This window comes from Dyadobacter sp. HNCC25DJ183 (genome assembly GCF_056895175.1).
In genome coordinates this window covers 403700-461370 of sequence record NZ_JBXHAP010000002.1, presented here as the reverse complement: position 1 = coordinate 461370, position 57671 = coordinate 403700, and the positions used below count along the sequence as shown (strand labels likewise).

The 57671-nt window shown below is 46.8% G+C and carries 43 protein-coding genes (2 of these 43 running past the window's edge); 32 read left to right on the top strand and 11 right to left on the bottom strand.

Translation table 11 applies throughout. The features are described from left to right. The 10 genes from AC1XTG_RS05910 to AC1XTG_RS05865 all read left to right on the top strand — a co-directional run. Window positions 1–1388, top strand: the 3' portion of a protein-coding gene (locus AC1XTG_RS05910; RefSeq protein WP_484841354.1) for a ligand-binding sensor domain-containing protein. 823 nt of this gene lie to the left of the window's left edge; the window shows 1388 of its 2211 coding nt (coding positions 824–2211); its start codon lies beyond the left edge, outside the window; it ends in the stop codon at window positions 1386–1388. Between the two features lie 55 nt (window positions 1389–1443). Further along, on the top strand, window positions 1444–2619 hold the full coding sequence (locus AC1XTG_RS05905) for a sialidase family protein (protein WP_484841353.1): 1176 nt from the start codon (window positions 1444–1446) through the stop codon (window positions 2617–2619). Window positions 2620–2631: 12 nt separating this feature from the next. Beyond that, the gene (locus AC1XTG_RS05900) at window positions 2632–4854 is read left to right on the top strand and encodes a hypothetical protein (protein WP_484841352.1); all 2223 of its coding nucleotides are present in this window, start codon (window positions 2632–2634) and stop codon (window positions 4852–4854) included. 9 nt (window positions 4855–4863) lie between these two features. Next, on the top strand, window positions 4864–6183 hold the full coding sequence (locus AC1XTG_RS05895; protein WP_484841351.1) for a DUF3748 domain-containing protein: 1320 nt from the start codon (window positions 4864–4866) through the stop codon (window positions 6181–6183). 162 nt (window positions 6184–6345) lie between these two features. Next, window positions 6346–7551, top strand: coding sequence for a mannonate dehydratase (gene uxuA / locus AC1XTG_RS05890; RefSeq protein ID WP_484841350.1), 1206 nt, complete (start codon window positions 6346–6348; stop codon window positions 7549–7551). A gap of 28 nt (window positions 7552–7579) precedes the next feature. Further along, window positions 7580–8368 (top strand): SDR family NAD(P)-dependent oxidoreductase, encoded by a 789-nt coding sequence (locus AC1XTG_RS05885; protein WP_056279980.1) that lies wholly within the window; start codon window positions 7580–7582, stop codon window positions 8366–8368. A gap of 136 nt (window positions 8369–8504) precedes the next feature. Continuing rightward, entirely contained in the window at window positions 8505–9338 is an 834-nt protein-coding gene (locus AC1XTG_RS05880; RefSeq protein WP_484841349.1) for a ThuA domain-containing protein, read from the top strand. 32 nt (window positions 9339–9370) lie between these two features. After that, the gene (locus AC1XTG_RS05875) at window positions 9371–10807 is read left to right on the top strand and encodes a Gfo/Idh/MocA family protein (RefSeq protein WP_056279975.1); all 1437 of its coding nucleotides are present in this window, start codon (window positions 9371–9373) and stop codon (window positions 10805–10807) included. 183 nt (window positions 10808–10990) lie between these two features. Next, entirely contained in the window at window positions 10991–11329 is a 339-nt protein-coding gene (locus AC1XTG_RS05870; protein WP_082489072.1) for a type II toxin-antitoxin system RelE/ParE family toxin, read from the top strand. Between the two features lie 4 nt (window positions 11330–11333). Further along, on the top strand, window positions 11334–11660 hold the full coding sequence (locus AC1XTG_RS05865; RefSeq protein WP_056279970.1) for a helix-turn-helix domain-containing protein: 327 nt from the start codon (window positions 11334–11336) through the stop codon (window positions 11658–11660). Between the two features lie 9 nt (window positions 11661–11669). Here the strand turns inward: AC1XTG_RS05865 and AC1XTG_RS05860 are convergent, their stop codons facing one another. Then, a complete protein-coding gene (locus AC1XTG_RS05860; protein ID WP_484841348.1) occupies window positions 11670–12530 on the bottom strand; it encodes an AraC family transcriptional regulator in 861 nt (286 codons plus the stop codon). A gap of 259 nt (window positions 12531–12789) precedes the next feature. Between AC1XTG_RS05860 and AC1XTG_RS05855 the strand changes: the two genes are divergently transcribed. The 4 genes from AC1XTG_RS05855 to AC1XTG_RS05840 all read left to right on the top strand — a co-directional run bounded on the left by AC1XTG_RS05855 (window position 12790) and on the right by AC1XTG_RS05840 (window position 18136). Beyond that, the gene (locus AC1XTG_RS05855) at window positions 12790–13218 is read left to right on the top strand and encodes an META domain-containing protein (RefSeq protein WP_056279966.1); all 429 of its coding nucleotides are present in this window, start codon (window positions 12790–12792) and stop codon (window positions 13216–13218) included. A gap of 192 nt (window positions 13219–13410) precedes the next feature. Beyond that, window positions 13411–14235, top strand: coding sequence for a sugar phosphate isomerase/epimerase family protein (locus tag AC1XTG_RS05850; RefSeq protein ID WP_056279964.1), 825 nt, complete (start codon window positions 13411–13413; stop codon window positions 14233–14235). Between the two features lie 242 nt (window positions 14236–14477). Continuing rightward, window positions 14478–16940, top strand: coding sequence for a TonB-dependent siderophore receptor (locus AC1XTG_RS05845; protein ID WP_484841347.1), 2463 nt, complete (start codon window positions 14478–14480; stop codon window positions 16938–16940). Between the two features lie 26 nt (window positions 16941–16966). Then, the gene (locus AC1XTG_RS05840; protein WP_082489138.1) at window positions 16967–18136 is read left to right on the top strand and encodes a PepSY-associated TM helix domain-containing protein; all 1170 of its coding nucleotides are present in this window, start codon (window positions 16967–16969) and stop codon (window positions 18134–18136) included. A gap of 360 nt (window positions 18137–18496) precedes the next feature. Here the strand turns inward: AC1XTG_RS05840 and AC1XTG_RS05835 are convergent, their stop codons facing one another. Next, window positions 18497–18958, bottom strand: coding sequence for a DUF6934 family protein (locus AC1XTG_RS05835; protein WP_056279957.1), 462 nt, complete (start codon window positions 18956–18958; stop codon window positions 18497–18499). Between the two features lie 524 nt (window positions 18959–19482). On the opposite strand from AC1XTG_RS05835, the gene AC1XTG_RS05830 reads away from it, so the two are divergent. Next, window positions 19483–19758, top strand: coding sequence for a hypothetical protein (locus AC1XTG_RS05830; protein ID WP_056279953.1), 276 nt, complete (start codon window positions 19483–19485; stop codon window positions 19756–19758). A gap of 81 nt (window positions 19759–19839) precedes the next feature. On the opposite strand, the gene AC1XTG_RS05825 is transcribed toward AC1XTG_RS05830, so the two are convergent. The 3 genes from AC1XTG_RS05825 to AC1XTG_RS05815 form a co-directional block, all read right to left on the bottom strand. Then, the gene (locus tag AC1XTG_RS05825; protein ID WP_484841346.1) at window positions 19840–20835 is read right to left on the bottom strand and encodes a TlpA family protein disulfide reductase; all 996 of its coding nucleotides are present in this window, start codon (window positions 20833–20835) and stop codon (window positions 19840–19842) included. Between the two features lie 291 nt (window positions 20836–21126). Further along, window positions 21127–22557, bottom strand: a complete 1431-nt coding sequence (locus tag AC1XTG_RS05820) for a glycoside hydrolase family 125 protein (RefSeq protein WP_484841345.1) — start codon at window positions 22555–22557, stop codon at window positions 21127–21129. Window positions 22558–22642: 85 nt separating this feature from the next. After that, window positions 22643–23260: a GNAT family N-acetyltransferase gene (locus AC1XTG_RS05815; protein WP_056279947.1), complete on the bottom strand. Its 618-nt coding sequence runs from the start codon at window positions 23258–23260 to the stop codon at window positions 22643–22645. Window positions 23261–23497: 237 nt separating this feature from the next. On the opposite strand from AC1XTG_RS05815, the gene AC1XTG_RS05810 reads away from it, so the two are divergent. The 4 genes from AC1XTG_RS05810 (at window position 23498) to AC1XTG_RS05795 (ending at window position 30104) form a co-directional block, all read left to right on the top strand. Further along, the gene (locus tag AC1XTG_RS05810; protein WP_484841344.1) at window positions 23498–24622 is read left to right on the top strand and encodes a Gfo/Idh/MocA family protein; all 1125 of its coding nucleotides are present in this window, start codon (window positions 23498–23500) and stop codon (window positions 24620–24622) included. Between the two features lie 154 nt (window positions 24623–24776). Beyond that, window positions 24777–28538, top strand: a complete 3762-nt coding sequence (locus AC1XTG_RS05805) for a PVC-type heme-binding CxxCH protein (RefSeq protein WP_484841343.1) — start codon at window positions 24777–24779, stop codon at window positions 28536–28538. Window positions 28539–28541: 3 nt separating this feature from the next. Continuing rightward, window positions 28542–29219: a family 43 glycosylhydrolase gene (locus AC1XTG_RS05800; protein WP_082489070.1), complete on the top strand. Its 678-nt coding sequence runs from the start codon at window positions 28542–28544 to the stop codon at window positions 29217–29219. A 6-nt stretch (window positions 29220–29225) separates the two neighbouring features. Then, complete coding sequence (locus AC1XTG_RS05795; RefSeq protein ID WP_484841342.1) at window positions 29226–30104, top strand: helix-turn-helix domain-containing protein; 879 nt, start codon at window positions 29226–29228, stop codon at window positions 30102–30104. On the opposite strand, the gene AC1XTG_RS05790 is transcribed toward AC1XTG_RS05795, so the two are convergent. Beyond that, complete coding sequence (locus AC1XTG_RS05790) at window positions 30101–30271, bottom strand: dynein light chain family protein (protein WP_157474543.1); 171 nt, start codon at window positions 30269–30271, stop codon at window positions 30101–30103. The genes AC1XTG_RS05795 and AC1XTG_RS05790 overlap by 4 nt on opposite strands. Window positions 30272–30333: 62 nt before the next feature. Between AC1XTG_RS05790 and AC1XTG_RS05785 the strand changes: the two genes are divergently transcribed. The 5 genes from AC1XTG_RS05785 to AC1XTG_RS05765 all read left to right on the top strand — a co-directional run bounded on the left by AC1XTG_RS05785 (window position 30334) and on the right by AC1XTG_RS05765 (window position 38267). Then, a complete protein-coding gene (locus AC1XTG_RS05785; RefSeq protein ID WP_484841341.1) occupies window positions 30334–34074 on the top strand; it encodes a hydantoinase B/oxoprolinase family protein in 3741 nt (1246 codons plus the stop codon). A gap of 74 nt (window positions 34075–34148) precedes the next feature. Then, window positions 34149–35306 (top strand): NRAMP family divalent metal transporter, encoded by a 1158-nt coding sequence (locus AC1XTG_RS05780; RefSeq protein ID WP_484841340.1) that lies wholly within the window; start codon window positions 34149–34151, stop codon window positions 35304–35306. A gap of 1 nt (window position 35307) precedes the next feature. After that, complete coding sequence (locus AC1XTG_RS05775) at window positions 35308–36885, top strand: glycoside hydrolase (protein ID WP_484841339.1); 1578 nt, start codon at window positions 35308–35310, stop codon at window positions 36883–36885. 103 nt (window positions 36886–36988) lie between these two features. After that, a complete protein-coding gene (locus AC1XTG_RS05770; RefSeq protein WP_484841338.1) occupies window positions 36989–37363 on the top strand; it encodes a DUF6978 family protein in 375 nt (124 codons plus the stop codon). Window positions 37364–37484: 121 nt separating this feature from the next. Further along, complete coding sequence (locus tag AC1XTG_RS05765; protein ID WP_484841337.1) at window positions 37485–38267, top strand: DUF1828 domain-containing protein; 783 nt, start codon at window positions 37485–37487, stop codon at window positions 38265–38267. A 103-nt stretch (window positions 38268–38370) separates the two neighbouring features. Here AC1XTG_RS05765 and AC1XTG_RS05760 read toward each other — a convergent pair whose 3' ends face one another. Beyond that, window positions 38371–38517, bottom strand: a complete 147-nt coding sequence (locus tag AC1XTG_RS05760) for a hypothetical protein (RefSeq protein WP_157474540.1) — start codon at window positions 38515–38517, stop codon at window positions 38371–38373. Window positions 38518–38822: 305 nt separating this feature from the next. Here AC1XTG_RS05760 and AC1XTG_RS05755 point away from each other — a divergent pair, with 305 nt between their 5' ends. From AC1XTG_RS05755 to AC1XTG_RS05720, 8 genes are all read left to right on the top strand, one after another. Further along, window positions 38823–38981 (top strand): hypothetical protein, encoded by a 159-nt coding sequence (locus tag AC1XTG_RS05755; RefSeq protein WP_157474537.1) that lies wholly within the window; start codon window positions 38823–38825, stop codon window positions 38979–38981. Between the two features lie 502 nt (window positions 38982–39483). Then, window positions 39484–41643, top strand: coding sequence for a S9 family peptidase (locus tag AC1XTG_RS05750; protein ID WP_484841336.1), 2160 nt, complete (start codon window positions 39484–39486; stop codon window positions 41641–41643). A gap of 374 nt (window positions 41644–42017) precedes the next feature. Continuing rightward, window positions 42018–45536: a PVC-type heme-binding CxxCH protein gene (locus AC1XTG_RS05745; protein WP_484841335.1), complete on the top strand. Its 3519-nt coding sequence runs from the start codon at window positions 42018–42020 to the stop codon at window positions 45534–45536. Window positions 45537–45594: 58 nt separating this feature from the next. Next, entirely contained in the window at window positions 45595–48588 is a 2994-nt protein-coding gene (locus AC1XTG_RS05740) for a SusC/RagA family TonB-linked outer membrane protein (RefSeq protein WP_484841334.1), read from the top strand. 18 nt (window positions 48589–48606) lie between these two features. Continuing rightward, entirely contained in the window at window positions 48607–50187 is a 1581-nt protein-coding gene (locus AC1XTG_RS05735; RefSeq protein WP_484841333.1) for a RagB/SusD family nutrient uptake outer membrane protein, read from the top strand. A 177-nt stretch (window positions 50188–50364) separates the two neighbouring features. Next, window positions 50365–51747, top strand: coding sequence for an aminopeptidase P family protein (locus AC1XTG_RS05730; protein WP_484841332.1), 1383 nt, complete (start codon window positions 50365–50367; stop codon window positions 51745–51747). A 76-nt stretch (window positions 51748–51823) separates the two neighbouring features. Beyond that, a complete protein-coding gene (locus AC1XTG_RS05725) occupies window positions 51824–52054 on the top strand; it encodes a hypothetical protein (RefSeq protein WP_056279915.1) in 231 nt (76 codons plus the stop codon). Beyond that, a complete protein-coding gene (locus tag AC1XTG_RS05720; RefSeq protein ID WP_484841331.1) occupies window positions 52051–52452 on the top strand; it encodes a PIN domain-containing protein in 402 nt (133 codons plus the stop codon). The genes AC1XTG_RS05725 and AC1XTG_RS05720 overlap by 4 nt, the downstream gene beginning before the upstream one ends. 5 nt (window positions 52453–52457) lie before the next feature. Here AC1XTG_RS05720 and AC1XTG_RS05715 read toward each other — a convergent pair whose 3' ends face one another. The 4 genes in view from AC1XTG_RS05715 to AC1XTG_RS05700 are tightly spaced (at most 49 nt apart) and all read right to left on the bottom strand, a layout consistent with a single transcriptional unit that may run on beyond the window. Further along, window positions 52458–54020: a M61 family metallopeptidase gene (locus AC1XTG_RS05715; RefSeq protein ID WP_484841330.1), complete on the bottom strand. Its 1563-nt coding sequence runs from the start codon at window positions 54018–54020 to the stop codon at window positions 52458–52460. A gap of 17 nt (window positions 54021–54037) precedes the next feature. Next, window positions 54038–55591, bottom strand: coding sequence for a M20/M25/M40 family metallo-hydrolase (locus tag AC1XTG_RS05710; protein ID WP_484841329.1), 1554 nt, complete (start codon window positions 55589–55591; stop codon window positions 54038–54040). A 5-nt stretch (window positions 55592–55596) separates the two neighbouring features. Beyond that, window positions 55597–57039, bottom strand: coding sequence for an APC family permease (locus AC1XTG_RS05705; protein ID WP_484841328.1), 1443 nt, complete (start codon window positions 57037–57039; stop codon window positions 55597–55599). A gap of 49 nt (window positions 57040–57088) precedes the next feature. Continuing rightward, on the bottom strand, window positions 57089–57671 hold the final stretch of the coding sequence (locus AC1XTG_RS05700; protein WP_484841519.1) for a DUF885 family protein. Its footprint extends 1073 nt past the window's final position; the window shows 583 of its 1656 coding nt (coding positions 1074–1656); its start codon lies beyond the right edge, outside the window; its stop codon occupies window positions 57089–57091.

Genomic DNA, 57671 nt, shown 5'->3' with positions numbered 1-57671 from the left:
AAAAAGGAGTAGTTCGCTTTCGCCCGAATGGAACCAGATCACTGCTCTTTTCAAGAAGGTGGCTGATGGACGATCAGGTCAATGATATTGCTTTTGACAAAAATGGAAATGCCTGGATCGCCACACCAAAAGGAGTAAGTGCAATCATGAAAACGAAAATGACGCTTGCACAGAAAAGCACGTTTTTCAGCGATGTACTTGCAAAAAGACACATCCGCGCACCCTGGATCGCGGGACAGGCACATTTGAAAATACCTGGCGACACAACTTCGTGGGAGCCGGAAGACGACGACAACGACGGCGAATACACGGGCAACTACCTGGCAATGGAAAGTTTCAGATATGCCGCCACGAAAGATCCCGAAGCAAAAAACAATGCAAAAAAAGCATTCGGCTTTTTGACACTCCTGCAGGAAGTTACCGGCACCAGCGGCTTCTTCGCCAGAACCATAATCCCTTCTGAATGGAAGCACATGCACGACGAAAACCGCACATTCACTGATCGTGAAAAAGCAGATGAACTCGTGAAAGAGCCGCGCTTCAAGCCTGTCGAAACACGCTGGCATTTGTCAAAAAACGGAAAGTGGCTTTGGAAAGGCGATACCAGCAGCGATGAGATGTGCGGACATATGTTCGGCTACTACTTCTATTACACGCTTGTGGCTGACAATGCAGAGAAAAAACGCATTGCCGCGCACCTAGCTAAGCTGGTTGATTACCTGATGGCGCACAACCTGAACCTGATGGACGTGGACGGAACACATACCCGCTGGTCGGTATGGTCGCCTGACGACCTGAGCCGGAGCCCGGAGTGGCTACCCGACCGAAACCAGAATTCCATGGAGGTACTCGCATTCATCAAGCTAGCCCACTTCATGACCGGTCAGGAGAAATACCAGCGGGAATATGTCCGGCTGATCGAAAAGGAACATTATCTGGAAAATATGGCGCAGATAACAAGCCAAAACCCGGCCTGGTTTATCTATTTTGATGTAGTGCTGCAGGCGTATCTCTACCCGATACTGATTCGGTGCGAAACCGATCCTGAGCGTTTGAAATTTTACAAAACACATTTGGAAGAATGGTTTACCCACCGGAAAGGCGACCACAACCCGCTGATCAATTTTATTTACAACTATACCCTTAATCAAAAAGCCGAGTTACAGAACTCCGTTGATTTCCTGACAGACACGCCGCTGGACCTGATCGACTGGCCGATAGACCATCGAACGAGAGAAGATATCCGCATTGTGCGTACACCCGTGCTTGAAGATGAGCAGGTGAGCACTTTGCAGCCGCCCAGCATCAGAATGACAGTGCGCTGGGACAAAAACCCCTGGACAGCAGCAGGAGGCAACCCGCAGGTAGAGCGCGAACCTGTGTTTTAGCTGCTACCCTACTGGATGGGGAGGTACCTCGGAATGATTTCAAAATAGCCGCATTATGAAAAAACTACTACTGACTCTTAACCTGACCCTATTTCTCTGTATTGCTGTGCTTGCGCAGGAAAGCGCAATTGTGAAGCAAATGCTTGTATTCCCGCACCAGCCGCAACATGTTCACGGCAGCAGTATCGTGAGCTTGCCCAATGGTGATTTCCTTTCGACCTGGTTCCATGGAAGCGGGGAGCGGACTTCCGATGATGTGAAGATCATGGGTGCCAGACTGAGAAAAGGGGAAAACAAATGGAGCGAGCCATTTTTGCTTGCTGATACACCCAACATTCCAGACTGTAACCCTGTATTGTTTCTGAATGCAAAAGGGAAATTGTTCCTGGTCTGGATTGCAGTACAAGCTAACCTTTGGGAGCAATCGATTTTACGTCTTAAAACTTCTGAAAACTACCTCAAACCAGGCGCGCCGGTTTGGGAATGGCAGGATAACATTCTCCTGAAACCAGACGAGAAATTTGCAGAAGAAGTTGAGAAGAAACTGAAAACGCTGCCACACCTTACAGCAGGCTGGGCTGGTTATGCGCCGAAATACGACGATATGATCATCGCAGCCAGCAAAGATGCACCCAAAAGAAGTATCGGCTGGATGACCCGGATCAAACCGCTTTTGCTCGAAAACGGGAAAATTATCCTCCCGCTGTATTCCGACGGCTTTAATTTATCAATGACGGCGATTTCAGAGAATAATGGAGAAACCTGGCGTCCGGGTCTGCCCATTGTTGGTCGCGGCCCCATTCAGCCCGCCATTATCAGGAAAAAGAATGGAGACCTGCTGGCGTTTATGCGCGACAGTGGCGACGAGCCTACCCGGGTGCATGTCAGCGAAAGTGCCGACCACGGTGAAAGCTGGCAGGCAACCCGCAAAACGGACATTCCCAACACAGCAAGCGTAGAACTCATTGTCTTAAAAGACGGCCGCTGGGCTTTTCTGGGAAATGATATTGAAAACGGACGCTATATACTGACGCTCAGAACCTCGGCCGACGAAGGCAAGACCTGGAAGCGCTTTTCCATTGAAAATGATGAGTCAAGAAAAGGAGGGTACTCCTACCCTTCGCTGATCCAGACACCCGACGGACTGATGCACATGACCTACTCGCATCATCCCGAAAAAGGCAAAAAGTCTATTAAATATGTTGTCGTTGACCCGACGCGCTTACCTTAACCTACCTTTTTAATGCAACGATCAAATTACTTTACACTCCTGCTGCTGGCGATTACCCTTTACTCATGGAGCGTGCAATTGAATGCGCAGCCGGTTTACAAAGACAAGCCGTTCCAGCAGGATTACAGCATCAAATATTACGCGGATACGACCAAAGCCAGGCTGCTGAAAGTGGCGGCAGACCGCAATGGGAATATTCAGGTCCTGGCCAAAGAAGGCTTGCAGCACCTGTCAGGAGGCGAGTTTCTTTATCCCGGGAGTATCAAGGCAGACGATACTTACCGGTTTATGAAGGACAAAAAGGTTGTGGACCTGATAGTGTACGAAAACCAGTTTGTATATCTCACCAATGCGGTGGTTATGAGCAATGCGTGGGCCGGAACTTTGTTTTCGAAACATACTCTGACCAATGCAAAAACAATAGCTGGCGGGAAAGACTTCACATTCCTGGTAAGTGACGGCAAATCGCTGCAATTGATCAAGGATTCAAAAGCGACGTGGACAGGTACTTTACCAGGCGACGAAGTACTGGATCTGATCGATCAGCCCGGAAAGAACACTTTCTGGATTTTGGGTAAAAAGTCTTTGTACACGCTCGCAGACAATAAGCTCTCCAAAGTAATGGACGGGTCGGGCTTTACGAGTTTTACGCTCGCCAATAAGGCAGGTAATATTGTGGTAGGTACCTCCGACGGATATCTCGTTTTTGACATAAAAACAGGTAAGCAAGCGGGAACAATTGCAAAGAAACTGCCTGCTACGCGGATCACTGCGGTGAAGGAAATCAATGGAAAGTTATGGTTTGGATCAGATCAGGGCGCTTTTGCACTTCGTGAAGACGGTAAGTTCGACTATTACTACGGCGAACGCTGGCTTCCGGGCAATGTGGTCACGGACATTGAGCCGGGTCCTGGTAATTCTGTTTTGATCCTGACAACAAAGGGGCTTGGACAAATCCGGTTCAAATCGATGACGCTGGAAGAAAAAGCGCTGTTTTTTGAAGAGCAGGTTCGTAAACGTCACATTCGTAACGGTTTTAATGCTACGCTTGCTAAAATGGATCACGGGAACCTGGCAACGGGTTATATGGAAGATTCGGATAATGACGGTTTGTGGACTTCGATGTATCTGGGTGGCGAGATTTTCAGGTATGCGGTAACGAAAGATCCCGAAGCTTTACAGAATTGCCGCGAGTCGCTGGAAGCAATGGAAAGGTTGTATACGGTAAACCCGGTACCAGGATTTCCTGCGCGGTCTTTTGAGCGTTCCGGGCACATCAAGGAGCTGCATGATCCTGAAAGGTGGCAGCATTCTCCCGAAAAAGAATGGGACTGGAAATCGACGACGAGCAGCGACGAGGTTATAGGGCATGTTTTCGCATTTGGCGCGATGGCGGAGCTTGTTGACGATCCCGCATTGAAAAACAAGGCGATCATGCTGATAGATACCGTGATGTCGCACATTGTCAAAAATGATATGTACCTCATCGATTTTGATGGAAAACCAACTATGTGGGGGAAATGGAATCCGGCATATGTGAATTCTTTCCCGACCAATGTAGGCGACCGGAAGCTGAATTCGTCCAACATTGTCTCCATGCTGCAGACTGCCTATCATTTTACCAAAAAAGAAAAATATAAGGCGAAAGCATTCGAATTGATGACCAAACATGGTTATCTCGAGAATATGATGCGCTCGATGAAGGAGATCGGAAAAGCGCCTGCCGATGCAGATGAGCATGCCAAACATATGTCCGACGGATGGAACCACTCCGATGACGAAATGTACTTTATAGGTTATTGGGGATTGTACAGATACGCATTCAATGATACTTTGAAAGCCAAATACAAAGAGTCCATCCTTGACCACTGGGAAGCAGAGCGGCCTGAAAAAGAAGGGGCCTGGAATATATTTACGGCACTGACCGGCACGAAGGAGTTTGATTTGAATGAAGCAGTCTGGTATTTACAGGAACACCCGCTGGATCTTATTGATTGGGTGATCAAAAACAGCCACCGGAAAGACATTGAGATGATCGAACCAAATTTCCGCAAGCAGACTACCAAAGAAGTACTGCCTCCCGACGAGCGGCCCATTCAGCGACACAATGGAAATATGTTCGGATTGGATAGAAATCATGGAAATGGCGCTTCTGAGCACAGCGCGGGAGATATCTGGCTGCTTCCTTACTGGATGGGAAGGTACCTCGGGGTAATCAGTGCACCACAGAAGTAATATTGAATAATGGTTAGATATTTAGTGGAAAAGCAGCTTACGTTTGACCTGAGCTACCACCACGATCTCGACAACAACGACAATTTTTCGCCTGACGAAAAGTGGCTGGCTTATGATACCAGAACGGATATTGGCGGCATTCCGGAATCTGCGCGGATTGAGAAGGTATGCATTGAAACGGGCGAAGTAAGGATTATTTACCAGATATCCGACAATGCAAAGTGGGGGCCGGGTGCAGGGGCGGTAAGTTATAGTCCTGTGGAAGACGCGGTGGTGTTCATTCACGGGCTTTCCAGCTGCACGGCCGATAATCCTTACCAGCAATGGCGGCGAACGGGCGTGATAGTCCGGGGTGCTGAGCCGGGCAAGCCGGTTTTTATGGACGCCCGCAATATTGACCCACCCTTCACCCCTGGCGCACTGCGCGGCGGAACGCACCGGCACGAATGGAGCGGCGATGGAAAATGGATCGGATTTACTTACAACGACGCGATCCTGAAAGCCCTGGAAGATGCTTCGGGAACCAAACGCAACCTGCGGACAATTGGTGTTTCAGCAAACATCGGCCCGGTTGATGTGCCGGCCACCCCGGAGAATGTACCGGGCGAATGGTTTAGCGTAGTTGTGGTGCGCGTCGTGCCGAAACCCCAGCCCGGCAGTGACGAGATTAATCATGCAGCAAACGATAGCTGGATCGGGAAGAAAGGTTACGTCAGGCCTGATGGAAGTCTGCAACTGGCGAGAGCTTTTCTGGGGACCGTGGTCGATAGCAACGGCAATGAGGTACCCGAAGTTTTTGTAGTCGACATTCCCGACGATATTACCAAACCCGGCCCCCTGAGCCCACTCGAAGGAACTGCCAGCGACTTTCCAATGCCGCCGGCAGGTACAGTTCAGCGGCGGATCACATTTACCGCAAACTCAGCTTTCCCTGGATGCAGCGGTATTGTCAGGTCTTCGCCAGACGGCTCAAAACTTGCATTCCTCGCCAAAGATGAAAACGGAATCACCCAAATATTCACGATTTCGCCTCTCGGCGGAGAGGCTTCGCAGCTTACTAACCACGATTCGGATGTGAAAGGAAATGTGCGGTGGCATCCCGGTGGCGGGTATATTGCTTATGTATGGGAAGAAAGAATAATGATATGCGAAATTGGCAATGCATCTTTTCAGCAAAGAATAAGAGTGCTGACAGCTCCGTCCGAACAAGCGCCGGCTAATCTGGTCTGGTCACATGACGGGCAAGTACTTGCCTGCAACAGGCTGGTGGAGGATGCAAGTACCGGAGGCAAGACGCAGCAGATTTTCGTATTAACAAATATATTTTAAGACCTTACCATTGCCTGAATTGAAAAAGCCGGTGAAATGTATTCATCGGCTTTTTCAATTTTGTAAGGGAATAGTTCTACTCTCTGCGTCAGATAGAAACATGCGTTTATTGCGATGTGGGTTTTGATATAACCAATCACATTTTACTTCAAAGATTGAATTATGATTCAAACAATGCGCTGGTTTGGGCCGAATGATCCGGTGTCTTTAATGGATATCAGGCAGGCGGGTTGCAGCGGGATCGTGAGTGCGCTGCATCAGATTCCGGTTGGTGAGGTTTGGTCCGTGGAGGCGATTGAAGAGCGAAAAATGTTGATCGAGGCTGGTAATGCACAATTTACCGAACTGCATTGGCTGGTTGTTGAAAGTCTGCCGGTTCATGAGGATATCAAAAAAGGATTACCCTCCCGCGAAAAATACATCAGCAACTACAAGGAATCGCTGCGCAACCTGGCAGCTTGCGGGATCAAAACCGTTTGCTACAACTTTATGCCGGTGCTGGACTGGTCGCGCACGCAACTCAGCTACACGCTTCCCGAAGGCCAGCAAACGCTGCGCTTTGTCTGGGAGGATTTCGCCCTTTTTGACCTTTATATTTTACAGAGACCGGGATCTGAAAACGATTACGAGCCTGAGGTTCAAAAATCGGCACTCGCTAAACTGAATGCAATGTCGCAGGAAGAAATTGGCGCGTTGACCAATACCGTTTTGCTCGGTTTGCCCGGTTCCGAAGAGGCTTTTGAGCTGACTGAATTTCAAAGCTTGCTTAATGCATACGCGCATATCGGAGACAAAGAACTGCGCGAAAATCTCTATTATTTTATAGGGCAGATTGCCCCGCTGGCTCAGGAATTAGGCATTAACCTCTGCATTCATCCTGATGATCCGCCAAAATCCCTGCTTGGATTGCCCCGTGTTGTCAGTACCGAATCGGACCTTTCACAATTGTTGCAATCCTGCGATGTGCGCGCAAATGGGATCACTTTCTGCACAGGATCGCTTGGGGTACGGGCTGACAACAACCTGCCACAAATGGTTGAAATGTTTGGCGACCGCATTCATTTTGTGCATTTAAGAACTACCAAACGCGACAGCGATAACCCATTGAATTTCCACGAAGCACCCCATCTGGAAGGCGACGTGGATATGTACGAAGTTGTGAAAGCATTGGTACAGGAAGAACAAAGGCGAAAAGCAGACCAATATGTTGACAGTGAACTGCCTATGCGGCCGGATCATGGATTTCAAATGCTGGATGATCTTCATAAAAGAACTTACCCCGGCTATTCCGCTATCGGGCGGTTGAAAGCACTTGCTGAATTACGCGGACTTGAAATGAGTATTTTGAGGTCGCTCCCGCAGTTTTAACAATAATCCATTTTACAAAGGCTCATCTATGCCAGAAGAACTCGCATTAACAACTGCCCAGGCGGCATTTTCCCTGCAAGGAAAACGCGCACTGATAACCGGCGGAGGCAGCGGAATCGGATTTTACATTGCCCAATGCATGATCGCTGCGGGTGCCAAAGTGATATTAACCGGCCGCAGAGAGGCTGTTTTACAAGAGGCAGTCAACACCCTCGGCCCTGAAAACGCTTCTTATTTCGTCAATGATATTACCGACCTGAAATCAATTCCTGCATTGATTGACAATATCGAAACGAACGTCGGCGAAATCGATATACTGATCAATAATGCGGGTATTAATATGAAAAAACACGCGGTTGAGGTGACCGATGAGGACTTTGACCGAATTATACAAACCAACCTGCACGCCGTATTTTCAATTACACGCGAATGCGGTAAAAGAATGATCGAGCGAAAAAGGGGATCCATTATCATGATCACCTCCATGGCGGCATTGTACGGGATTGATCGTGTGGTGGCTTACACTGCCTCCAAATCGGCAATCGGGGGAATGGTAAAAGCTTTGACGACTGAATTTTCACCTTACAATGTGAGAGTAAATGCAATAGCCCCCGGCTTTATTGAAACGCCTATGATGTTAACTGCAATGGATGGCGATCCAGCGCGGCGTGACAAAGCAATGGACCGTACGCCAATGGGAACCTGGGGCAAACCCGACGATATCGGCTGGGCAGCTGTGTTCCTCGCGTCAGAAGCTGCGAAGTTTATCACAGGTGTTTCACTGCCTGTCGATGGCGGGAATTCGATAGGTTTTTAGAAGAGTGCTCTTTGTTACCCTGAGCGCAGTCGAAGGGCAAGCATTACGCTTATCCCTTCGACTGCGCTCAGGGTGACAAAGCCAGAAAGAGGCAAGGCAAACTATAAACCACCAACTAACAATTCATTAACTAAAAATGAAACTGAACTCAAAAGCCCTTCAAATAATCGTAATTCTCCTGCTAACATCCTTTGCAACCTCGACTTTCGCCCAAAAAATCAAATGGAACAAAGTCAAAGTATTGGTTTATACGCGGAATGGGAAGGGTTATGTGCATGATAACATCGCAGCTTCGGTAGCGGCGATTCAGGCTTTGGGAAAACAGAATGGGTTTGCAGTGGATTCGACTTCTGACGCTGCGAAATTTACTGACGACAATCTCAAACAGTACGACGTCCTTATTTTTTCCAACACCAATAATGATGTATTTGACACGGATGCACAGCGCGTTGCATTGATGCGCTACATTCAGTCGGGTGGAAATTTCCTGGGAATTCACTCGGCATCTGGTACGGAGCGGAAATGGCGCTGGTTTAAGGATATGCTCGGCGGGACGTTTTTCTGGCACGAGCCGGGACAAAGTTTTTCGGTAAAAATCCTTGATCCCAAAAATCCCGCTCTGGCGCATTTACCCACAACCTGGAACCGCGAAAAGGATGAATTTTACTTCGTCAAGGAAATGGCGGTGAACCTGAATGTACTGGCTGTAAATGACCATACTACCATTCAAAAACCAGCTGGAAAGGCGCTTGACACATTTGGTACCGTGTTTCCTTCGGTTTGGTGGCATGAATACGACGGCGGTCGTGCAGTATATACTTCACTGGGTCACGAAAAGACGGACTACGAAAAAGACGATTTGAAAAAACACATTCTTGGTGCGATCGAGTGGGCTATTGGTCCGCAAAAATCACGGAATTACAGCAAAGCTTACGCGGCCAGCCCGCAAGATGAAGTACGCAGGAAATAAACGAACGAGAAATCCATCCAACCTGAAAGGCAATGAAAGACAATCACAAAGAAATTGATCAGAACAGGCGCTCTTTCCTGAAAACAACTGCAAAAGGGACTGCGGGCATTATTGCCGCCTCCATGTTCCCGACCATTGTTCCTTCAAGTGTGTTTGGTAAGAATGCGCCAAGCAATAAGATTAACATCGGACAGATTGGCTTTGGAAGGATCGGATCTTCACACGATTTGCCGGAAGTAATCAAAAATGAAGCTGCACACGTGATTGCAGTGGCAGATCTGGATAAAAACCGGCTGGCAAAAGGAAAGGTCTGGATCGAGAAAAAATATGCGGAACGGACTGGCAAGGAAAACTACCTGGAAGTAAAAACGTACGACGATTACCACGAACTCCTGGCCAGGAAAGATATTGACGCGGTGATTATCAGTACACCTGATCACTGGCACGCGCAGCCTGCCATGGAAGCCGCAGTCGCCGGGAAACACATTTATATGCAAAAGCCCACTTCGCTCACGATCAAAGAAGGCCGGATGATGGCGGATATGATCAAGAAAAAGGGAGTGATATTCCAATTGGGTAGCCAGCAGCGATCAATTTCTCCGTGGCCGCAATTCAAAAGGACCTGCGAGCTGGTAAGGAATGGCCGCATTGGCAAGCTGAAAAAGGTGTATGTTGGTCTGCCGGGCGATCCTCCGGGAGGAAGTACCGCGGAAATGCCGGTACCTGCCAACCTGAACTACAATATGTGGCTCGGCTCTACGCCGGAGGTATTTTATACCCTCGACCGCGTGCATTCGCAAACGGACATCAATGATCGTCCGGGTTGGCTGCGCTTGGAGCAGTTTGGCGCGGGTATGATCACAGGCTGGGGCTCGCACCATATTGATATTGCGCATTGGGGAATGGACACGGAATTGACCGGGCCGATTGAAGTAGACGGAAAGGCCACTTTTCCTGCGAAAGGATCGGGTCTCTGGGATGTTCACGGTGATTTTCTGGTGAATGCAAAATACGCAAATGGCGTCGAAATGGAGATCGGAGGTACGAACCCGAATGGCGTAAAATTCGAAGGTACCGAAGGCTGGATATTTGTTTCACGCGGGAATGTGGGTGTAACTGCGTCAGATCCCGGTGCGGCTGCGGCGGCAAAGGAAAACAAGGCATTTTACGCGAGTGATCCGAAGATACTTGGCTCGGTGATCCAGGCGAATGAAATCCATTTGTACGAAAGTCCGGAGCAGCACCAAAACTGGATCGAGAGCATTCAAAGCGGCAAACAGACGATCAGTCACGCCGAAATAGCGCACCGCTCCTGCTCAGCGTGCCTTATCGCGCATACCGCAATGAAGTTGCAGCGCAAATTGAAATGGGATCCGAAAAAGGAGCAATTTATTGGTGATAAGGAAGCGAATTCAATGCTTTCAAGGCCGCAAAGGGCTCCTTATGGCACTAACTATGTGAAAGAATAAAGGGAGAATGGAGGAAAGGGAGGAAGGGTTTTTGCTTTTATATTTAATTGAACCAAGAGCAGGTAAATCCGACCGTTTAAGCCGATAGATAATTAGCTAAAGCCAGGAGTTAAAGGTTACTGGTATTGAAAGGGAGAAGTTTCTAAATTTGGAAACTTCTCCCTGTTTTTAACACACTATAAATTGAAGAACTTTGACATACTAATGCTGGAAGATGCGGAAGAATTCCTGGCATCATTATCCCGGGAAGCAGCTGCGAAGATTGTCTTTAACATTTCGCTTGCTCAGACCACAAATGATCCCCGAATCTTCAAAAAACTGACTAGTGATATTTGGGAATTCCGGACAAGATATCGCGGGCAGCAAATAAGATTATTATCTTTTTGGGATAAAACTAACAAACAGAAAACGCTGGTAGTAGCGACTCACGGCTTTGTAAAAAAGGTAGATAAGGTTCCAGGGAAAGAGATAAAAAGAGCGCTTACAATAAAAAATATATATTTTGCTCAACTAGACGAATGATGACATGATAACAAAGAAATTAAAGACTTATACACTGGAAGAAATCAAGGACAAATACATAGGAGAAAATGGAACGCCGGAGCGGGACCAATTCGAGTATGAGTTGAAAATGGAATTGATGGGACGGATGATTAAAGAGGTCAGGAAGGAGAGGAAGTTGACGCAGGCGCAGCTTGGAGAGCTAGTAGGTGTTCGGAAAGCCCAAATATCCAAACTTGAAAGCAGTGCCAACAGTGCGACCCTCGAAACGCTGGTCAGAGTGTTTAAGGCAATGCAGGCTGAGGTTTTCTTTAATATTAAAATTGACAACCACCATCTGCGGCTTTGTTGATTGTCTTCGTCAGTAATTGCCTTTATACTCCCGCGGCGTGTGACCGATGTATTTTTTAAAATTCCGGTTGAAGTTGGATAACGAGTCGAAGCCACTGTCGTAGGCAATTTGGGCTATCGTCCATTTGTCTTCCAGAAGTAGCTTGCACGCGTGGCCGATACGGATTTCGTTTACGAAGTCGATGAAAGTCTTGTTAGCCCGCGCTTTGAAGTACCGGCAGAATGCCGCTTCCGTCATACCGGCAAGCGACGCTACGTCACACAGCCGAATCTCCTGGAAAAAGTGCTGCAACACATAATCGTGCACTTTTTGCATTCGCTCCGTTTCGGAAACTTTGTAGGTATTGACGTATCCATAACTTGAAATCGGCGAGCCGCCCGGCTCGTGGGCGAGCTTGTCAAGCAGGGTTAGCAGTTTTAAAATGCTCTTGAAACCTTCCGTGTTAGTTTGTGCTAAAAGTTCTTCCCGGATGTGATCGCGGAGTGCGCCTTTGTATTCAATTCCTCTTTTTGATTCAATCAATAATTGCCGCAAACCGAGCATTTCCGGTTTCTCCAAAAAATCCTTTCCCAAAAAATCTTCCTGAAAGTATAGTACTACACCGTGCGTGACCAAATCGGAGCCGGCGTCGAAGTAAGCCGGGTCGCTGCGCCAGAGGTGCGGCACGTCGGGACCAAGGAAAACGGTATCGCCGGGGCCAAATGTTTGAATAGAATCGCCGATCAATCGCTTGCCCGTGCCTTCCAGTACCGTAAAAAGCTGGTAATGCGGGTGAAAATGCCAGTTGGGGTCAAAATGCGGGGCTTTCAGCTCCTGTACAGTTACAGTGTGAACCTGGCTTTCGATGTTTTTATGAATAGGTGCCTTCAAAGCGCTGCCTTGATTTTTACATTAATACAAGTGTATTTACAAATTTACTATCAAAATACAGTAAGTCCAGCTATTTACTTAATTCAATCCCATTTATTAACTGGCAAAAGATTGCGCTTCTTATTACGTTAATTACAAGGTGGCGTTAGTCAGGCCACTGGCATAATTTTTACATTAAATGGTTGCCCGAACAAGTTATTGCAACTGTTTTCACCGTGAATATGTCCCTTAATAACAATTTTGAAGAATCGTTACCTCTATGAAAAATTTCTTCCCTTTGATGGTATTCGTACTGTCAATCTCTTTCATGACCAGTTGTGGAAAAACAACCACAATCAATAGTAACATGGAGCTCACCGGCAAGTGGCAGCTGGAAAGCATTGTGCAGGAAGACGATACGATTAAAAAACCACCGCTGCAAAAAGGCGCGTTTGAAGTGAGCCTGAACTTCAAAGAGAAAGGCGAACTGGAAGGGACTTCATCCACGAATTACCTTACCGGCTTTTATGAAACAGCCCAGCAAAATACCATTCAGCTTGGTGGCGGCGGCACAGAGCGTGCGGAAACTTCCTGGGGAAACCTGTTCGTGAATGCGCTTCCAAACGTGAATATGTATGATTTGAAGCCTAATAAGCTGGTTTTATATTATGAGAACAACAATGCACTGATCTTCGCGAGAGCGCAATAATAGTCTTCTTACATACCGACGAAGCAACCTGTTCTGACCGAAGGTTGCTTTTTTTATGCCCCTGTCCCACTATTATTCCTATTTTACCACTGGATTTATCAATAACCGACCAATACTCGTCAAAAGACGAAATACGTTCGGAGTTGGTTTGTCGTAAGATTGCCATATACATTACCGCAAAAATGGAATTTGATGAAATTTAGCATGAACCTTCTCCTATGGGGGAATCAAATTGACGATAGCCTGTTTCCTACCCTGGAATTGATTAAAGAAATTGGATTCGACGGCGTTGAAGTACCTATTTTCAATACGAATCCGGAGCACTGGTTTAGCTTCCGTAAAAAGCTGGATTCTCTTGGCCTGGCATGTGAAACGGATACCATTTGCGGCCCAACTGAAAACCTGATCAGCGCCGATCCTGCGATGCGGCGGCACACGATTGACCATTTGAAAAGTGTACTCGATTGCTCGCTGGTACTCGGTGCAACGAAGCTAATGGGACCCTACCATTCTGCATTGGGCGTTTTTACCGGCCAGCCCGCTACGCAGGAAGAGTGGCAGTGGGGCATTGAAGGGATCCGCGAAGTGGCTGATTACGCCGAATCGCTGGACATTACACTCGGACTGGAATACCTGAACCGTTTCGAAATGTACCTCACCAGCTGCGGCGATGAGCTGATCCGGTTTGTGAATGAAGTAAACCACCCGAACTGCACCATTATGTTCGATACTTTTCACGCCAATATTGAAGAGAAAAATATCGGCGACACGATCAGAAAGGCGGCTAACAAGATATCATTTATCCAGCTGTCTGAAAACGACCGCTCTACGCCCGGTAAGGGAAACGTGGATTGGGAAGGCGTTTTCAAATCCATTAAGGATATCAATTACGACGGTTGGCTGAGCATTGAAGCATTCAGTCCCAAACTGCCGGTGGCGAATATCTGGCGCAAAATGTTTGATTCGGAAGAGCAATTAATGCGCGACGGACTTTCGTTCATCAAAGCAAACGTATAGCTGCCTGCGGATCCTGGATTTTTAAAGCAGCAAAACTTACCATTATCAAAGCCTCGCCATTGCGGGGCTTTTTCTTTTACGCGTCTTTCCTTGACTTATTTAAAGAGAAAGTATTATCTGATAGAGATATTTGAGCAAAACGGTAGTATTCTTAAATACTAATTTGTCATTAGTCTAAATAGACTGTTATTTTACAGCACTAACGACATTTCTTCTCTATTTCAATATCAATGAAACACTCTATGCTCATTCTATTGCTGATTGCGTCTTGCTCTGCATTCGCGCAAACCGGCAGTATCAAAGGAAAAGTTAATACGGAGGCAGGTCAGCCTCTCGAATCGGTCAACATCATTTTAAAAGGTACTGGCAAGGGGACAGTTACCTCGGCTTCCGGTGAGTTTGATTTTAATGGTCTGGCAGCTGGTAATTACCAGTTGATCGGGACAGGGCTGGGTTTTAAAAAGATTGAAAGAAGCATTACACTGAAAGACGGTGAAACTGCTGAGCTGGAATTAACCGCAGTTGAAGCAGCGGAAGAGCTGCAAACGCTTGAAATTTTAGGTCGCCGCGAGACTACCTACAAAAACGATCTTTCTTTTATTGCGAGTAAAACAGCTACGCCGATCAAGGAAATACCGCAGGCGATCAGCTACATCACCAAGGAAGTCATGCGCGACCAGGGTACGTTTTTAATGGGCGACGCGGTGAAGAATATGAGCGGCGTAAACCAGTTTACATTTTATGATGATCTCACCATCAGGGGCTTCCGTATGAATGGAGGAAGTACTACCCAGCTCGTAAATGGACTCCGGACCTTTTCGGGATTTTGGAAACAACCTCCTGTGAACTACCTGGAAAGAGTGGAGGTAATCAAAGGTGCAGCTTCGGCTTTGTACGGAAATACTTCGCCAGGTGGTACCATCAACCGGGTTACCAAAAAGCCGCTTGACACACCTCAAAAGTCACTTTCATTTACCACCGGCAGCTTTAATACGTTGAGAATGCTGGCGGATTTTACTGGCCCTATGAATGAGAAGAAGACTTTGCTTTACAGACTAAATGTGGGTTACAACAATGCGCAAAACTTCCGTAACCTGCAATTTGACAAGAATATCATCGTCGCTCCGTCTGTATCTTTCCTACCAACCAGCAAAACGCGGATCAACTTTGATATGGTTTACAGCCGGTCGAACAGCAGGCTGGATCGCGGGCAGTCGGTGAAGGGAAATGACCTGTATTCGAGCTCTATCAAAACTTCGCTCAATGCGGTGAATGATTATCTGAACGAGGAAACTTACCTGATCACGACTTCGCTGAATCATCAATTTACCCAGAATACTTCCTTCAATGTGGCTTACCTGCGCACCGGCTATTCCGAAGATCTGCTCGAACACCGGAGCAGCAATGTGAATGCGGTTGACTCAGCGGGGCTTCCTATTGAGAATCTGGTAGCGCGGCAGGTTTTTGTTCGCAAGACCAAATCTTTCATGGACAATGTATCCCTGTTTTTCAACCATAATTTTAATACAGGAACCGTTGAGCACAAGCTGGTTGCGGGCTATGACTACATTCAATCTTCCACGCCGAAAGGATCGGGGCAGCAAACTGCAAATGGCTATTTGCTGAAAGCTGGCGGCGCGGCACCTTACAATGCTAAACAGTCGGAGCGGTTCTTATTTTACAACTACACTGAGAAAGGAGTGACGCGCAGCATTCCTAAGCCGAACATCACGCATTATGACCTGGCGCTGCAAAACAATAACCTGGAAGATCCTACCAAGTACACTTATAATGTGGTGGCCAATGCATCTACTACGCCGGTGATGTACCAACTGCACGGGCTGTATTTGCAGGAACAATTGAAAATTAATAGGCTACAAATCCTGCTTGGGCTGCGTTATGATACTTATATCGACAAGAAGAATTATACCAAAAACGACGAGACGAATGTGACGCAACATGCACTGCTGCCGCGCATCGGGGCAGTATATACGTTGACGAACAACATCAATGTTTACGGAACTTACACCAAAGGCTACAATCCGCAGGACGCAATAGTACAAAGCGACCCACTTTCCGGCGGTCCGTTTGACCCGATCCGCAGCAGTTTGGTGGAGGGTGGATTGAAGACTGAGTGGCTCGATGGTCGGCTGACGGCCAATGCATCCATTTACCAGATCGTGCAAACGAATACCTTGTACTCCGCCAATGCAGCTGAAAACCCAAACCTGCAGAGGCAGATCGGTGAAGAAAAAGCAAAAGGGTTTGAATTTGACGTGACAGGAAACATCCTGCCAAACTGGAATATCATATTTGCATATAGTTATAACGATGCGAAAATCACCGACGCCGGCTCCCGCGCCGCTGACCAGGTGCTGGTGAATTTGCAAAAACCGAATGCACCTAAAAATCAGGGAAGTATCTGGACGAAGTACACTTTTGTAAACGCTGCGCTGAATGGATTGGGTCTGGGATTGGGCAGCAACTACGTAGGCGAGCGCAATTTGTCGATCAACAATGCACAAACTGTACCTGCTTACACGCTTTTGAACGCGGCCATTTATTACAAGATCGACAAGTTTCAATTTCAGGTCAACCTGAACAATGTGACTAACAAAACGTACTGGGTAGGTGGTTACGATTACCTGCGGCTCTTCCCGGGATCGCCTCGTAACTTCCTGGCTACCATTGCATATACTTTCTAATGTGATCTTTTTTATCTGATTTGACTGTGAAAAAAGCTTTCAAGAAAATTGCTTCACAACTGCATTTATGGCTGGGGATTATCTCCGGCCTTGTGGTTTTTGTAGTGGCCCTGACCGGCTGCATTCTCGTTTTTGAAGACGAGCTGGAACCGGCTCTGTACCCCGATTTTCACATTGTGGAAGCGAATGCAGGGGAGCAGAAATTGCCGCTGGATCATTTGGAAAGCATTATCAGATACAAATTCCCGAAAAACGAGATTCAGCGCATTACCATTGAACCAGAAGCTGACCGGACGATTATTTTTAATCTTGAAACAAAAGAGAAGGAAGGCTTATCTGCTGCAATTGACCCTTATACCGGTCGCATAACCGCAGTTCGTGATGAGCATGAAGCATTTTTCAGCGTTGTTTTGCGGTTGCATCGCTATCTCTGTCTGGAAGAAACGGGCAAGGCGATTACAGGCGTGGCGTGCGTCATGTTTTTGGTAATAATGATCACCGGGCTGGTACTTTGGTGGCCAAACAGAAAGAACCAGAAGCAACGTTTCCGCATTAAATGGAGTGCCAAGTTCAAGCGGCTCAACTGGGATCTGCACGCGGTTTTCGGCTTTTACGTGCTTCCATTTGTATTTATCATTGCGCTCACCGGGCTGGTCTGGAGTTACAGATGGGTGAATAACCTGATCTATCTCACGTTCGACGGAAAGCCGCAGGTACGTCGCGAAGCACCGGCCAACATTTCTCCAAATGCATCAGAAAATAACTACCTCGAAAAAATACTGACAGAAACCAACAAACAATTCCCCTACCCCGGCAAAATTCTTTTCACCATGCCTGAAACGGATAGCTTGTCGATCACTATCTCCAAAACTGACGATCTCGCCTCTGTAAGTAACATTGTCAGTTTTCTCTATTTCGACAAAAACGGCGGAACACTGCTCTCAAAACGCCTCTACGAAAACGAGTCCCGCGGCATGAAAGTCCGAAGGCTGGTATACCCGATCCACACCGGCAACATCTGGGGCTTGCCCACGAAGATCATTGCGTTTATCGTTGCATTCATCGCAGCAACGCTGCCAGTGACGGGAATTGTGATTTGGCTAGGTAGGAAGTTGAAGGGCAAGAAGAAGTTTGGGAAGATGAAGGTGGTGGAGGATATGCACGCTTCAGAGGTGAAGCGGCGGGTTGTGGTTTGAAAAACTGAAAAAATATGGAATCAAATTCCATATTTTTCCAGATTTCTCTCGTCGAGCTTTTTATGATCATTAATGGTAAGTAAAAGCCGGATATAGCATTTATTAAGGCGATTTATCACAAGTTGAAAGTGCCGGCAGATTTTATTTTGGAGAATATTTGATTCTGCTCATCGCAGATATTCTATTTAATGGAATGTTAAAAACCTACTTACGCCTTTTTAACCTTCGGCAATCCCGTCTTGGCTAAAATTGTATTTACCTTCGCCAATTGCTCTGGAAAAAGGTTTTTACCTCTAAATTTCCCAAGACTTTCGTCCATCTCAATGGGCATTGTCTTCGATGGTTTCAATTCATTTGTTTTCATGTTGATAGCTCATTACCCTTCTTAGTTAACAAAAACATTTCATATACTTCGCCGACCACAAATTCCTTCCAAACTCCATTAGCGCTATATCCAAAAATACTAAAATCTTCACAGATTTCTTCCAGGTACTTTGAGATACTCATTTGATAAAGTCGGGTCCGCGCGGGTGTGCTCCCAGTAGCTACAACCCAAGCTCTTGGATATTTTTGTATAAATTCATAGACTGTTGCTGCAACAGTCGCAAGCACTTCCGCGCGATCTCCGTTGTTGGTCACCGCAAAATCATCTATCTCGCCAGTCAAATCATCCAAATCACCAAAAGCCAAGTTAAATACATTTTCTGTGCTTGTTTTTGTGAATAAAACCAGCTTTTTAATCTTGCCATTCCGTCCCTCACTATCAAACTTATATACTGTGAAAAACTTTTCAGAACTATAAAGATACCTAGTGTGCTTCATCTTTTTGACAAAGCTATCTCTGTTCTTGAATGTGCGGAATTCCAGTAACGTCTAGTTTTCTAACGGTCACTTTTTTGTATTTTTCGTTCACACTGAAATTGCAAGACAGTAAGCAGAATAGTAGATCGAAATATATTCAAGATTAAAGCTTGTTGGAAATATGAACAAACTACTATCTTTGTCTTAATGAAGACTTTTGCTTCCATGGAGGAGGCCTTCAAATGGTGGCTCGCTAATATTTATCCATCATTGCCGGCCGACGTGAAGAAAGGTAAACTGACATATGCTTGGAGAGATTTTACCTACAATAGAGGTATCTCACACGCTCGAATGAAGGAAATCCTTTCTGAATTTGGAGAAATTGAGGTTCAGACCTTGATCAAATTCACTCCGAAGTAAATTTTTTAGGTCGCATTTGTTGGAAATATACACAAGGAAAAGCTTTTAAAAATGCCTGGGGTAAAGTCGACTACAATACCACCAGGCCGAATTCAATCAATTCACAATCAAACCTTAAACAAACTATGGACACACTGTATGAATCAAAATCCCAGGAAGCTACCGGCATGAAATCTGATTTTAACGGTCGGGAAAATGCATTGATAAAGCAATACCAAGTCGTGAAGGAGTTTTTTGAAACCGACACTGCCAGTGAAATGATCGAGTCACTAAATGTGATGGTAGAGAGTTTTCTATTCAGCGAAAACCTTGTCCGGGTAACTCCTGAAATGCGGGTTCACATTGTCAATCAACTTCGGGTTACTACGCTGATTGCGAAGTTGGATGGGAATTCAAGGTAGGGTTAGAACAAGGAATGCATGTAAAAGTGAATAGCGAAGATGTATTTACAAATCGATCCTCGCTATTCTCTTTATCAGTAACTAATTCAACAACTTATCAAGTTCATCAATAAACTCATGAGAAGAAGGCCTCGGCGCGTCTGCATTCAGCACCTTGCCTTCCGGATCGATAAGGATAAACCGGGGAATTGAGGATACCGCATAATCCTTTATAAACTGAGATTGCCACGCCTTGTCCGCTATGACCTGCACACCGGTAAGATTTTTCTCCATAACAAACTTCTTCCATTTATCGTGATTTTTCTGGTAATCAACAGAAAGACTTACAAACACAACTTTCTTGCCCTTGTATCTTTCTTGCGCATTTTTCAAATGTGGAATTTCAGCAATGCACGGCGCGCACCATGTCGCCCAGAGATCGATGAATACGAACTTTTCTTTGAAATCTTCCAGTTTGGTCACCCCTCCCTCGATGTTCTCGTAAGAAAACGCAGGCGATTTTGGGTTCCTGAGTCGCTTTATAACCATTTTCTTGGCAAAGCTTGCCTTCGCCCCTTCCGCATTCTGCATTAATAGCTCCTTTTCATGTCGCACAAAATCCGCATCGAAACTGCCGTCGGTTAATTCCAACAACTGCTGATCTCTCTTTTTATTAACAAGTTCGGCAAACTGTGTTTCATCATCCAGTGCTTCCTGCTGCTCGTCGAACTGCTCGTCCAGCCGGATAAGGTTAGCCAGATAGTTGTTCTCCTTACCTCCGACACCCTCGTACTGAATAGATTCATTGAATTTTTTCCCGTCAAATTTTACACGGATATCCAAGCCATTTTTCAGGAAAACAGTCGTCATTTCGACATTATCTGAAAGTGCATAAAGCCCATCATGCACTTGAATAGTGTCTGAAAAATTTCCGTTTTTATCAACCAGAAAAGTCTTAACAACCTCTGTATTTGAAAAGATCATTACTGTGTCGCTATTCCGGTTTTCTATTCTACCCGAAAAACGCACGTAGTCTTTCTGAGCAATGCAAAAAGCTGGCGTTAGCAATAATATAAGCATGAGATGCCTGATGTTCATTTGAAACTAAGTTTAGTTAAAAGCCCAAACTCTAAATGATCATTCAGAAATCGAGAAAGTAATTAGTGGGAGGTGGTTATTGATGATTCGTAGGGGCTGTTTTGTTTTACACTTAGCCAAGCGCCGAGTGGTACAAGCGCTACACCATTTGCAAGTAAAGGCGTTGTGCACGTCCCCTTGTCACACTGAGCGGAGTCGAAGTGCATGCACAATGCCTGTCGCAAGTAAGTTGCGTTGTGCTAGGACTTCGACTCCGCTCAGTGTGACAAGAACATTGAAACAACTAAGATTTCAATAAACCTTCCCCAGCAAATGCGGCCGCTCCTTTTCCAGCTTCAAAATCAATTCCCCAAACAGCGTATTCACCCAGGCAAACCACTTCCGTGTAAACTTTGCGTCGTCGTCTTTGTCGAAGGATTCGTGCATGAATCCGGTGTGGTTATGCGTGGTTTTGAGGAGTTTTAGCTGGGCTTCGATTTCCTTTTCGTCGGTGGAAGTGATCGCGCGGGCGATGATGCCCATGGGCCAGATCTGGTTCACCAACGTATGCGGACTGCCCAGCCCCTCCCCTGCTTTTCCTTTGAAGAAATAAGGGTTAGAATCGCTGAGAACAAACTTTCTGGTATTGATATAAATCGGGTCCTTTACGGACATCGCGCCCAGGTACGGCATACTGATCAGCCCGGGGATACCGGCGTCGTCCATTAACAGGTAGTTACCAAATCCGTCGACTTCGAAGGCGTAGATCTTGCCAAATTCTGGGTGCGGGTATACTGCGTACTTCTTCAACGCAGTTTCAACTTCGGTTGCCAAAGCTTTGAAATTAGCAGCCAGCTTTGCATTGCCGCCGCCCAGTTTTTCCAGAATTTCGGCAATTTCCCTGAAAGAAACGACCGCGAAGAAATTGGAAGGAACAAAAAACGGGTACATCGCCGCGTCGTCGGACGGACGGAATGTACTCGCGATCAATCCATTGGGCTTGATCGGGTTACCGTAACCATTTCCCGGAACTGTATCCGTAGACCAGGCGGTTGTGCGCCCGAATTTGTAAGGCCCCGGCCCTTCTTTGCGCTGCTGCTCTTTGCACGTTTTCAGGATCAAACCCGCCGCTTTCACCCAATCCGCATCAAATGGCGTGGTATCCCCCGTTATTTTCCAATAATTATAAGCCAGGCGAATCGTGTAGCAAAGCGAATCCAGCTCCCATTTACGCTCGTGCAACATGGGTTTCATTTCGGTATGGTCCTTCGTCCATTCACTTTCCTTCGGGCGATCGTAAAATGCATTCGCATACGGATCAATCAGAATGCATTTTGTTTGGCGGTTGATCAGTCCCGCTACCATTTCTTTCAGTTTCTGATCTTCTTTCAAAAGCGGCAAATATGGCCAAACCTGCGCTGTGCTGTCACGGAGCCACATTGCGTCGATATCACCCGTGATCACGAAAGTATCGGGCTTGCCATTTTCCATCTTGAAATGGACGGTGGTATCAATTGTATTCGGAAAGCAGTTTTCAAACATCCACGCGAGTTCGGGATCTTTGATCACCTTTTTCATCCGCGTAATAGTCGCCTCCACGGCCGTACTTGTAAAGCTGCGCTTATCAGCCGGAATGCGCACAACAGGGAAATCAGCAGCATTTTTGGCAAAAGACCAATCGGATATAGATGCACCGGCAACAGCCAATGCGCCAGTTTTGAGGAATGTTCTGCGTTGAAGCATTATGTTATTTCAGGAATTGAGTTTTTAAAAAATTATAATGAAGCAATTTAGGGAAAAACTGGAAGGAAGGGGGCGTTGTTTGTGGTCATTGATTGTCACTAGTTGTCATTTGGTCATTGGTTGTTGTTTCGGAGATCATGTGGTGGTAGCGGTGGCCTATGAAGTCTTTTTGCCCGATGATCTTGAAACTTAGATTTTCATACAATCGCTTCGCGGCTGGGTTTACCTGGTCTACGATCAGCCCTACTCTTTTATAGCCTAGCTGAGCTGCTCTTTCACAAAAAGCCTTGATCAGTTTTTTGCCAATACCCTTACCCTGATGCTCCGGATGCACATTCACACAATCGATATAATACTCGCCTGCCTCGGTTTCGTCAGAAGGATTGAAATCGGGTTGCGTTTTTCGGATCAGGTCGAGCACAGGTTGTCTGAGCTGATGCAATAACGCGCCGTCGTAGCCAGTAATGGAACCCGTTACACCGTTTTCATCTTCAAATACCAATGTGTTTTCGAAGCTGTATTGGTTTCCCCGGGTTTCAAAAAAGTGAGTAAAAAAAGGTATTGCATCTGCATGGTTACCCGATCGGGCGAAAATTCCTGCAATGTGCCCCATCGCCAGAATCAGCAGCGGCGCTACGGCTGCGGCATCTTCCGGTGTGGCTGGCCTGATATTACCCGAGATATCGATTGCATTCGTATTCATTTTGTATCAATTTTTTCCTAAAAACTATATATTAACAAAATGATGGTCAAAAAACAGTCAGTACTAATCAAAAGACGTAAAGTTTTTAGCATTATTTTGCTTTAAAATTGTATTACTGAATATCCCCTTATTTTGTTTAAAATCATCTACTTACAAGCCCGTCAGCGGGTCTGAATACGTTTATTGACTGTTTTTTAACATTGATAAAACTGAACAATTAACCAATATCCTATTAGTATGTCTCAAAAAATTAATGTTGCGATTGTTGGATTAGGCTTTGGGGCCGAGTTTATTCCTATTTATCAGCAACATCCCAATGCGAATATGTACGCGATCTGTCAGCGTACAGAATCTAAATTAAATGAAATTGGTGATCAATACGGAATTGATGTACGCTACACCAGCTACGACGAGCTGCTCGCCGACCCGAATGTAGACGCGGTACACATCAACTCCCCGATCCCAAATCACGCAGAGCAAACTTTAAAAGCATTGCGCGCCGGGAAGCATGTGGCTTGTACAGTACCAATGGCGACGAGCGTAGAGGATTGCATTGAGATCGTGAAGGCTACCAAGGAATCGGGCAAAAAATACATGATGATGGAAACTGTGGTTTACGCACGTGAGTTTCTGTTTGTCAAAGAATTATACGAAAAAGGCGAGCTTGGAAAAGTTCAGTTCCTGAAAGCGAGTCACCAGCAGGATATGGAAGGCTGGCCTGACTACTGGCCTGGATTGCCTCCGATGCACTACGCAACGCACTGCGTAGGCCCGGTAGCGGGTTTGCTGAAACTGGAAGCAGAATATGTATCCTGCTTCGGATCGGGAACGATCAGCGAAGATCTGGCAAAAATCCATAGCTCTCCTTTTGCAGTAGAATCTGCCCATATTAAATTCAAAGACAGCGATTTATCAGCTTATGTATATCGTTCGTTGTTTGACGTGGCGCGTCAGTATCGGGAGAGTTTTGAGGTTTACGGAAGCAAAAAATCTTTCGAATGGCCGCTGATCGAAGGTGAAGATCCCGTGATCCACACTGCCAAAAAGCCCGAACACGAGATCGCTGAAAAAGTAGCAACTCCCGATTATGCACATTACTTACCGGAAGAAATCCAGCATTTCACCGGCAAGGGAGTTTATAACCTGGATGAAAACGCGCATTTGTCGTTTGTACAAGGCGGCGGCCACGGTGGCTCGCACCCGCATTTGGCGCACGAGTTTATCAGCGCATTAATCGAAGACCGCGAACCTTTCCCGAATGCATGGCAATCGGCCAACTGGACCAGCGTAGGTATCCTGGCGCACGAATCAGCATTGCAAGGTGGGGCGTTGATCCAGCTGCCGGATTTTAAAAGTTTATAAAAGTAGCGTTGTGCATTGCCCTTCGACTCCGCTCAGGGTGACAAAAAAGCGCTTGTCACCCTGAGCGGACCGGGCGGTCGAAGGGCGAACAAAAAAAAAGGTGCAGCGCACCAAAACATTGGTAAAAGGTGCAGAGCACCAAAACATCGGTAAAATGAAAACTAAAGCGTTATCCTTTATCCTTGGTATAGTCCTGCTGGGCTGTGCCTCTCAGCCTTCCTCTCAGAATGCGTCGGTTAAAAGCGCATCTTCGAAAGGTGAGGCTTCCAAGGCGCGACGGCTGGAAATCCTGTTTCTGGGCGACAACGGGCACCATAAGCCCGCAGAGCGTGTGCCGCAGATCATGGCGGCATTGGGACCGAAAGGTTTCAATTTTACTTACACCGACGATCTGAACGATCTGAATCCGGAGACGCTCAACAAGTATGACGCGCTCATGCTGTATGCAAACTGGGATTCGATCGCACCACAGCAGGCAAAAGCATTGCTTGACTATGTTGCAAGCGGAAAAGGCTTTATCCCCATTCACTGCGCTTCTTACTGTTTCCGCAATAACCCGGAAGTTGTAAAGCTGATCGGCGGACAGTTCTGGCGTCACACTTTTGACACCATTCAGCCCGTTTGGACGCAGCCCGATCACCCAGCAATTGCAGGTGTGAAACCGTTTAAAACGATCGACGAGACTTACCTGCACAATCAATTGCAGCCGGATAATATCGTTTTAACAGAACGTACGATCCAGGCAGACCAGGCGAAAGACAAGCCGGGCGTACAGAAAGAACCTTATACCTGGGTGAGAACGCACGGGAAAGGCCGCATTTTTTACACCGCTTACGGTCACGACGAACGTACCTGGGCAGTTCCTGGCTTTCAGGACCTGATCGAAAAAGGTATTCTGTGGGCAGTAAACGACGATGCTAAAAAAGCATTGGCCGCTTTGGCGCCGAAACCATTTGAATATCGCGAAGCCAAGTTGCCCAACTACGAGCAGCGCCCTGGACCTCAAATGCAGCAGTTACCACTTTCGCCGGAAGAATCGGTGAAGCATATTCAGATCCCTGTTGACTTTACATTGGACGTTTTTGCACACGAACCTGACGTAATGCACCCTATCGCGATGACGTGGGATGAGCGCGGCAGATTGTTTGTTTTGATCACCAAAGATTATCCGAACGAAAGAAAAGATACCGGCGGAAGCGACTATATCCTGATTTGCGAGGACACGAACAAAGACGGTAAAGCAGACAAATTCACGAAGTTTTCCGACGATCTGAGTATCCCAACCGGTCTGACTTTCGCAAATGGTGGCCTCGTTGTTTCACAGGCTCCGCACATGCTGTTTTTACAGGATACCGACGGTGATGACAAAGCGGACGTTAAGAAGATTCTTTTCTCTGGTTTTGGAACAGGAGATACCCACGCGGGACCTTCTAACCTGCATTACGGTTTCGACAACTGGGTTTATGGTTCGGTTGGTTATTCAGGATTCAAAGGTAAAGTTGGAAAAAGCGATTCACTGAACTTTGGACAAGCACTTTTCCGCTTCAAGCCAGATGGTTCTGATATGGAAATTGTGACCAAAACTTCTAACAATACCTGGGGCCTGGGTTTCAATGAAAGCGGCGACCTGTTTGGTTCCACTGCCAACAACTCCCACGGCTGGTATTCAGCAATCCCGAACCGTTATTTTGGAGAAAGTAAGGTAGATAACGGCGGCCGGAGCACGGATACGCATAAAGATATGCAGCCAATTACGCCAAAAGTGCGTCAGGTTGACGTATTCGGTGGATTTACAGCTGCGGCAGGACATAATTTTTATACCGCCCGTGCTTATCCTAAAAAGTATTGGAACAAAGTGGCATTCGTTTCTGAACCTACGGGACACATTTTGCACCAGAATTTCATGGACAAAAAAGGTACCGATTTCGAGGACAAGCTGGGCTTTAACCTGCTTGCCGGTGCGGACGAATGGGTAGCTCCTGTATTTGCAGAAGTGGGTCCTGACGGAGCAGTTTGGGTAGCAGACTGGTACAGTTACATTATCCAGCACAACCCGACTCCGAAAGGATCTGAAAATGGTGCAGGAAACGCTTATGAAACACCTCTGCGTGACTTTACCCACGGTCGTTTGTATAGAATTGCATGGAAAAACGCGCCGAAATATACGCCGATCTCGCTGAGCAAAAACCGTCCTGACGAACTGGTAGCCACATTGAAAAACACCAATATGCTGTGGCGCCGTCACGCGCAACGTTTGCTGGTTGAGCGTAATAACAAAGATGTTGTAGGCAAACTGGTGGAACTGGTTAAAGACAAATCAGTGGACGAAATTGGCCTGAATACTGCTGCTATCCATGCACTGTGGACTTTACATGGTTTGAATGCGATTGAAGATCCGCAGGTTTTGGCGGCAGTGACCGAAGCATTGAAACACCCTGCTGCGGATGTACGCAAAACGGCTGTTCAGGTCTTGCCTTCCACACCAGCTACTGCACAAACATTGCTTGCAGCCGATGCTTTGCACGATAAAGATGCATTGGTTGCGATGAATTCGTTGCTTCGTTTTGCGGATATTCCTTTGATTCCGGAAGTGGAAACAGCAGTTTTGACATTGCTTGATACTTACGCACAAGCCGACGATCGTTGGATGCCCGATGCATTTGCCGCAGTTTTGAACTCACACGACGGTGCACTTCGTAAAAAATACCTGGCACAACGCGCCGGTAAAGGAGGCTCGACTACTGCAACTGCTCAAAAAGCGGAAGCTGCCAAGCCGATGGATCATTCAACCATGAACCATGATAACCACAGTGCAAGCAAAGTGACCACGCAAGGTTCAGCCGAGCTGGCGATTACTAATATCACGATTGAACCTACTACGCCTTATGTTCGTGAATATGCGCGGGTAACAATCGAAATCACCAATCAGGGTAGTGTCGCAGTTCCAAAAGAGCTGGTACCTGTTGTGAACGTGGGTGTGAGAAGCCGCTCGCTAAATAGTAATTACGTGAGCCGCCAGTTGAACAACGGTATTGCTCCCGGCGAAACGGTAAAGCTTACCGAAGGAAATAACGGTCCGTGGCGCTCAGGATTCGGCTTTACCTCCGATGAAGCTGGTGAAGTAACAATCACGGCGACTGTGGATGTGGACAATGTGGTTCCGGAAAAAGACGAGAACAAGAACAATACCATGAGCAAAAGCTTCGAGGTACGCAGACTGGATCGTTTGTCGGACTTTGCCTTGGAACGCGCGACGCGCGGTTATGCTTCTTACGCCAGCGGAAATGAGGTGCTGGATCTGCTGAAAACAGCGCAGACACTCGATCCGCAGGGACGTAATGCGGTTTTCAAGGGTGTATTGGGATCATGGAATCCAAAACGCAAAGAAACTACAAATGACGAAGGCAAGAAATTGCTGGCTTCGCTGAAAACCAGCGTTACCGACGATCTGAGCAGTAAATTGACGCCATTCCTGGAATCCTACGGAATCAAGGAAGAGACTACAACCGATCCGAATGTGCAAATTGTGCAGATTAAGGCGATCCGCGAGGAGATGAAATTCAGTGTGACCGAATTTACTGCAATTGCTGGTAAAACGGTTGAGCTGGTCTTTGAAAATCCTGATGCCATGCAGCATAATGTGGTAATTGGAAAACAAAAATCAACTGAGATTATTGGTGCTGCTGCTGACAAAATGATCACGGCGAAAGACGGTGCTGAGAAGAACTATGTTCCGAACATCCCGCAAGTACTGGCCGCAACGCCGCTTGTGAATCCGGGACAAACTTTCCGGCTGAAATTTGTCGTGCCTGATCAGGTTGGCGATTATCCATACGTCTGCACATTCCCGGGTCACTGGAGACTGATGAAGGGCAATATGAAGGTGATCAAAGAGCAGGCTGTTTTAAGTAAATAATCAATGAAGCACATTGCTTTTCTGATACTGATCCTGGGCGCTAAAATATCCTGCGCCCAGGATTCTTTGTTTAAGAACATTCCTGCGCACGATCCTGTGATGATCCGGCAGGATGGAACTTACTACGCTTTCACCACCGGACGCGGAATAACGATCTGGTCGTCAAAGGATATGGAGAATTGGAAGAAAGAAAAGCCCGTCTTCGCATCCCCGCCGGAATGGGCCGTAAAAGCAGTTCCGGGATTTAAAGGACAGATTTGGGCACCGGACATTTCGTTTCACAATGGCCTGTATTATCTCTATTATTCCATTTCTACTTTCGGTAAAAAACGCTCCTGCATTGGGTTGGCCACTAATAAAGCCCTGGATCCAAAAAGTCCGGATTACCACTGGACCGATCACCAGCAAGTTGTGGAATCCGTGAGCGGAAGAGATGAATGGAATGCAATTGATCCAAATTTAATACTGGACGAAAGTAAGCAGCCGTGGCTGTCGTTCGGGTCATTCTGGAATGGCATTAAGCTTGTCAAACTAAATCCGGATGCGAAAGCGATTGCAACTGATCCGCAGGAATGGTATACCCTGGCGAGTGTTCCAAAAACCGCTTCCAAATCGAAATCCGGTAATGGAGCCGTTGATGCCACTGGGAAGATGGCTGGCCATTGCTTTAAACGTATTTGAACTTCAATGAAAGTTGTCCAATTCACCATTCCGGTCCCGAAGGAAAGTACCATTGTGGTGCAGGAAAGCATTTTACCGCATTATTATAACCACTTGCACCGCCATCGCGAAGTGCAGATCGAGTGGGTTATAGAAGGTTCGGGGATTCTGATCGCGGGAAATTACATGCAGCGATTCGAGTCGGGCGAAGTGTACATTATTGGCGCCAATCAGTCGCATATTTTCAAGAGCGATGAATCGTATTTTAATGCAGCCGAGCCGAAACAGGTTCGTTCCGTTTCCATCTTTTTCGACCCGATCCACCTTTCGCAAAACATATTAAGTCTGCCAGAAATGACCGGAATCCGGAAGTTTGTGAGTGGCTTGCACAATGGTTTCCAGGTTCCGTTATCCGACAATGCACATATTAAAAGCACGATTAAAGAAGTAATGCAGCAAAAGGAAAGTCAGCGCGTGGCCGCATTCATTTCGTTGCTTCATCATTTTTCCACAACCAAAGAATTGAAACCGCTCGCAACCAGCAACAGCGAGCACCGGATTTCGGAAGTGGAAGGGATCCGAATGGACCGGATATTTCAATATCTGGTCGGGCATTATAAAAGCCACATTTCTCTCGCTGAAATTTCAGAAGTTGCCAGCCTTACTCCCCAGGCATTTTGCAGGTATTTCAAAAAACATACAGATAAAACTTTCGTCAGCTTCCTCAACGAAGTCCGCATCAACGAAGCCTGCAAAATCATCGTTTCAGGCAAGTTTGACGGTTTTTCAGACGTCAGCTACCAAACCGGTTTCGACAATGTGACGAATTTCAACCGGGTTTTCAAAAAGACGATCGGGCTATCGCCGAGAGAGTATCAGAAAGGATTTTTGGAGAGAGTTGGTTAGCGTATTTTGTCCGGACTCTTCTTGTCCAGCCACCCTTTCATTTCCTTTATCACCTGTTCGTGATCCACAACTCTGCCTTCACGAAAATCCTCTTCGGCAATATTAATCGATACTTTCATTTCTTCTGTAAGCTCGTAAGCAGGATTAATGTTTAAATACTCCCCCATACCTCTAGTTTTTGTCCCAACTTAAATGCATATTAAAAAACCATCATAATTGCTTTATCCATTTGAATACTTCAATTAGCTACTGGAAAATCTGGATCGATACCGGCGGGACTTTTACGGATTGTCTGGCGATTGACCCCGCTGGAAATAAAAGTCGGATCAAGGTTTTGAGTTCGAGTTGTTTGAGGGGAAAAATCGTTGATAAACTCGCGCCCTGCACTTTTCGGTTTGAAGCTAACTGGAAGTTTCCCCAAGATATTTTGAATGGATACTTTTTCAGGATTTTCGGAAATGATGCGGAGACAAGCATTGCGGACATTGATTACGCGTCAAATACGATCATCCTGCAAGACGATTTACCGTTTGAAAAAACCACGGATTTTGAAATCACTACCAAAGAAGAAGCGCCGATCCTGGCGGCCAGACTTCTGACACAAACCCCGATCGGAAACGATTTGCCACCCATTGAAATGCGGCTTGGTACTACCAAAGGCACCAATGCATTGCTCGAAAGAAAAGGTGCAAAAACGCTGCTGCTCGTCACAAAAGGCTTTAAAGACCTGCTCTACATCGGAAATCAGCAGCGGCCTTCTCTTTTTCAGCTGGATATACCCGAGCCGAATTTACTCTACTCAGAAGTGCTGGAAATAGAGGAAAGGATGGATGCTGAGGGAAATATTTTACAGGAACTCGATTTAGCAAACCAGAACCTACCTACTGACTACAAGTCAGTTGCTGTGTCTCTTCTGCATTCATACAAAAACAATACACACGAAATCGAGCTTGCGAATGCGCTCAAAAAGTCCGGAGTAAAATACATCTCAGCTTCGGCGACGCTCTTTCCGTTCTCACATTACCTCCGCCGCACGCAGACTGCGGTTGTGAATGCCTATCTGGACCCGATTTTGGATCAATACCTGTCCAATATCAAAGCTGCACTGCGGGAAGGAAGTCTAAAAGTGATGACCAGCACGGGGAGCCTGGCCGAGGTGAGCGGTTTTAATGCAAAAGATAGTTTGCTGAGCGGGCCGGCCGGAGGAATGATCGCGGCTGCAAACCTGGCGCAGAGGTTTGGTTATGCAAAAGCAATTACATTCGATATGGGCGGCACGAGCACGGATACCGCGCTGATCGACGGACAGCCTGAATTGAAATACATTACTGAAATCGACGGGATTGAATTCCATAACCCGACACTTGCCATCGAAACAGTAGCCGCAGGAGGTGGCTCGGTTTGTTGGTTCGACGGTTTTTCACTGCAAGTCGGACCAGAAAGTGCTGGCGCGTCACCTGGACCGGCTTGCTACGGAGCTGGTGGGCCGCTTACGATAACTGATGTAGATTTGCTGCTCGGAAAGCTGGATATTTCAAAATTCGGCATTCCGATTAACCCGGAAGCTGCGATTGCTGCATTGGAAAAGTTGCAAGATTCCATTCATGAAAAAACAGGTAACAGATTACATCCGCTCGAAATACTGACCGGACTGGAAAGCATTGCCAACGAGAAAATGGCAGACGCGATTCGCAAGATTTCGGTGGAAAAAGGGATCAGTCCGGCCGATTTTGCGCTCATTACTTTTGGCAGCGCGGGCGGCTTGCATAGTTGTCAGTTGGCTGATCTGTTGAATATCAACACGGTCATGATCCCCTACGACGCCGGACTTTTCAGTGCAGTAGGAATGGGAGAGGCGCTGGTAAGCACGATCGTTCCCAGGCAGATCCTCTTACCCTGGCAAGAAGCGAAATTATTGATTGATGCTATTCAACAAGAGTTAGTTGTAATTGGCGAAGAAAAGCTCAAATCGCAAGGAATAAGCTATGCAGAAACTGCCTTTTTCAACTGTTATCTGCGGTTTGCGGGTCAGGAGAATGTGATAGAAATACCCTATCAGAAAGATGAAACCATTCTTGCATTTGAAGCAGCATATCACTCGCAGTTTGGCTATTATCCTGAAAATATGACCGTGGAGCTGGAAAGTGTCAAGCTCAAAATTCAGGAAGCTGCGCAGCATTTTGACCCAAAACGAATTAGAAAAGACGGCGAAAAAGCAACTGCTACCAAAGAACTAGTGCCTTACTTCGACCAAAATAAAATCGTCGAGATTTTTGAATGGGACTTACTCAATGCCGGGGACGCAATTGAAGGTCCTGCAATCTTACTTAACAACACTTCTACGTCTTACATTCCGGCAAGCTGGCAGCTGGTAATCCAGGAAAATAAGGATGCGATCATTTTCAAAAAAGAAGCTCAAACCTTTAATAAAGAGCAACATAGCGAAGAGGTAGCGCTGCAACTTTTCACAAATCGTTTCAAAGCAATTGCGGAAGAAATGGGTGTCCAGCTGCAACGGACTGCATTTTCAGTGAATGTAAAAGAGCGGCTCGATTTCTCCTGCGCGCTACTCGATGCAGCAGGTGAATTGCTGGTGAATGCGCAACATATTCCGGTGCATTTGGGCAGTATGGGCATTTGCGGCAGACTGGTTTTGGATGCGATCAAAATTGGTCCCGGAGATGTGGTGATCACTAATCACCCGCGTTACGGCGGCTCGCATTTGCCTGATATTACATTAATTTCCGGTGTTTTTACAAATGAAAATAAATGCATCGGTTACGTAATTAACCGTGCACACCACGCAGAAGTGGGCGGAAAAACGCCCGGCTCAATGCCACCTGACGCTACTTGTCTGGCGGAGGAAGGAGTTGTGATTTTGCCTCAATATCTGGTTAAGTCGGGAGAATATCAATGGGATGCAATGCGAAAACTATTTTGCGAAAGCCGCTATCCTACCCGCTCATTTCTCTCCAATGAAGCCGATATCATCGCCGCACTTTCCGCACTCCGAAAAGGAAGTGAGCAGCTTTTGAAACTGGTGGATGTGCACGGACTGGCGGAAGTGAAAAAGTATATGCAAATGCTCAAACAAACCGCTGCGCTGCAATTACAAAGTGCAATGGAGCCGCTGCTCGGGCGGGAGTTTGAAGCAACGGAATTGCTTGATGACGGACATCAGATCCAGGTACGGATTTCCATTCAGCCCGGCAAGCAGCTTTTTGATTTTGCCGGAACTTCGAATGTGCACCCTAACAATCTGAATGCGAATATTTCAATTTTGTATAGTGCGATTTTGTATGTTTTGAGATTGCTGGTCGGCAAAGAAATTCCGTTAAATGACGGTTTGATGAAAGAAGTGGAGATCAAGCTGCCGGATAACAGTTTTCTGCACCCGCATTTTTCAGACGATCCGTTCGCTTGTCCGGCCGTGGTGGGCGGCAATACCGAAGTGAGCCAGCGGCTGGTGGATACATTGTTGAAGGCATTCGGCTTAGCGGCGTGCAGTCAGGGTACGATGAATAATTTTCTGTTTGGGAATGAGAAGTTCGGTTATTACGAAACGATTGGCGGTGGTACCGGCGCGGGAAGCAGTTTTCACGGGCGGTCGGCGGTACACCAGCACATGACCAACACGCGCATTACCGATCCCGAGCAGCTTGAACGCAAGTATCCTGTGCGTTTGCTTGAATTTGGCATTCGTCGGAATTCCGGCGGAAAAGGTCAGTTCAATGGCGGTGACGGTATTATCCGCAAAATCCAGTTTCTCGAACCTTTGCGGGTTACCTTGCTAGGCCAGCACCGCAGACAGGCGCCCTACGGACTGCATGGTGGTGCGGCTGGATTGTGCGGGAAGCATACATTGATTTCTGACGGTGAAATTTCGGAGCTTTCGGGTATATGTAGTTTAGAACTTCAAAAAGGCGATATTCTGATTATTGAAACGCCTGGTGGCGGGGGTTGGGGTTAATTTTTAATGCCACGAATGCACGAATTGACACGAATATGATTAGTGTCAATTCGTGCCTTCGTGGCAACAAAACAATGGAAAACACAAAAAGCAAACTTCTCGGCGCAGCATTCTTAATGGCCACCTCGGCCGTCGGACCAGGCTTTCTGACGCAGACTACCGTGTTCACCCAGCAACTCACCAGCAGTTTTGGCTTCGTAATCCTGATTTCGGTAATTATCGATCTCTGTGTTCAATACAATATCTGGCAAATCATCATAGTATCCGGAAAGCGCGCACAGGATCTTGCCAATGAACTTTTCCCAGGCTTAGGCTACCTGCTCGCGCTGCTGATCGTCGTGGGCGGACTGGCTTTTAACATCGGTAATGTAGCCGGCGCAGGACTTGGGATTGAAGCCATGACGGGTATTCCGGTTGAGGTGGGTACGACAGTCAGCGCGGCGATCGCGATTGGGATTTTCCTTTTCAAAGAAGCCGGAAAAGCAATGGATACCTTCGCCAGGTTGTTGGGTTTTGTCATGATTTTGCTGATCCTTTACGTAGCATTTACCTCGCACCCACCGCTTGGAGAGGCTTTTACCCACACTTTCATTCCAACTCAATTTGACTCCATTTCCACATTAACCCTCGTAGGCGGGACAGTGGGCGGCTACATTTCTTTTGCAGGCGCGCACCGGCTGCTCGATGCTGGTTTGCGTGGCGAAAAGGATCTTCCGCTTGTTAATCGAAGTGCCTCGACTGGCATTCTGGTCACTGCTGTAATTCGATATCTGCTATTTCTGGCGACGCTGGGTATTGTAATGACCGGAGCGAATATCAATCCCGACAATCCGACCGCTTCCGTCTTCGAAACTGCGGCCGGCAGCTTCGGGCGACAGTTATTCGGGTTGATGATCTGGTGCGCGGCGATTACTTCGGTGGTAGGCGCAGCTTACACTTCGGTCTCCTTCGTGCGCTCGTTTCATCCGGCTTTTGAAAAATACCACACGTGGCTTACCATTATTTTTATTTTCATTTCGACAGTGATATTTCTATTGCTAGGCAGACCGGTAAAAGTCCTCATTTTCGTGGGCACGCTGAATGGGTTTGTGCTGCCGGTTGCATTGTCCATTTTATTGGTAGCAAGTCGGAAAGCGCGGCTCGTAAGTACTTATAAGCATTCCCTTTTTCTCCAAATTGCCGGCTGGTTCGCTGTGATCGTGCTGCTGGCAATGGGTTTTAAACTTTTCTGAAATGTTCCGAAAACTGATTTTTGCTATTTCGATTTCACTACTCAGTGCGCCTGTTTTTTCCCAAAATCCAAAACCACTTGTTATCAAAATTGATGCAAATAAAACGGCGCAGCGGATTGACAATTTCGGTGCGGCCGGAGCGTGGTTTTCGGAAGGTATCGGTAAAAACTGGCCCGCAGAAAACCGCGAGAAAATGGCTGAGTGGCTTTTTAGTAAGGAAAAAGATAAAAGCGGAAATCCGAAAGGAATAGGTTTATCGGCCTGGCGCTTCAATATAGGCGGCGGTACAGCCGAGCAAGGCGATAGCAGCGGAATCAGTGATTTTCGCAAACGAGTTGAAAGCTTCCTGAATCCCGACGGCACTTACGACTGGACCAAACAAGCTGGTTATTTGTGGTTTACGAAAAAAGCAAAGGAATATGGTGTAGAAAATCTGATCGCATTCTCAAACACTCCTCCTGTTCAATTTACCAAGAATGGACTTGGCTATAAAACAGAGAAGGACTATGTAAATAACCTTAAATCCGACAAATACGAAGCCTACGCAACATTCCTGGCGACGGTTTTGAAGCATTTCGATGAGGAAGGTTTGCATTTCAACTATATCAGTCCGGTCAATGAGCCACAATGGGACTGGTCACACCCCGTGGGAGCGCCGGCGAAACAGGAAGGTACCCCGTGGAAAAATGAGGATATCGCCAGAATTACAACCGAGCTCGACCATGCATTGACCAAAAACAACGTAGCCTCTAAAATCCTGATCACAGAAGCAGCCCAGCTGGATTTTCTTTATGGTAGAAACGGTCACGCAACCCAACAGATCCAGGCATTTTTCAATCCCGTCAATCCGGCACAGCTGACGAATTTGAAACATTTACCCAGACTCATCGGCGGCCACAGCTACTTCACCGACAAAGGCGACAGCGCCCGCATTGCAATCCGCCAGCATGTGGCAGACACCGCGCGCAAATACAATGTAACCTTCTGGCAAACTGAATATTCGATGCTCGCAGACGGTTATAAAGAAGGTAAAAAAGGCAAAATCCCCGCCATTGACTGCGCATTATTTCTTTCCAAAGTAATCCACGACGACCTCGTCTACGGCAACGCAGCCGCCTGGCAGCTCTGGAACAGCTGGGAACCCGGCAGCCCTGATTTCGACACCAGATACTATGTCATCGCATTGAATCCTTCGGATAAAGAATACATCAACGGAACCGTAACAGCCACCAAAAACCTCTGGGCACTAGGCCATTACAGCCGCTTCGTCCGCCCGGGCATGCAACGACTAAACCTAACCCGAAACGACAACTTAACTACCGTCCAAATCGCGCAGGATGTGATGGTAAGTGCATATGCCAGCGAGAAGCAGATTGTTTTAGTAGCGATCAACTATACCGAAAACGTGCGTGATTTGAAGTTGGATCTGAGCGGATTTAAGTTGAAAAAAGGTTTCGAAAGCTATACCACCACTACGGAACAGGGAGTGGATATGCAGTTTGGGAAAGGTATTGATTGGAAGAAAGGGGTGCGGCTGCCTGCGCGGGGGCTGGTGACGGTGGTGTTGGAGAAAAACTAGTAATGATATTAATCTTGCTAAATTGCGGATGAGCTACTCGATACTGACATAAAACCGATCTCAACACCCAGAATAGTGACTATCAATCTATCTATTGAGACCTATGTTTTCAAATGAATTAGCAACTAAACTGTTACGTCTACCGAAGAATTTGAAGAATGGAGCTGTCACTATAAACCTCCACGAGGAGAAAAGCCGTCTTATATTAACAAATCAGGATGAACCGGAATACGAATTCTTGTTTGATATCACATCAAACAAAAAAATATCCTTCAAAATATCTTTGCATCATCAGGAGAATAAGTTGAGAGAAGGTTTACTCAGAGTCGATTATAAAGGCGGACATAAGAATCCAGAAACCCTCACAGACCTTGTTCCTGAGCATGTAAAACCGTATGTTGGACACTTTTTTCAAAATGAACCTCACATGCACATCTATGTGGAAGGATTTAAAGATTTGGCCTGGGCAATTCGATAAGCGTGGACAATTTTCCTGTTACTCAAGTGGAAAATAGTATAGATTTTGCAGCCGCCGTTTTTGCATTTGCCAATGAGATCAATATTGTAACTCCGATTACCATTCAAAATTCGCTATTACTATGACTTGGGCAAACACACTGATAAATGATTATTACGGCTGGCTGAAGAGTAAAACTGTAGTGATTCCTGATGAACGAACAGAATGGGTCGCAATACAAACTCCGTTCATTGGACTTTTCAATGATACCATCGAAATGTACGCTCAGAAAGTAGGGCAAAAAATATTGCTTTCGGACAATGGGGATACTTTTCAAAATCTTGAATTGGTGGGAGCTGCTGTTAACAGAGTTGGTGAGAGAAGAAACATTGCTGAAAGAATTTTACTTAACTATGGGATTCAATTACATAATGATGAATTGACTACCGAAACAACAGAACAAAACTTCGCGCAAAAGAAACACAACTTCCTGTCTGCAATAATGGAGTTGAATGATTTGTATATGCTCTCTAAACCAAACGTAACTTCAATTTTCAAGGAAGATGTACGAACTTTTCTGGATGCGCAGAATATTATTTACACTCCCGATTTTATCACCAAAGGATCCACAGGATTAGAATTCATGTTCGACTTTCAAATTGCCGGAAGGGATAACGAGATTGTCATAAAGTCTTTTAATACAATTAATAAACAGACTTTAAGTAGCTTCCTTTTTAGTTGGGACGACATAAAGCCAATCAGAGAAAAGGTAAGCAAGAAAAACGTAACCGCAATCGCAGTGATTAACGACGAAGAAAAACTTGTGAGAGGCGAATTTTTGGAAGCCCTCAAATCAAAGAATGCCGACGTAATTGTATGGAGTGAACGGCTTCAACCTGACAACATTTTGAAGTTCGTCGCTTAATTCATTGAAACTGCTGAAGAGGATTCTATTAGTACAAGATTGGATACGTAAAACATCAAACAATATCGAAGAAGGCGCAATGTTGCATTGCGCCTTCTTGCATTTACAACCCCTTCCTCCCATACTCCCAAAGATCCCGCAAAAGCATATTGATGATCTCCGTAGTATACAGTACCTCCATTTTATCTTCGGGACTCGGATTCCAGCCGTTTCCCGGGTGAAAGTACCGCAGGACAATATCGTGGTGCATTCTTTCGAGTTTGATGAGGTCTGTTCACGTAGTTGGCAAGAAGCGCCTCTGCGGCTGATTGGCGGTTGTTCGGATTTTGAAGTTTGTCCATGATAGTATAGTAATGTTTGTAAAACTGATTACACCATTAGCCGTGCTCAGGAAGATTTGGACGCAATGAACTTAGCATCTTTGGCGAATAATGCAAAAAAGGGTTGATCAAAGGGTTAAAAATTATTCGATTCAAGATGGACGGCTATTCTGCTTTTGCTATATTCGACTAAATTTCAAACAATTAACAGTTAATACGTAATCACAACACTAGCATGAAAACCCCACCCTCAAAAGGCGAAAGACTCAAATGGGAGTATCTTGACAAAGTTAAAAGCACGAAATTGACACCGGAACTCACCACGGGTAAACGGCTTTCCCCTGCTGAACTGGAAACAAGAAGCAGGAACAACAAGTCCTTCATCGTACCTTGAAGTTTGACTATACGGGGTATGAACTCAAACAATCGCCAAAATACTTGTTCAAACCTATCAGGATCTGATTGAGGTCTGAATAACATTGTCATAACTCCATCTTTAATTCGCCCATCCACTAAATCCACCAAATATAATCCTCCAAATTGCCTCGAATGCCAAAGCTCAGCTTGATTTAAGTTAATATCGGTAAAAAAGCCGCTAATTTCTACCAAGTTTATCATCAGGGTTAGGTCTAATTTTACATATAGACAATAAGAGCAATTCGTGTTTTAAAGTTTAAACAGTCCGTATTCTGCCCAAAAAGGCAGACAGATCTGCTATTGTCTTTACAATCCTAAAACCTTGTAAAATACTGTAAATGAGCTTCTTTAATCTTTATATAGGAAAGGTCAGAACTTTGGCTACGCTGTGTTTACTAGCGCACGTTGCTCATGCCCAATTACCGGCTTACAAGCCAACCCGGGAGGAAATTTCTAAGGCATACAAGCATATGGAATTGATGGATTCTCTCACAAAGGGCTCGGTGCTGAAAACCAGCATTCAGCCTGGCTGGCAAGCCGACGGAAAATCATTCTGGTACAGGAATATCCTGAAAGACAGCCTGACGGAGTACATATACGTTGATGCGGTAAAAGGCAAAAAAACAAAGGCATTTGAGAATGAGAAAGTAGCAAAAGCGCTTTCAAAAGCGGCTGATACTACCTTTTCTGCGGAAAAGTTGTTGCTGCAGGGTTTACGTTTCGACAATACAAAAAACACGATCTACATACAAGCTGACAACAAATGGTACGCCTACGACAGCAAAGAAAACACTGCCAAAAAGATCGAAAAACCTGCCATTGAGGAGCCAAAGGAAATTGGCTGGACAAGACAATCGAGCAGGTGGCGGCCTTTCCGCGCTGACAGTGTTTCACCTGACAAAAAGCAGAAAGCATTTGTCCTGAATGGAAACATTTACCTCGGCACTACCGGCGGAAAAGATGCAAAACAGCTCACTTACGAAGGTAATCCGCTGCGACCATTCGGCGAGTTAAGCTGGTCGCCCGATGGACAGTATATTGTTTGCTATCGAATTGATAAACAAGAAGAAAGAGAGGTAAGCTACATTCTTTCTTCACTCCCAAATACAACAAGAGGCGAAGTGAAAACGCGGGGTTACGCACAGCCTGGTGATGAATTTACGAGCTACGAAATGTTCGTGATCAATACAAAAAGCAAAGCGCTGACCAAGGTAAAATCCGAAAAGATCGATTTCTTCAATGTGCCGGTCATCCGCTGGCGGGAAGGCGATCCGCAACATTTTACCTACGAAAAAGTAGACCGCGGGCATCAGCGTTTCAGGGTAATTGAAGTGAATGCAGCGAATGGCGATACCAAAAATATCGTCGACGAGAAGACCGACACATTCATTTACCAAAACCTTATTTACACACATTACCTGCCCAAGGAGCACGAGATCATCTGGTCTTCGGAAAAAGACGGCTGGCGGCATTTGTACCTGGTGGACGAAAAATCAGGCAAAATCAAAAATCAGATCACCAAAGGCGACTGGGTGGTGCGCGATATTGACAGCATTGATACGCAAAAGCGCGAAGTGTGGTTCAGGGCGAATGGAATGAATGCAGATGAAGACCCATATCACATGCATTATTACCGCATTAAGTTCGACGGAACAGGACTGGTGAAGCTTACGAACCACGCCAAAGCCAACCACCTGCTTACCTTCTCACCGGATCGCAGCTATTATATTGACACTTACTCAACGATGACGAGCCCGCCGGTGATGGAGCTGCATAAAACTTCCGACGCGTCGCTGGTTATGAAGTTGGAAGAGGCTGATATTTCGAAATATCTATCGCTGGGCTTCAAGTTACCCGAAATTTTCAGCGCAAAAGGGCGCGACGGCAAAACGGATACCTGGGGGATTGTGTACAGGCCAAGCACATTCGACCCGAACCAAAAATACCCGATCATCGAGAACATTTATGCAGGCCCGCAGGATTCATTTGTGCCCAAAGCTTTCAGGCATTATGGTGAAATGCAGAGTATGGCCGAGCTGGGCTTCATCGTGGTTCAAATGGACGGAATGGGCACAGCAAACCGTTCAAAGGCATTTCACGACGTATGCTGGAAGAACCTGGCCGACGCCGGTTTCCCCGATCGAATTGCCTGGATGAAGGCGCTGGCAGCCAAATATCCTTATATTGATTCTACCAAAGTGGGCGTTTACGGCACCTCGGCGGGCGGCCAGAATTCATTGGGCGCTCTGCTTTTCCACCCCGGATTTTACGACGCCGCAGTTTCCGCCTGTGGCTGCCACGACAACCGTGTGGACAAGCAATGGTGGAACGAACAATGGATGGGCTACCCCGTGGGCAAGCACTACGACGAACAATCGAATGTAACCAACGCAGCAAAATTGCAGGGAGACCTGCTCCTGATCGTAGGCGAAGCCGACACCAACGTACCACCCGAATCGACTTACCGAGTGGCAGATGCATTGATCAAGGCGAATAAAGATTTTGAATTACTGACAATCCCAGGAATGGGGCACAGCGACGGCGGGACTTACGGTAGAAGGAAGAAGCGGGACTTTTTTGTGAAGAAGTTGCTGGAAGTAGATCCACCGGGGCGGAATAAGGTTGCGGTGACGCAGTAGCGGCCCTTCGACCGCGCTCAGGGTGACAAAAGTGTAGCGCTCACCAGCCTTGTCATGCTGAGCGGACCGGGCCGCCGGGCGGTCGAAGCAAAAGGGCGATAACGCTACAAAGTACGGTTGCTATTAGCATTGTGCCTGCCCTTCGACTGCGCTCAGGGTGACAAAAGGGGCGCTCGGGGCGAATAAGGGGAAACAGGGTGACAAAAGTGTCGCGCTCACCAGCCTTGTCATGCTGAGCGCAGTCGAAGCAAATGGCGACCACGCTACAAAGTACCGCTGGATGCAGCATTGTGCTTGGCCCTTCGACTGCCGGGCGGTCGAAGCAAAATGCGAGATGCCTCGTGCACTATCGCTATCAATAAAACCCATTAATCATGAAAAACCTTTTACTACTCTTCATTTGCTTTATCATTCTCGGCGGCTGTGCCAAGAAGCCAGGTTCAGGTAACAAATCTGTGACTTCTTCGGCAGAGGGCCGCAGGATTGAGATTTTAATTCTCGGCCACGATAGCCGGCATCATTTCTCGGAAAAGTTCTTTCCAATGCTTTCCCTGCCGCTTTTTCAGAAAGGCATTAACCTCACTTATACTTCCGACCTCAATGATCTGAACCCGGAAACATTGAGCCAGTACGACGGTTTGATGATTTATGCCAATCACAATACGATCACGAATGCGCAGGAAGCTGCTATGAAGGATTTTGTGGAAGGTGGAAAAGCATTGATTCCGCTGCATGCGGCTTCTTTCTGTTTTCAGAATTCAGATTGGTATATCAAAGCTGTCGGGGCGCAGTTTAATACGCATAAGTATGGAACTTTCACTGCTCCGATCACTAAGCCGGAACATCCGGTTATGGCGGGTTTGAAACCGTTTGAAACCTGGGACGAGACTTACGTTCATCACAAGATCAGCCCCGAAATTCAGGTATTGCAGGAACGCATTGAAGGCGATCACCACGAACCCTGGACGTGGGTGCGGACGCAGGGAAAAGGACGTGTTTTTTATACTGCTTATGGTCACGACAAGCGTACCTGGAAGCAAAAAGGTTTCCACGATCTGGTTGCCAACGGGGTAATGTGGGCTGTGAACGACAAAGCGAAAGAAAGTCTGGCACAATTCAAATTGCCCGTAATGGAGTTTAAAGACGCCGATGTTCCCAACTATGAAAGACGCGATCCTGCACCCAAATTTCAGCTGCCGCTATCCCCTGCTGAATCACAGAAACTGATCCAGGTACCTGTTGATTTTGACCTTCAACTGTTTGCTTCCGAGCCGGATATTGTAAAACCTATTGCGATGGCCTGGGATGAAAAAGGCAGGTTGTGGATCATTGAAACGGAAGATTACCCCAACGAAATCCGCAATGAAGAAGGTACCGGTAAAGACCGGATCAAGATTTGTGAGGATACCAATGGCGACGGAAAAGCGGACAAGTTTACCGTTTTTGCCGACGGACTGAATATCCCGACCAGCCTCACTTTTGCAAATGGCGGTGTGATCGTAGCGCAGGCGCCGCATTTCATTTTCTTCAAAGATACCAATGGAGACGACAAGGCCGATGTTCGTGAAAATATCATCAGCGGCTGGGGCAAGAGCGATACGCATGCGGGTCCATCGAATTTGAAATATGGCTTGGATAATAAGGTTTGGGGTGTTTTGGGATACGCGGGTTACCGGGGTGATGTGAATGGAAAAGCGACCAACTTCAGTCAGGGGATTTACCGTTTTGATACCAATGGAAAAAACCTGGAATACATCGGCCGCACCTCCAACAACACCTGGGGACTCGGTTTTTCGGAAGATTTCGAAGTATTCATTTCAACAGCAAACGGTAATTACAGCGGGCACTTTGCAATGCCGCTTGAATATGTAAAACGCTCGGTAGCCGACGGATCAGGGAATACGGTGTACAAGCTGGATTCGCATTATGATATGAATTACCTCACACCTGCATTGCGCCAGGTGGATTTTCACGGCGGGTTTACAGCTGCCGCCGGACATAATTTATACACCGCCCGCAATTTCCCGAAATCCTATTGGAACAATACTGCATTTGTCTGCGAGCCGACAGGTCGCTTGCTTTATCAGGCAAGATTAAACCCGAAAGGCGCGGGTTACAAAGAGAAAAATGGCTTCAATCTGCTCGCCAGTTCCGACGAATGGTTCTCACCTGTTCACGCAGAAGTTGGTCCCGACGGCGCGGTTTGGGTGGCCGACTGGTACAGCTTCATTATCCAGCACAACCCTACTCCACGAGGATTTGAGAATGGAAAAGGCAATGCTTATATCAATCCGCTCCGGGACAATAAACACGGACGTATATACAGGGTCGTTTATAAAAAAGCAAAACCTTATTCACCGGTCAAACTGGATAAAAATGATCCGGCCAGTCTCGTTGCTGCATTGAAAAACGACAATATGTTTTGGCGCACAACTGCGCAGCGGCTGATAGTCGAAGGGAAACAAACTGCATTGATTCCCGAGCTTTTGAAGATTGTAAATGATCTGACCGTCGACGAAATAGGCCTCAACAGTCCCGCTGTGCATGCATTGTGGACTTTGGATGGACTCGGCGCTTACGAGACGAACGAGACGGCTTACCACACTTTGGTGCGCGCAGTTCGGCACCCGGCGGCCGGTGTTCGCAAGAATGCAGTGAAGCTTTTACCAAGAAACGACAAAACGCTTTCTGCATTAAAATGGACCAGGTCACTGGAAGATCCCGACCTGAAAGTGCGCCTCGCAACTGTACACGCATTGACGGATTTACCTGCCTCGGAAGAGATCGGCAGAATGCTTTATCTGGCTGGTCAGGATTCTGAAAATGCGGCGGATGAATACCTGGCACAAGCCATTTTTTCAGGCGTGATCAAGCATGAAGCGGGTTTTAAAAATGCGGCTGCAAAGCTCAAAGATTCCACATTAACTGCGCGCATTGAGCGGGGTTTGGTTCAGGAAACTTATGTACTTAACCTCTGGTCGCCGCCCATTTTTCCGCCTGATATTGCCAACAAAGAGATTCAGATCAAAGCGATTATTACCAAAGCCGACGAGGAACTTTCAGGCGTGGTTGCTTCTCAGGGAAATAAGGAAAATGGTTACAGTCTGTTTATGGAGAATGGGAAATTGCATTTTTTGGTAAAACAAAATGGCAAACCCTATCAGATCACATCCACCAAAAAGCTGCCTGACGAACGTTTCAATGCATTCGCAACGCTTTCAGAAAACGGCGAAATAACACTCGCGATCGAAGATGAAACGCCTGTGAAAGGAAAAGCGGCCGGGCTTTTTACCAAACCATTTACACCAGACGAAATCCGCCTCGGACGTGATTTGAGGGACGAAAACCGAGTGGGGGAATATAGCGAGAATTTCAGGCTCAGAGGCTGGCTGGATATCGAGAGTACTTTGCAGCTGAACCAGATCGGGAAGAAAAGCGACGACAAGAAAGTAGCGGCGCTGAAACCTGAAAAAGCGAAGGAGATAGGAAAAGGAACCGGCGAGCCAGTGACGATCAAGCTCAAAACGATCGAGCATGAAATGAAATTTGACAAAAAGACTTTCACCGTAAAAGCAGGCCAGAAAGTAACGATCCAGTTTACCAATCCTGATTTCATGCAGCATAACCTGCTGGTAACTACACCGGGCAGTCTGGAAAAAGTAGGCGCAGCGGCTGACCTGCTCGCCCGCGAATCCAATGCGATAGAAATGCATTACGTACCCAAAATCCCCGAGGTACTGCATGCAACGGAGCTCGTGAGTCCGGAAGGAAATGTGACGCTGGTGTTTATTGCTCCCGAAAAACCGGGCGAATATCCTTACCTCTGCACTGTGCCCGGTCACTGGCGGATCATGAATGGAACTATGAAAGTAGTCGCGAACAATACAAAATAATAGCCTATGAAAAAGAAGACTTCCCCTCAAAATTCAACCACCATCTAACTCAAAAAACATGAATAGACTATTATCTAACTTGATCCAGGAAATACCGCGCCGGCTGCTTTGCAGTCTTGCATTGGTGTGCCTATTATCCGGTCAGCTGCTGGCTGCCGAACGTGAAATTTCGGGCACGATCGTATCCGCCGGGGACAAAAACCCTTTGCCGGGTGTGACTGTTATCGTAAAAGGGAATAATTCCATTGGAACAGCCACAGACACCGAAGGAAAATTCAAACTGACCGTTCCTGATGAAGCTACTTTGATCCTGAGCTACATTGGTTATGTAAGCCAGGAATTGGTGGTAGGCAACCAGAGCGAGTTGAGCATTGAAATGGCGCCAGATCAGAAACAGCTTTCGGAAGTAGTCGTGATTGGTTACGGAACGCAGAAAAAAGGCGACGTGACCAGCTCGGTTGCGAGTATTAAAAGAGAAGATTTCATCAAAGGAACGGTGCGCGACGCGGCCCAACTGGTGCAGGGAAAAGTGGCCGGTTTGCGCATTACCACGCCCAGCGGCTCTCCCAGCTCGAATACGCAGATCAATCTGAGGGGTATTAACTCGATCAATGGAAATTCAGATCCATTGGTTTTGATCGACGGTATTCCGGGCGGTTTGAATACGGTTGCGCCTGAGGATATTGAGTCAGTGGACGTTTTGAAAGACGGATCGGCGGCGGCGATTTATGGAACACGCGCTACCGGCGGGGTAATTTTGATCACCACAAGGAAAAACCGGGGTACCTCGCGGGCGACTGTGGAGTATTCCAATTATGTAAATATCCAGACGATCGCACGCAGACCTGAGCTGCTGACTGGTAACGATTACCGCCAGAAAATCAGTGAAGGAATCGATTACACAGATTACGGCGGAAATACCGACTGGCTCGGCGAAATCATGCAAAAGCCGGTCAGCCACAACCATAACCTGACATTTTTCGGTGGAAACAGTACGACCAACTTCACAGGATCTGTGAATTACCGGAACTGGGAAGGTATCTTTTTGAGATCGGGACAAAACAGGTTCACCGGCCGCGCAGACCTGAACCACGCGATGTTTGACAATAAACTGAAAACCAACATTCAGATCATCAACCGCATTACGAACACGAGCGGCGCAGTGAGTCCGGCTGACAATGAAGCAGCGTACGGATACATTTACCGCCAGGCGATCATCCGTAACCCAACTGATCGTGTGAGAACGGAAGCAGGCGGGTGGCAGGAGCGCGACGGGTATTTCTATGAAAACCCTGTGTCCCTGATCAACGAGTCAAACTACGATGCCAAGTTCAAAGAAATGCGGATGAGCGGAAGTCTGGACTATGCACCTATTGCTGACCTGAACTTCAAATTATTAGTTTCCAATGTACAAAACAGCAACCTGGAAGGCGGCTCGACGACATTCAACCATACGGCGACACGATTGAGCAACCAGAACGCAACCGCATACCGCAGCACTTACGCAAACAATGAAAACCTGCTGGAATTGACCGGTAATTATGCCAAATCATTCGGTAAACACCGTTTTACATTGCTTGGCGGTTACAGCTGGCAGGATGCAACCTACGAAGCTTTCAGCGCGAGCAACTGGGACTTCCCGACTGACGCTTACGACTGGAACAACCTCGGCGCAGGTGGCGCTTTGCAAAAAGGCCAGGCTGGAATGGGAAGTACCAAGAACAAATGGCAACTGGCAGGTTTCTTTGGCCGCTTGACTTACAGTCTGGACGAAAAATACCTGTTTATGGCGAGTGTGCGCCGCGAGGGTTCTTCCCGGTTCGGGATCAACAACCAATGGGGTACATTCCCGGCGGCTTCTGTGGGCTGGCGGATCAGCAAGGAGAATTTCATGGCCGGACTTTCAGGTGTGAATGAAATTAAGCTTCGTGCGGGTATCGGGGTTACGGGAACGATTGCCAGTGCGCCGTACCTGTCGCAGATCAGCTATAATTTTGACCGCGCACAAGGTGCATACATTGGTGGAAAATGGGTTCCAGGATTTATCCCAGCCCGTAACTTCAACCCAGATCTGCGCTGGGAGAAGAAGGAAGAGGTGAATGCAGGTATTGATTTTGGTTTTATGAAAAACAGGATCAATGGATCTATCGATTTTTACAGCCGCAAGGTGAAAGATCTGCTTTACAACTTCCCTGTGCCGGTTCCGCCTTACCTGACGAGCTCGATGCTGATCAATGCAGGTACGATGAAAAACGATGGGATGGAAATTCTTTTGAACCTTGTACCGGTGCAAACTGCGAACCTGCAATGGAATACCGGCATCACTTATTCTACCAACAGGAACAAGCTGGTAAGTCTTTCAAACGATCAATTTGAAGCAGCAAACGACTTTTTCGACGCGGGTTATACGGGCGAACCGATTCAGGTAAGTACGCACCGGGTGAAAGTTGGCGAGCCGATCGGACGGTTTTTTGTGTGGAAATCGGTAGGTGTGGATGATAAAGGCGCGTGGCTGATCGAAAATAAAGACGGAGAGATTATCCCGATCGCAAATGCAACTCCGGAAGACCGTCAGTATTATGGAAATGGTATTCCAAAGCACATTGTGGGCTGGAACAACTCGGTACGTTTCAAAAGCTTTGACCTGGCTGTGAATATGCGGGGCGCATTCGGATATGATATTCTGAATTTCCAGAGCATGTTTTACAACAATCCAAGGAACAAAGCTTACAATATGCTCAAAACCGCCTACGATCCGATCGACGGGAAAGTGCTGAACAGTGACCTGGTTTATGTTTCCAATTACATTGAAAAAGGTGATTACTGGAAAATTGACAACGTGACACTGGGCTATACTTTGCCGGTGAACCTGATCAAAGGAATGAAAAACGCACGCGTATTCGTGTCGGGACTAAACCTGGCTACGATTACCAAGTACTCGGGAATCGACCCTGAGGGTGTATCCATGACCGGCTTTTTCCCTGGCAGCGACCAGCGTGATAAGTACCCTACAACACGCACTTTCACAGCTGGACTTAGCGTAAACTTCTGATCCAAAATCTTGAAAACAATGAAAAATAAATCCACCAGATATATCATTTTAGCTTCTATGCTCGGCGCGGCTACCTTGTCGTGTACCGATTTGAATGAGGAAGTGTATTCAGAAGTATTGTCTAGTACTTACCAGCCGACTGAAAAAGACCTGCCTGCGATCGTAGCGCCTGTTTATTCTTCATTGCGCGGCTTGATGCTCGGCTGGCAAGGTTACTTCGATTTGCAGGAAGAAGCAGCCGACGCCATCATCACGCCGGTACGTCCAAACGGCTGGGACGATGGCGGTACCTATCGCCGGATGCACCAGCACACGTGGACTTCATTACAATGGCAGCCTGAGAATGCGTGGCAGAGTGCATTCCGCAGTATAACTACTGCCAACCGGGTTTTGTCACAAATTGAAGACGGGGACATACCTCTTACAACCGGTAAAGAACAGATCCAGGCTGAGCTGCGGGCGGTGCGTGCATTTGCTTACTATCTTTTGCTTGACAACCACGGTAATGTGCCGATCGTGACCGATTTCAAGGATATTAACCTGCCAAAGCAAAGCAAGCGGAAGGAAGTTTATGATTTTGTGGTAAAAGAACTGACAGAAGTCATGCCGAACCTGAGCGACAATGCGGCTACTACTTACGGTCAGATGAACCGCTGGGGCGCGAAAACGCTTTTGGCCAAAATATACCTGAATGCACAGGTATACACCGGAACAGCGGAATGGGCGAAGGCAATAGAGCAAGCTGATGAAGTGATTAAAAGTGGCAAATACACGTTGGATGCAAACTATTCGGATGTTTTCACGTGGACTAACTTCAACTCGAAAGAGATCATTTTCGCGATTCCTTATGATGAGATTTATGGTACCGGAAACCAGATCCACATGAAAACGCTAGATCCTCTGAGCCGCTCGGTGTATCCGATGAATGCAGGTCCATGGGGCGGAAACTGCGCGGTACCTCAATTTATCGACACTTACGACGCAGAAGACGGTCGCCTGGCGGATAGCTGGATCATGGGCCCGCAGAAAAATGCAACAACCGGCGCAGTGGTAATTACTTACTCCAAAACGGTTCCCGGAATGGACAAAACTGCTTCTACCGACGGATATCGCATTGGTAAATACAAGATCAAGCCAAATGCAACGGGCAGTCTGGACAACGATTTCCCTTTCCTGCGCTACGCGGATGTGTTGATGATCAAGGCGGAAGCATTGCTTCGCACAGGCAAAGCGGACGAAGCGGCTGCACTGGTGAGCCAGGTACGCGCACGCGCATTCAAGGCAAATCCTGCAAAAGCCACAGTTACCGGCGCAGACCTGATGAAAGGCAGCAAATACAACTACGGCTACCAGGCGGCAGACGGTACCATTACCGAGCGCCAGGGTGGTGACGATGTGAAATTTGGCCGATTTTTGGATGAACTAGGCTGGGAATTTGCAGCAGAGGCGCACCGCCGCCAGGATCTGATCCGCTTCGGGATTTATGAAACCAAGAAATGGTTTAACCACAGACCGCAAGCCCAACAGCGCGCATTGTTCCCAATTCCGCAAAATGAAATTGATAAAAACCCGAATCTGAAACAAAATCCGGGCTACTGATAATACATTCTGATTAGGTTAGTAGTTTTAATCTTGCTCGAAAACTTTGTTTTCGAGCAAGATTTTTTTGTTTAAAATAGGCTTCCGCCACGTTGCGGCGGCGCTATAAATTATATTGCAAACTCAAACAAGCAGGGCACGCATTCACAGCGGGTGCCGCATTTAAATTCAGAAATTATGTTTTCCAAAGAAACCTATATACAGAGACGCCAGCAGCTTAAATCGAAAGTAGGAAGTGGCCTGATCCTGTTCCTCGGCAATGAGGAATCGGGTATGAACTATCGTGATAATGTTTATCCATTTCGTCAGGACAGCACTTTTCTCTATTATTTCGGTTTAGATATCGCGTCCATTCACGCGGTAATTGACATTGATAATGATCAGGAAATCATTTTCGGAAACGAGCTCACGATTGATGATATCGTGTGGACTGGCCCGAAAGAGCCGCTTACTGAAAAAGCCGCAAAAGCGGGTATTACGCAGGTAAAGTCGCTCTCCGCCATCGGAAGCTTTTTGAAGAATGCTTTGGATAAAAAACAAAACATTCATTTCCTGCCTCCTTACCGCGGCGATCACTACCTGCAACTACAGGAATGGCTGCATATATCTCCTGCCGAAGCTGCTCAAAAGGCATCGGTCACATTGATCAAAGCCGTAGTGGCCATGCGTAATTACAAAACTGCCGAGGAGATTGCTGAAATGGAAAAGGCGGTAGATACTTCCGTGGATATGCACCTGGATTTTATGCGGAACACGCGTCCGGGCATGACGGAAAAGGAAGTGGCGGGCAAGCTGCAAAGTATTGCAATTGGCGCTGGCGGCGACATTTCTTACCCGATTATTCTGACTGTAAACGGCGAAATCCTGCACACGCACACCCGCAATCTCGTAATGCGCGAAGGCCAAATGGGCTTATGCGATGCGGGGGCAGAAACTGCTATGCGCTATTGCGGCGATCTGACACGCACAATTCCGATGGGCAAGCAGTTTTCAACGCTGCAAAGGGAAATGTACCAGATCGTGCTAAATGCACAGAATGCAGCTATTGCGGCTTGCCAGCCTGGTATTTTGTTTAAAGATGTACATAAGCTCGCTGCGACGAAGTTGCTGGAAGGACTGAAACTGTTGGGCGTGGTGAAAGGCGATGTGGAAGAAGCTGTTGCAAACGATGTGCATACCCTATTTTTTCAATGCGGCCTCGGCCACATGATCGGGCTGGATGTACATGATATGGAAAACCTGGGTGAACAATATGTAGGTTACACCGAAGATCTGGTAAAAGGAACCACATTCGGCTGGAAATCGCTGCGCCTGGGCCGCGCGCTGGAACCTGGCTTTGTGGTAACCGTAGAGCCGGGGCTCTATTTAATCCCAACCCTGATCGACCGCTGGAAAGCCGAGAACAAACTGGCCGATTTTGTGGATTACAACAAACTGGAAACGCTGCGTGACTTCACCGGAATCCGCATTGAAGATAACATTCTGATCACGGAAACGGGCAACAGGATTTTAGGAAAGCATTTGCCGAAGGAAGTAGCGGAAGTGGAGGCGTTGCGGTGATTTGGGGCTTGAACCTTAAAAGACTAAATTTCAATACATTTTGGTTAAATTTGGTTGAAGATAAAAAACACAGGATATGAACAGCACACTGGTAAATGGCTACATCGGGCTACTAGATAGTCTTAGCCTGGAAGAAAAACTTGACCTTATATCCAAGTTAAGCGCGTCTGCAAAACAGAATATTGTAGACAAGAAAAGTGCATTCAGAAATGCTTTTGGTGCATTTGATTCAAAGAAAACTGCTGATGAAATTATTGACGAAATCAAGAGCAGCAGAGTTGCCACTCGGGAAATCGAATCATTTTGAAGAAATATCTGATTGATACGAATATTGCCATTTACTATATGAAGGGCAAGTTCAATCTGGAAAGGAAGTTCGAAGAATTGGCAGAGGAACATTGCTACATATCAGAGATAACGCTTGCGGAGCTGAAATTTGGCATCGAAAAAAGTGAAAGACCCGAGAAGAACAGACAGGTTTTGGAACAATTCCTAACCGGGGTAAAAATTCTTCCTATTTTTCATTCATTGGATCTGTATGCCAAAGAGAAAGCGCGTCTCCAAAAGGCAGGCATTCCACTCGATGATTTTGACTTGTTAATTGGTGTAACATCAGTCACACACCAATTGATAATGGTAACAAAGAATACAAATCATTTCAAAAGAATATCGGACATTCAATTGGAGGATTGGACAATAAGTTGAGCATTTCATTCCCCTCCCTTGCTCCATCCTGCAAAAATCGCCTTTTGCAATTCTGTCGGGTTGTCCATTGGTGTTATGGTGAAGGCTTTTTCAATCCGCTTTACAGTTACTCCGTCTTTTGTTTCTGATATCTCTTTAGGACTAGTATCAATATCCAGCCCGGCGTAGCCCAGGTACTTTTTGTAGTCCGGCTCGGCTGTTGTGTAAATGTAGCTGAACAGTTCTTCCAGCGGGTTGCCGGCTACTTTTCCGATCGTTTCGCGGAGTTCGTTTTCAGTAAAGCCGCGGTTTTTCTTTTTATAAAAATTATTGTAAAGCTTGCGCATTACATCGTCGAGCGACTTCTTGTTCTGCGTTTCATGGCGGATCGCCAAGTCAAACAGCAGCCCAACCACCGGCCCTTTCTGATACACTGAAATTGTCTTGTTCACCTCATCGCCGGTGCGCCCAAACGGACCGTCTGACCAGGTTTGTGCACTTGCCTGCGCGAGTGACTGGTGAAGTCTGCCGGGCTTATTTTCGACATTTGCGATCTGATTTTTGAAAAAATCCAGCATTTTCTCCATTGTCAGAAGCCCCGCTTCTTTCATGATCAGCGGCTCATAGTACACCGTCAAGCCTTCCGAAACCCACAGCAGATTTGTCCGACTTCCATTTTCATAGTCAAACGGACCGAGCTCTACCGGGCGGATCCTTTTTACATTGTAATGATGAAAATACTCGTGCGTAATAAATCCAAGCATTCCATCCCAGCCACGTGCATTGAGCTGGTCGCCGCTGAAACTGATCGTAGTAGAATTCAAATGTTCAATCCCACCCTGCCCTGGACCAATCGCAATGAATGTGTAATGCTTATAAGGCATATCGCCGATCAGCGAAGAAGCTTTTTCAACGATTTTCCTGATATCCGACATTAACCTTACTTTGTTAAATTCCCCCAGTTTGTAACCTATAAACCGGTGAGGAATTCCCTTCACTTCAAATGCAGGTAATTCTTCGAGGTTACCGATCAGGAACGGACTGTCGTACAGGATATCAAAATCAGGAGCCGAGTAGGAAAACCGCTTTTCAGCAATGGAGTCCAGTCCGGTCGCTACCCTGTTCCAGTCTTTATAAGGTACGATGGTCACTTCCGCAGGTATTTTGATTTTTTGATCCACGTACATAAATACACTTGCTGGTGTAATATAACCGTGTTCCGCATCAAGATAGCTCGTCGCAACAAATTTGCGCGTGGTTTTTACATTGTATTCCACAGTAAGCTGCTTTATAGCTTTTGTCGCGATCACCCAACCCGTTTTGCCTGATCGTTTCCATTCCAGCACATTCCCTTGTGAATCTTTAACCGAAAACTCCGCGACATGATCAGCATAATCCATCAGCTGGTAGTAACCCGGTGTCCAGTCAGGCATTTTGAGCACAAGACTGTCAGACTTTTCAGGTTTGTAATCGAGTGTCACATGGAAAGTGTGGCTTGCCGGATCTTCCATTGAAACAACATATTTCATTGGCTCCCGGGCAAAAACCAGACTGCTCACTATTGAAAAATAGCAGATTAGGAACTTCATCGGTAAAAATTTGGGTGTTATCTCTTGCTTCCCGGCTGCGGCTGAGGCGCGGGCATCGGCTTTCTTGGGATTTTCTGATCCATTTGCGCGGTGTTGTATACAAATGCAGCCACTACCACCGCCATTTGTTTCAGATCGTCCATCACCAGGCGCTCATAAGTATCAGCATTGGTATGATGCGTGCGGGTACCATATTCAATTCCGTCCTGAATAAACTGAAAACCCGGGAGGCCTAATGCATCAAATGCAAGGTGGTCCGTACCTCCGGTATTGCGCGAAGTGACTGTCGGGTGATCAATGATATCAGAGAATGCATTCAGCCATTTGTCAAAAATCGGGCGCACTCCTTCATTGCCTTGCAGGTAAATCCCACGAATGCGGCCGGTACCGTTATCGATGTTATAGTAAGCAGATAGTTTCTCGTGCGCCGGCAGCAACTTCATCGTTTCCATATCGCCGAATGTATTTTTTACGTAAAAACGTGAACCGTACAAACCCTGCTCTTCACCCGACCAAAGTGCAATCCTGATCGTCCTGCGCGGCTTCAAACCTGCCGCTTGCAAAATCCTCACAGCTTCCATCATCACCGTACAACCCGCCGCATTGTCCGTCGCGCCGGTTGCGCTGTGCCACGAATCGAGGTGCCCGCCGAGCATAACGATTTCGTCTTTCAGCTTGGGATCGGTACCGGGTATTTCGGCGATTACATTGCCTGTTGTTAATTTCTTATCGTAAAAAGTAGTAGCCGATTCAGCTTCCAGCGTGACCGGGATACCATCTTCCACCAACCGGGCAACAAGTCCCGCGTGCTCAGGCGCTACTTCAAATGCAGGTCCGGCCAGTGGTGCGCTCCCTTTGAAAGAAGCTCCGTTGCTCGTGAAGAAGGTACCGTGCTTGCCCATGCGGCCGGCAATTTCCAGCTTAACCTTCTGCGACTTCAATGTACTGTCGACCCGGCTCCTGAAAGAACGCATCGTCCGCATTCGTTCGGCTTGCTCGGGCGTAAAATTGTTCTGACCAAATGGAACAGAATTGGTCATTTTTTCAAGATCCTCGGCTGTATAACGCTTGGCATCGGGCGTGAAGCTCGGGTCTGTGCTGGCATTTCCTTTTGTCAGTACGATCTTGCCGTCGAGCTTCCCGTCCGCATACTTTTTCAGGTCCTCTTCATTCTGGATATCGACCACAACGACCTCGCCTTTAATCAGCCCGGAAGTCCCGGAAGTCCAGGCTTTGGGAATTGCGATAAAAGGCATATAATAAGGTTTGGTCATCGCCAGGTAGCTTTTTTCTACTTGCCAGCCTTTTCCGAATTCGCCCCATTCTTCCAGTCGCGCATTCTGTAATCCCCATTTTTTCATCTCTCCTACTGACCAGTCTGCCGCGCGCTGAAAGCCCGGAGAATTGGTAAGTCTCGGCCCGGCAACATCCGTCAGCTGATGGGCTATCTCGGCTACTTTTGAGTTTTCAAGACCTTCCTTGCGGATTTTGGCGATAGCTGCCTGATCCATTTCCTGAGCGATCGCCAGCCCGGGAAAAAACAGCAAAAGTGAATAAAGAGGGAATTTCATATGTGCTAAACTATATCTGTGGTCGTAATATCTTTTTTACCGATGAAATAGTAAACCGGAATACCAAGCAACACAATGATTAATCCGGGCCAGGTGTATTCAGGTTTGTAAATAATAAGAAGCACGCAAAACGCCACGCCCATAACAATATAAATGATCGGCAGGAACGGATAGCCAAATGCTTTGTACGGACGAGGCACATCCGGCATTTTCTTTCTCAATATAAATATTCCGATGATGGTAAGCATGTAGAACACTACCACTACGAATGAGATCATATCCAGCAGGTTTCCATACTTACCACTCAGGCTCCATAAACAGGCAATCACACACTGTATCCAGAGACCAAATTCCGGCACAGAGTTCTTGTTTAAAGTCCCTACCTTCTTGAAAAACATTCCGTCTTTCGCCATGGAATAATATACGCGCGCACCTGACATAATCAGTCCGTTGTTACATCCAAAGGTCGAAATCATGATCATAACTGCGATAATGATCGTTCCTGCATTACCAAAAATGACGTGAGAGGCAGTTACCGCGACCCTGTCTTTATCGGAAGATGCAATTTCCTGCAAGGACAAAACACCTGTGTACATCACGTTGGTAAGCAAATAAATAACCGTAACAATGATCGTCCCCAATGCAAGGCTCAGTCCGATATTACGTTGCGGGTTCTTGATCTCGCCAGCGATAAAAGTTACATTATTCCACGAATCGCTGCTAAAAATAGAACCAACCATCGAAGCTGCTATCGCACCGAACGCGGCTATGGTTGTATAGGATTCAATGCTGCCGTCGATATTCAACTTGTGCAAGTCCCACATCGTGGCAGAGTCCCAGTTGGCTGCCCATATCTCGGGTTTCATAAAGAGCAGACCGAAAACGATCAGCCCCAGCAAGCTCAGCAGCTTCGTCAGCGTGAATGTAGTCTGTATGATTTTCCCGCCATTTACACCACGTGTATTAATAAACGTCAGCAAAACAATGAGCACCAGCGAAAGGAGCTGCGCGGGTGAAATCCTGATAAAACCCAGATCAAATGCGACCAGATCTTCACTGAACATCGGCAACAGATAAGCCGTGAATTTGGCAAAAGCCACAGCCACAGCCGCAATCGTTGCGGTTTGGATCACTGTAAAAAAACTCCATCCGTATAAAAACCCGATCAGTGAATTATATGCTTCTTTGAGATAAACATATTGCCCGCCTGCTTTGGGAAACATTGCGCTGAGCTCGCCGTAGCTCAATGCGGCCGTCAGTGTCATAAAGCCGGTGATTAGCCACACAAACATCAGCCAGCCTACGCTTCCTGTATTTCTTGTGATATCCGCACTTACAATAAAAATCCCGGAACCGATCATGCTGCCAGCAACCAGCATGGTAGCATCCATCAGGCCGAGCGAGGGTTTAAACGAGGTTTTTTCTTCAACAGGAGTTTCAGGCAACATACAGGGTTAGGTTTTAAAGGGCGGTTTATACAAAATGTAAGCTACGATATTATTTGAAACTATAAAACTTCCATTGGGTTTTGAAGTCGCGCTTTAATGCCTGGTTTGTCAGCGCCGCGCGGAGCATTTCGATCGGCATATTATTCTCCTTCATCACAGCGTCATGAAATTGCTGGAAGGTCATTTTACCACTGTCTACCAGTTCCTTTTTAAGACTGAAAATCTGCAACCCGCCAATGAGATAGGCGATCTGGTACAATGGACTATAATTACCCTGAAAGGAGCGGCGTACTTCGCCTTCCGCATTCGCGCGCTCGTGCCCTACCCTGTCAACCAGGAAATCAATGCACTCCTGCGGTGTCCATTTACCCAAATGATAATTCAGAGAGAAGATAATGCGCGCGCAACGGTGCATCCGCCAGAACAGCATCCCGATGCGCTCTTCAGGCGTCTTGGCAAAACCTTTGTCGTACAGCAGCAGCTCCCAGTACAAAGCCCAGCCTTCCGTCCAGAACGGTGTGCCGAATTCCTGGCGGTAAGACTTGTACCTGCTCCGCATATAATACTGCAAATGGTGCCCCGGTACCAGCTCGTGGTGAACCGTGGAGCGTGAAAAATAAGGATTGTTACCG

Bases quoted from the DNA above. Each gene is read 5' to 3' on its own strand.
- AC1XTG_RS05835 (WP_056279957.1), bottom strand. From the start codon at position 18,958: ATGAAGCACACTAGGTATCTTTATAGTTCTGAAAAGTTTTTCACAGTA.
- AC1XTG_RS05780 (WP_484841340.1), top strand. From the start codon at position 34,149: ATGGAAAACACAAAAAGCAAACTTCTCGGCGCAGCATTCTTAATGGCC.
- AC1XTG_RS05900 (WP_484841352.1), top strand. From the start codon at position 2,632: ATGCAACGATCAAATTACTTTACACTCCTGCTGCTGGCGATTACCCTT.
- AC1XTG_RS05760 (WP_157474540.1), bottom strand. From the start codon at position 38,517: ATGCACCACGATATTGTCCTGCGGTACTTTCACCCGGGAAACGGCTGG.
- AC1XTG_RS05810 (WP_484841344.1), top strand. From the start codon at position 23,498: ATGTCTCAAAAAATTAATGTTGCGATTGTTGGATTAGGCTTTGGGGCC.
- AC1XTG_RS05875 (WP_056279975.1), top strand. From the start codon at position 9,371: ATGAAAGACAATCACAAAGAAATTGATCAGAACAGGCGCTCTTTCCTG.
- AC1XTG_RS05730 (WP_484841332.1), top strand. From the start codon at position 50,365: ATGTTTTCCAAAGAAACCTATATACAGAGACGCCAGCAGCTTAAATCG.
- uxuA (WP_484841350.1), top strand. From the start codon at position 6,346: ATGATTCAAACAATGCGCTGGTTTGGGCCGAATGATCCGGTGTCTTTA.
- AC1XTG_RS05725 (WP_056279915.1), top strand. From the start codon at position 51,824: ATGAACAGCACACTGGTAAATGGCTACATCGGGCTACTAGATAGTCTT.
- AC1XTG_RS05795 (WP_484841342.1), top strand. From the start codon at position 29,226: ATGAAAGTTGTCCAATTCACCATTCCGGTCCCGAAGGAAAGTACCATT.
- AC1XTG_RS05855 (WP_056279966.1), top strand. From the start codon at position 12,790: ATGAAAAATTTCTTCCCTTTGATGGTATTCGTACTGTCAATCTCTTTC.
- AC1XTG_RS05775 (WP_484841339.1), top strand. From the start codon at position 35,308: ATGTTCCGAAAACTGATTTTTGCTATTTCGATTTCACTACTCAGTGCG.
- AC1XTG_RS05865 (WP_056279970.1), top strand. From the start codon at position 11,334: ATGATAACAAAGAAATTAAAGACTTATACACTGGAAGAAATCAAGGAC.
- AC1XTG_RS05820 (WP_484841345.1), bottom strand. From the start codon at position 22,557: ATGCTTCAACGCAGAACATTCCTCAAAACTGGCGCATTGGCTGTTGCC.
- AC1XTG_RS05750 (WP_484841336.1), top strand. From the start codon at position 39,484: ATGGATTCTCTCACAAAGGGCTCGGTGCTGAAAACCAGCATTCAGCCT.
- AC1XTG_RS05850 (WP_056279964.1), top strand. From the start codon at position 13,411: ATGAAATTTAGCATGAACCTTCTCCTATGGGGGAATCAAATTGACGAT.
- AC1XTG_RS05755 (WP_157474537.1), top strand. From the start codon at position 38,823: ATGAAAACCCCACCCTCAAAAGGCGAAAGACTCAAATGGGAGTATCTT.
- AC1XTG_RS05845 (WP_484841347.1), top strand. From the start codon at position 14,478: ATGCTCATTCTATTGCTGATTGCGTCTTGCTCTGCATTCGCGCAAACC.
- AC1XTG_RS05905 (WP_484841353.1), top strand. From the start codon at position 1,444: ATGAAAAAACTACTACTGACTCTTAACCTGACCCTATTTCTCTGTATT.
- AC1XTG_RS05830 (WP_056279953.1), top strand. From the start codon at position 19,483: ATGGACACACTGTATGAATCAAAATCCCAGGAAGCTACCGGCATGAAA.
- AC1XTG_RS05715 (WP_484841330.1), bottom strand. From the start codon at position 54,020: ATGAAGTTCCTAATCTGCTATTTTTCAATAGTGAGCAGTCTGGTTTTT.
- AC1XTG_RS05805 (WP_484841343.1), top strand. From the start codon at position 24,777: ATGAAAACTAAAGCGTTATCCTTTATCCTTGGTATAGTCCTGCTGGGC.
- AC1XTG_RS05770 (WP_484841338.1), top strand. From the start codon at position 36,989: ATGTTTTCAAATGAATTAGCAACTAAACTGTTACGTCTACCGAAGAAT.
- AC1XTG_RS05825 (WP_484841346.1), bottom strand. From the start codon at position 20,835: ATGAACATCAGGCATCTCATGCTTATATTATTGCTAACGCCAGCTTTT.
- AC1XTG_RS05895 (WP_484841351.1), top strand. From the start codon at position 4,864: ATGGTTAGATATTTAGTGGAAAAGCAGCTTACGTTTGACCTGAGCTAC.
- AC1XTG_RS05745 (WP_484841335.1), top strand. From the start codon at position 42,018: ATGAAAAACCTTTTACTACTCTTCATTTGCTTTATCATTCTCGGCGGC.
- AC1XTG_RS05735 (WP_484841333.1), top strand. From the start codon at position 48,607: ATGAAAAATAAATCCACCAGATATATCATTTTAGCTTCTATGCTCGGC.
- AC1XTG_RS05800 (WP_082489070.1), top strand. From the start codon at position 28,542: ATGAAGCACATTGCTTTTCTGATACTGATCCTGGGCGCTAAAATATCC.
- AC1XTG_RS05710 (WP_484841329.1), bottom strand. From the start codon at position 55,591: ATGAAATTCCCTCTTTATTCACTTTTGCTGTTTTTTCCCGGGCTGGCG.
- AC1XTG_RS05880 (WP_484841349.1), top strand. From the start codon at position 8,505: ATGAAACTGAACTCAAAAGCCCTTCAAATAATCGTAATTCTCCTGCTA.
- AC1XTG_RS05885 (WP_056279980.1), top strand. From the start codon at position 7,580: ATGCCAGAAGAACTCGCATTAACAACTGCCCAGGCGGCATTTTCCCTG.
- AC1XTG_RS05705 (WP_484841328.1), bottom strand. From the start codon at position 57,039: ATGTTGCCTGAAACTCCTGTTGAAGAAAAAACCTCGTTTAAACCCTCG.
- AC1XTG_RS05740 (WP_484841334.1), top strand. From the start codon at position 45,595: ATGAATAGACTATTATCTAACTTGATCCAGGAAATACCGCGCCGGCTG.
- AC1XTG_RS05765 (WP_484841337.1), top strand. From the start codon at position 37,485: ATGACTTGGGCAAACACACTGATAAATGATTATTACGGCTGGCTGAAG.
- AC1XTG_RS05815 (WP_056279947.1), bottom strand. From the start codon at position 23,260: ATGAATACGAATGCAATCGATATCTCGGGTAATATCAGGCCAGCCACA.
- AC1XTG_RS05790 (WP_157474543.1), bottom strand. From the start codon at position 30,271: ATGGGGGAGTATTTAAACATTAATCCTGCTTACGAGCTTACAGAAGAA.